The 57,148-nt window shown below is 32.2% G+C and carries 62 protein-coding genes and 1 tRNA gene (2 of these 63 only partly in view); 24 read left to right on the top strand and 39 right to left on the bottom strand.

The annotated features are described in order from the left end of the window. The 4 genes from ACIQ66_RS01295 to ACIQ66_RS01280 form a co-directional block, all read right to left on the bottom strand. Positions 1-9: the start of a transporter gene (locus ACIQ66_RS01295; protein WP_396211008.1), read on the bottom strand. The gene continues 951 nt to the left of window position 1, outside the view; only the first 9 of its 960 coding nucleotides appear in the window; the start codon lies at positions 7-9; its stop codon lies off the left edge, out of view. 5 nt (positions 10-14) lie between these two features. Beyond that, positions 15-1,058 carry a cytochrome-c peroxidase gene (locus tag ACIQ66_RS01290; RefSeq protein ID WP_396211007.1) on the bottom strand — a complete coding sequence of 348 codons (1,044 nt, stop codon included), beginning with the start codon at positions 1,056-1,058 and terminating at the stop codon, positions 15-17. A 61-nt stretch (positions 1,059-1,119) separates the two neighbouring features. Next, positions 1,120-1,917 (bottom strand): MbnP family protein, encoded by a 798-nt coding sequence (locus ACIQ66_RS01285; RefSeq protein WP_396211006.1) that lies wholly within the window; start codon positions 1,915-1,917, stop codon positions 1,120-1,122. A 116-nt stretch (positions 1,918-2,033) separates the two neighbouring features. Further along, positions 2,034-2,411 carry a hypothetical protein gene (locus ACIQ66_RS01280; RefSeq protein WP_396211005.1) on the bottom strand — a complete coding sequence of 126 codons (378 nt, stop codon included), beginning with the start codon at positions 2,409-2,411 and terminating at the stop codon, positions 2,034-2,036. Between the two features lie 128 nt (positions 2,412-2,539). Here ACIQ66_RS01280 and ACIQ66_RS01275 point away from each other — a divergent pair, with 128 nt between their 5' ends. Together ACIQ66_RS01275 and ACIQ66_RS01270 are read left to right on the top strand one after the other, a co-directional pair. Beyond that, on the top strand, positions 2,540-2,971 hold the full coding sequence (locus ACIQ66_RS01275) for a hypothetical protein (protein WP_396211004.1): 432 nt from the start codon (positions 2,540-2,542) through the stop codon (positions 2,969-2,971). Positions 2,972-3,111: 140 nt separating this feature from the next. Next, positions 3,112-3,465 (top strand): hypothetical protein, encoded by a 354-nt coding sequence (locus tag ACIQ66_RS01270; RefSeq protein ID WP_396211003.1) that lies wholly within the window; start codon positions 3,112-3,114, stop codon positions 3,463-3,465. Positions 3,466-3,559: 94 nt separating this feature from the next. Here the strand turns inward: ACIQ66_RS01270 and ACIQ66_RS01265 are convergent, their stop codons facing one another. The 4 genes from ACIQ66_RS01265 to ACIQ66_RS01250 all read right to left on the bottom strand — a co-directional run bounded on the left by ACIQ66_RS01265 (position 3,560) and on the right by ACIQ66_RS01250 (position 9,554). Then, a complete protein-coding gene (locus ACIQ66_RS01265) occupies positions 3,560-5,101 on the bottom strand; it encodes an acyl-CoA carboxylase subunit beta (RefSeq protein WP_396211002.1) in 1,542 nt (513 codons plus the stop codon). Between the two features lie 65 nt (positions 5,102-5,166). Further along, positions 5,167-6,615 carry an acetyl-CoA carboxylase biotin carboxylase subunit gene (gene accC, locus ACIQ66_RS01260; protein ID WP_396211020.1) on the bottom strand — a complete coding sequence of 483 codons (1,449 nt, stop codon included), beginning with the start codon at positions 6,613-6,615 and terminating at the stop codon, positions 5,167-5,169. Positions 6,616-6,748: 133 nt separating this feature from the next. Beyond that, positions 6,749-7,234 (bottom strand): biotin/lipoyl-containing protein, encoded by a 486-nt coding sequence (locus ACIQ66_RS01255; RefSeq protein ID WP_396211001.1) that lies wholly within the window; start codon positions 7,232-7,234, stop codon positions 6,749-6,751. Positions 7,235-7,325: 91 nt separating this feature from the next. Next, entirely contained in the window at positions 7,326-9,554 is a 2,229-nt protein-coding gene (locus ACIQ66_RS01250; protein ID WP_396211000.1) for a B12-binding domain-containing radical SAM protein, read from the bottom strand. Positions 9,555-9,645: 91 nt separating this feature from the next. On the opposite strand from ACIQ66_RS01250, the gene ACIQ66_RS01245 reads away from it, so the two are divergent. The 5 genes from ACIQ66_RS01245 (at position 9,646) to ACIQ66_RS01225 (ending at position 15,705) form a co-directional block, all read left to right on the top strand. Continuing rightward, the gene (locus tag ACIQ66_RS01245) at positions 9,646-10,122 is read left to right on the top strand and encodes a T9SS type A sorting domain-containing protein (protein WP_396210999.1); all 477 of its coding nucleotides are present in this window, start codon (positions 9,646-9,648) and stop codon (positions 10,120-10,122) included. Beyond that, entirely contained in the window at positions 10,122-11,693 is a 1,572-nt protein-coding gene (locus ACIQ66_RS01240; RefSeq protein WP_396210998.1) for a hypothetical protein, read from the top strand. The genes ACIQ66_RS01245 and ACIQ66_RS01240 overlap by 1 nt, the downstream gene beginning before the upstream one ends. A 5-nt stretch (positions 11,694-11,698) precedes the next feature. Continuing rightward, positions 11,699-13,303: a bacillithiol biosynthesis cysteine-adding enzyme BshC gene (gene bshC / locus ACIQ66_RS01235; RefSeq protein ID WP_396210997.1), complete on the top strand. Its 1,605-nt coding sequence runs from the start codon at positions 11,699-11,701 to the stop codon at positions 13,301-13,303. A 186-nt stretch (positions 13,304-13,489) separates the two neighbouring features. Beyond that, complete coding sequence (locus tag ACIQ66_RS01230; RefSeq protein WP_396210996.1) at positions 13,490-14,959, top strand: T9SS type A sorting domain-containing protein; 1,470 nt, start codon at positions 13,490-13,492, stop codon at positions 14,957-14,959. A 326-nt stretch (positions 14,960-15,285) separates the two neighbouring features. Next, entirely contained in the window at positions 15,286-15,705 is a 420-nt protein-coding gene (locus tag ACIQ66_RS01225) for a nucleoside-diphosphate kinase (RefSeq protein WP_298177306.1), read from the top strand. A 121-nt stretch (positions 15,706-15,826) separates the two neighbouring features. On the opposite strand, the gene ACIQ66_RS01220 is transcribed toward ACIQ66_RS01225, so the two are convergent. Further along, positions 15,827-16,123, bottom strand: a complete 297-nt coding sequence (locus tag ACIQ66_RS01220; RefSeq protein WP_396210995.1) for a DUF721 domain-containing protein — start codon at positions 16,121-16,123, stop codon at positions 15,827-15,829. Then, positions 16,123-16,542, bottom strand: a complete 420-nt coding sequence (locus ACIQ66_RS01215) for a lipocalin family protein (RefSeq protein ID WP_396210994.1) — start codon at positions 16,540-16,542, stop codon at positions 16,123-16,125. Before ACIQ66_RS01215 ends, ACIQ66_RS01220 begins: the two co-directional genes overlap by 1 nt. Positions 16,543-16,647: 105 nt before the next feature. On the opposite strand from ACIQ66_RS01215, the gene ACIQ66_RS01210 reads away from it, so the two are divergent. Further along, positions 16,648-17,742, top strand: a complete 1,095-nt coding sequence (locus ACIQ66_RS01210; RefSeq protein ID WP_396210993.1) for a serine hydrolase domain-containing protein — start codon at positions 16,648-16,650, stop codon at positions 17,740-17,742. Positions 17,743-17,774: 32 nt separating this feature from the next. Here ACIQ66_RS01210 and ftsY read toward each other — a convergent pair whose 3' ends face one another. The 14 genes from ftsY to ACIQ66_RS01140 all read right to left on the bottom strand — a co-directional run bounded on the left by ftsY (position 17,775) and on the right by ACIQ66_RS01140 (position 28,918). After that, positions 17,775-18,755 (bottom strand): signal recognition particle-docking protein FtsY, encoded by a 981-nt coding sequence (gene ftsY / locus ACIQ66_RS01205; protein WP_396210992.1) that lies wholly within the window; start codon positions 18,753-18,755, stop codon positions 17,775-17,777. A 129-nt stretch (positions 18,756-18,884) separates the two neighbouring features. Then, positions 18,885-19,037 carry a DUF4295 domain-containing protein gene (locus ACIQ66_RS01200; protein ID WP_081676904.1) on the bottom strand — a complete coding sequence of 51 codons (153 nt, stop codon included), beginning with the start codon at positions 19,035-19,037 and terminating at the stop codon, positions 18,885-18,887. Between the two features lie 69 nt (positions 19,038-19,106). After that, complete coding sequence (gene rpmG / locus ACIQ66_RS01195) at positions 19,107-19,289, bottom strand: 50S ribosomal protein L33 (RefSeq protein WP_298177318.1); 183 nt, start codon at positions 19,287-19,289, stop codon at positions 19,107-19,109. A 29-nt stretch (positions 19,290-19,318) separates the two neighbouring features. Then, a complete protein-coding gene (rpmB, locus tag ACIQ66_RS01190) occupies positions 19,319-19,555 on the bottom strand; it encodes a 50S ribosomal protein L28 (protein ID WP_298177320.1) in 237 nt (78 codons plus the stop codon). A 72-nt stretch (positions 19,556-19,627) separates the two neighbouring features. Next, positions 19,628-20,881, bottom strand: a complete 1,254-nt coding sequence (locus ACIQ66_RS01185) for a competence/damage-inducible protein A (protein ID WP_396210991.1) — start codon at positions 20,879-20,881, stop codon at positions 19,628-19,630. A 307-nt stretch (positions 20,882-21,188) separates the two neighbouring features. Then, positions 21,189-21,533 carry an Hpt domain-containing protein gene (locus tag ACIQ66_RS01180; protein ID WP_396210990.1) on the bottom strand — a complete coding sequence of 115 codons (345 nt, stop codon included), beginning with the start codon at positions 21,531-21,533 and terminating at the stop codon, positions 21,189-21,191. Continuing rightward, entirely contained in the window at positions 21,533-22,144 is a 612-nt protein-coding gene (locus ACIQ66_RS01175) for a fumarylacetoacetate hydrolase family protein (RefSeq protein WP_396210989.1), read from the bottom strand. The genes ACIQ66_RS01180 and ACIQ66_RS01175 overlap by 1 nt, the downstream gene beginning before the upstream one ends. A gap of 71 nt (positions 22,145-22,215) precedes the next feature. Beyond that, positions 22,216-22,986 carry an exonuclease domain-containing protein gene (locus ACIQ66_RS01170; protein WP_396210988.1) on the bottom strand — a complete coding sequence of 257 codons (771 nt, stop codon included), beginning with the start codon at positions 22,984-22,986 and terminating at the stop codon, positions 22,216-22,218. A gap of 227 nt (positions 22,987-23,213) precedes the next feature. Next, entirely contained in the window at positions 23,214-24,596 is a 1,383-nt protein-coding gene (locus tag ACIQ66_RS01165; protein ID WP_396210987.1) for a dihydrolipoamide acetyltransferase family protein, read from the bottom strand. Between the two features lie 90 nt (positions 24,597-24,686). Next, positions 24,687-25,850, bottom strand: coding sequence for a glycosyltransferase family 2 protein (locus ACIQ66_RS01160; RefSeq protein ID WP_396210986.1), 1,164 nt, complete (start codon positions 25,848-25,850; stop codon positions 24,687-24,689). A gap of 137 nt (positions 25,851-25,987) precedes the next feature. Further along, a complete protein-coding gene (gene lptB / locus ACIQ66_RS01155) occupies positions 25,988-26,728 on the bottom strand; it encodes an LPS export ABC transporter ATP-binding protein (protein ID WP_396210985.1) in 741 nt (246 codons plus the stop codon). A gap of 81 nt (positions 26,729-26,809) precedes the next feature. Beyond that, positions 26,810-27,154 carry a carboxymuconolactone decarboxylase family protein gene (locus tag ACIQ66_RS01150; protein WP_396210984.1) on the bottom strand — a complete coding sequence of 115 codons (345 nt, stop codon included), beginning with the start codon at positions 27,152-27,154 and terminating at the stop codon, positions 26,810-26,812. Next, positions 27,126-27,953: a twin-arginine translocase subunit TatC gene (gene tatC, locus ACIQ66_RS01145; protein WP_396210983.1), complete on the bottom strand. Its 828-nt coding sequence runs from the start codon at positions 27,951-27,953 to the stop codon at positions 27,126-27,128. The genes ACIQ66_RS01150 and tatC overlap by 29 nt, the downstream gene beginning before the upstream one ends. Beyond that, positions 27,953-28,918 carry an SIS domain-containing protein gene (locus ACIQ66_RS01140; RefSeq protein WP_396210982.1) on the bottom strand — a complete coding sequence of 322 codons (966 nt, stop codon included), beginning with the start codon at positions 28,916-28,918 and terminating at the stop codon, positions 27,953-27,955. Before ACIQ66_RS01140 ends, tatC begins: the two co-directional genes overlap by 1 nt. Before the next feature lie 85 nt (positions 28,919-29,003). Between ACIQ66_RS01140 and ACIQ66_RS01135 the strand changes: the two genes are divergently transcribed. After that, positions 29,004-31,199: a RecQ family ATP-dependent DNA helicase gene (locus ACIQ66_RS01135; protein WP_396210981.1), complete on the top strand. Its 2,196-nt coding sequence runs from the start codon at positions 29,004-29,006 to the stop codon at positions 31,197-31,199. Positions 31,200-31,258: 59 nt separating this feature from the next. Here ACIQ66_RS01135 and ACIQ66_RS01130 read toward each other — a convergent pair whose 3' ends face one another. Next, a complete protein-coding gene (locus ACIQ66_RS01130) occupies positions 31,259-31,495 on the bottom strand; it encodes a hypothetical protein (protein WP_396210980.1) in 237 nt (78 codons plus the stop codon). Between the two features lie 70 nt (positions 31,496-31,565). Here ACIQ66_RS01130 and ACIQ66_RS01125 point away from each other — a divergent pair, with 70 nt between their 5' ends. Next, complete coding sequence (locus tag ACIQ66_RS01125; protein ID WP_396210979.1) at positions 31,566-33,125, top strand: NAD(P)/FAD-dependent oxidoreductase; 1,560 nt, start codon at positions 31,566-31,568, stop codon at positions 33,123-33,125. 285 nt (positions 33,126-33,410) lie between these two features. Here ACIQ66_RS01125 and ACIQ66_RS01120 read toward each other — a convergent pair whose 3' ends face one another. After that, on the bottom strand, positions 33,411-34,505 hold the full coding sequence (locus tag ACIQ66_RS01120; protein ID WP_396210978.1) for a bifunctional methionine sulfoxide reductase B/A protein: 1,095 nt from the start codon (positions 34,503-34,505) through the stop codon (positions 33,411-33,413). Between the two features lie 163 nt (positions 34,506-34,668). On the opposite strand from ACIQ66_RS01120, the gene idi reads away from it, so the two are divergent. The 6 genes from idi (at position 34,669) to ACIQ66_RS01090 (ending at position 37,573) form a co-directional block, all read left to right on the top strand. Then, positions 34,669-35,196, top strand: coding sequence for an isopentenyl-diphosphate Delta-isomerase (gene idi / locus ACIQ66_RS01115; RefSeq protein WP_396210977.1), 528 nt, complete (start codon positions 34,669-34,671; stop codon positions 35,194-35,196). 30 nt (positions 35,197-35,226) lie between these two features. Then, on the top strand, positions 35,227-35,637 hold the full coding sequence (locus ACIQ66_RS01110) for a 6-pyruvoyl trahydropterin synthase family protein (RefSeq protein ID WP_396210976.1): 411 nt from the start codon (positions 35,227-35,229) through the stop codon (positions 35,635-35,637). A gap of 1 nt (position 35,638) precedes the next feature. After that, the gene (locus ACIQ66_RS01105) at positions 35,639-36,094 is read left to right on the top strand and encodes a peroxiredoxin (RefSeq protein WP_396210975.1); all 456 of its coding nucleotides are present in this window, start codon (positions 35,639-35,641) and stop codon (positions 36,092-36,094) included. A 41-nt stretch (positions 36,095-36,135) separates the two neighbouring features. Further along, entirely contained in the window at positions 36,136-37,098 is a 963-nt protein-coding gene (locus ACIQ66_RS01100; protein WP_396210974.1) for a type I phosphomannose isomerase catalytic subunit, read from the top strand. A 56-nt stretch (positions 37,099-37,154) separates the two neighbouring features. Next, positions 37,155-37,424 carry a hypothetical protein gene (locus ACIQ66_RS01095; protein ID WP_396210973.1) on the top strand — a complete coding sequence of 90 codons (270 nt, stop codon included), beginning with the start codon at positions 37,155-37,157 and terminating at the stop codon, positions 37,422-37,424. 75 nt (positions 37,425-37,499) lie between these two features. After that, a tRNA-Thr gene (locus tag ACIQ66_RS01090) sits at positions 37,500-37,573 on the top strand. Between the two features lie 90 nt (positions 37,574-37,663). Here the strand turns inward: ACIQ66_RS01090 and ACIQ66_RS01085 are convergent. The 7 genes from ACIQ66_RS01085 to ACIQ66_RS01055 all read right to left on the bottom strand — a co-directional run bounded on the left by ACIQ66_RS01085 (position 37,664) and on the right by ACIQ66_RS01055 (position 43,799). Beyond that, positions 37,664-38,371 (bottom strand): DUF4369 domain-containing protein, encoded by a 708-nt coding sequence (locus ACIQ66_RS01085; RefSeq protein WP_396210972.1) that lies wholly within the window; start codon positions 38,369-38,371, stop codon positions 37,664-37,666. A gap of 95 nt (positions 38,372-38,466) precedes the next feature. After that, entirely contained in the window at positions 38,467-38,742 is a 276-nt protein-coding gene (locus ACIQ66_RS01080) for a TIGR03643 family protein (RefSeq protein WP_396210971.1), read from the bottom strand. Positions 38,743-38,852: 110 nt separating this feature from the next. Next, the gene (locus ACIQ66_RS01075) at positions 38,853-39,452 is read right to left on the bottom strand and encodes an alpha-ketoglutarate-dependent dioxygenase AlkB family protein (RefSeq protein ID WP_396210970.1); all 600 of its coding nucleotides are present in this window, start codon (positions 39,450-39,452) and stop codon (positions 38,853-38,855) included. Positions 39,453-39,790: 338 nt separating this feature from the next. Continuing rightward, positions 39,791-40,681, bottom strand: a complete 891-nt coding sequence (locus tag ACIQ66_RS01070; protein ID WP_396210969.1) for an EamA family transporter — start codon at positions 40,679-40,681, stop codon at positions 39,791-39,793. Positions 40,682-40,931: 250 nt separating this feature from the next. Continuing rightward, the gene (locus ACIQ66_RS01065) at positions 40,932-41,477 is read right to left on the bottom strand and encodes a DUF4136 domain-containing protein (RefSeq protein WP_396210968.1); all 546 of its coding nucleotides are present in this window, start codon (positions 41,475-41,477) and stop codon (positions 40,932-40,934) included. A gap of 16 nt (positions 41,478-41,493) precedes the next feature. After that, positions 41,494-43,470: a urocanate hydratase gene (locus ACIQ66_RS01060; protein ID WP_396210967.1), complete on the bottom strand. Its 1,977-nt coding sequence runs from the start codon at positions 43,468-43,470 to the stop codon at positions 41,494-41,496. Between the two features lie 152 nt (positions 43,471-43,622). Beyond that, positions 43,623-43,799: a DUF5522 domain-containing protein gene (locus ACIQ66_RS01055; RefSeq protein WP_396210966.1), complete on the bottom strand. Its 177-nt coding sequence runs from the start codon at positions 43,797-43,799 to the stop codon at positions 43,623-43,625. 120 nt (positions 43,800-43,919) lie between these two features. Between ACIQ66_RS01055 and ACIQ66_RS01050 the strand changes: the two genes are divergently transcribed. The 6 genes from ACIQ66_RS01050 to ACIQ66_RS01025 all read left to right on the top strand — a co-directional run bounded on the left by ACIQ66_RS01050 (position 43,920) and on the right by ACIQ66_RS01025 (position 51,128). Then, positions 43,920-44,252, top strand: a complete 333-nt coding sequence (locus ACIQ66_RS01050) for a hypothetical protein (protein ID WP_396210965.1) — start codon at positions 43,920-43,922, stop codon at positions 44,250-44,252. 117 nt (positions 44,253-44,369) lie between these two features. Then, positions 44,370-46,268, top strand: coding sequence for a T9SS type A sorting domain-containing protein (locus ACIQ66_RS01045; protein ID WP_396210964.1), 1,899 nt, complete (start codon positions 44,370-44,372; stop codon positions 46,266-46,268). Between the two features lie 61 nt (positions 46,269-46,329). Then, the gene (locus ACIQ66_RS01040) at positions 46,330-47,235 is read left to right on the top strand and encodes a 1-aminocyclopropane-1-carboxylate deaminase/D-cysteine desulfhydrase (RefSeq protein WP_396210963.1); all 906 of its coding nucleotides are present in this window, start codon (positions 46,330-46,332) and stop codon (positions 47,233-47,235) included. After that, positions 47,228-48,364, top strand: a complete 1,137-nt coding sequence (locus ACIQ66_RS01035; RefSeq protein ID WP_396210962.1) for a glucosaminidase domain-containing protein — start codon at positions 47,228-47,230, stop codon at positions 48,362-48,364. Before ACIQ66_RS01040 ends, ACIQ66_RS01035 begins: the two co-directional genes overlap by 8 nt. Positions 48,365-48,366: 2 nt before the next feature. Beyond that, complete coding sequence (gene hemL, locus ACIQ66_RS01030) at positions 48,367-49,653, top strand: glutamate-1-semialdehyde 2,1-aminomutase (protein WP_396210961.1); 1,287 nt, start codon at positions 48,367-48,369, stop codon at positions 49,651-49,653. A 197-nt stretch (positions 49,654-49,850) separates the two neighbouring features. Next, positions 49,851-51,128 (top strand): replication-associated recombination protein A, encoded by a 1,278-nt coding sequence (locus ACIQ66_RS01025; RefSeq protein ID WP_396210960.1) that lies wholly within the window; start codon positions 49,851-49,853, stop codon positions 51,126-51,128. On the opposite strand, the gene ACIQ66_RS01020 is transcribed toward ACIQ66_RS01025, so the two are convergent. The 6 genes from ACIQ66_RS01020 to radC form a co-directional block, all read right to left on the bottom strand. Continuing rightward, entirely contained in the window at positions 51,129-51,836 is a 708-nt protein-coding gene (locus ACIQ66_RS01020) for a hypothetical protein (RefSeq protein WP_396210959.1), read from the bottom strand. A 1-nt stretch (position 51,837) separates the two neighbouring features. Further along, entirely contained in the window at positions 51,838-52,524 is a 687-nt protein-coding gene (locus tag ACIQ66_RS01015; RefSeq protein WP_396211019.1) for a YjjG family noncanonical pyrimidine nucleotidase, read from the bottom strand. Between the two features lie 5 nt (positions 52,525-52,529). Further along, entirely contained in the window at positions 52,530-52,910 is a 381-nt protein-coding gene (locus ACIQ66_RS01010) for a hypothetical protein (RefSeq protein WP_396210958.1), read from the bottom strand. A gap of 94 nt (positions 52,911-53,004) precedes the next feature. After that, entirely contained in the window at positions 53,005-54,303 is a 1,299-nt protein-coding gene (locus tag ACIQ66_RS01005; RefSeq protein ID WP_396210957.1) for an ABC transporter permease, read from the bottom strand. 1 nt (position 54,304) lies between these two features. Continuing rightward, a complete protein-coding gene (locus tag ACIQ66_RS01000; protein ID WP_396210956.1) occupies positions 54,305-54,934 on the bottom strand; it encodes an ABC transporter ATP-binding protein in 630 nt (209 codons plus the stop codon). Between the two features lie 60 nt (positions 54,935-54,994). Further along, entirely contained in the window at positions 54,995-55,678 is a 684-nt protein-coding gene (gene radC / locus ACIQ66_RS00995; protein WP_396210955.1) for a DNA repair protein RadC, read from the bottom strand. A gap of 94 nt (positions 55,679-55,772) precedes the next feature. Between radC and ACIQ66_RS00990 the strand changes: the two genes are divergently transcribed. Together ACIQ66_RS00990 and ACIQ66_RS00985 are read left to right on the top strand one after the other, a co-directional pair. Beyond that, positions 55,773-56,393: a DUF1287 domain-containing protein gene (locus ACIQ66_RS00990; protein ID WP_396210954.1), complete on the top strand. Its 621-nt coding sequence runs from the start codon at positions 55,773-55,775 to the stop codon at positions 56,391-56,393. Between the two features lie 71 nt (positions 56,394-56,464). Beyond that, a protein-coding gene (locus tag ACIQ66_RS00985; protein ID WP_396210953.1) for an outer membrane lipoprotein-sorting protein crosses the window boundary here: on the top strand, positions 56,465-57,148 show its 5' portion. The gene runs 57 nt beyond the window's last position; 684 of the gene's 741 nt are visible here — the first part of the coding sequence; the start codon lies at positions 56,465-56,467; its stop codon lies beyond the right edge, outside the window.

Raw genomic sequence — 57,148 nt, 5'->3', positions numbered from 1 at the left:
TTTTTTCATTTGATTTAATATTCTGAAAAACGCTTATCAGTTAAGAATTGATTGTCAGTTAAAGTTTTTAAGAAAGCAATAATCTTAGTTTTTTCATTGCTTGAAAGCGGTATTCCCAAGACACCATTATTATTTAATAAAGCATCCAAATTTTGAGTATTTACAACTCCATTCGAATAATGATTTAAAACAGCTTCAAGAGTAAATAATCTACCATCGTGCATGTAAGGTGCGGTTATTTCAATATTTCTCAAACTTGGAACCTTAAATTTATATTTATCCTGTTCTAATTCTGTAACACGAAAATATCCTATATCATTAACTGCTGGATTTATTGCCAAACCATTATTTCTAAAAGAATTATCAGTAAAAATATCAGTAGCATGGCAAGAAGCGCATTTTTGATTGAATAAAGCATAACCGTCTAACTCTTCTTGCGTTAAAGTTCCACCAGCTTCATTTCTTCTATATTTGTCAAAACGAGAATTAGATGATGTAAGCATTACCATAAATTGAGCTAAAGCTTTGAGCATATTTTCAGAATTGATTTCTCCATTAGAAAATGCTAGTTTGTATAATTTCACATATTCTTCATCAGATTTCATCATTGCGATAGTACTGGCAAAATCACCATTCATTTCAATAGGACTTAAAAAAGGAATAATTGGTTGCAACTCCAGATGAGTAGTCGCTCCATCCCACATAAAAGTAGTTTGATAGCCTAGATTTTGAATAGGAGGCGTATTTCTAGTACCTGTAGCTCCATTTACACCTTGACTAAGTTCATGTCCGTGGTGTGTAAATGCTGAAGACTGTTCATGACAAAACCCGCAAGAAATAACTCCATCAGATGCTAAACGTCCATCATAGAAAAGCTTTTTCCCAAGTTCAAATCCTTTTTCAGTTATTGGATTTTTTGAAAGATCATAAGCCAATGGAGGAAAATTACTTGGAACTTTATAATCTATAGGTACATTTTGGTATACTTCAGAATTATCATCATCTGAACAATTCCAAAAAAAAGGGAAAATGAACAAAACTAAATAGTAAGTTTTCATTTTTATTTTTTTTATTAAAAGCTGGTGACTTAAAAAATAAATCACCAGCTTTTATATTATGTTAGTCGTTATGAACGTGTTCAACTTCAAACATGTTTACTAAATTGTCTGAAATTGTTTTTAATTTTTGACCACTCATAAGCATTGCACCTTCTGAAAGTTTTACTTTATTGGTCCCGTCAAGAATTACAGATAAATCCGCCATAATATGAACAAGTGGAGTAACAGTAGTTCTAACAGTAGCTTTAGTTGAAGTTGGGAAATCAAGTGTAACTTCTCTGTAATTATAATCAGTACCTGATTGACCTGTATGAACTTTAAAATTTGCATCAGTTTGTGTTGAAGATGTAAAAGTTCCTTCAAATCTAATGAATCTATATCCCGCTGCCCATGTCCACATCATTCCAGCTGATGAAGCAGTTGTCAAAAAATTTCCTTGTCCAGTATCGCCCAAAGACCATTTTTCTTGGTCAACTCCTATTCCGAATTTTACTGATTTATAATCCCCGGCTGGAACATTAGTAATAGAAATAATTTGACTTGAAGCTGTAGCTTCATCAATGATAAAGTAACTATCATTTTTAGGAACAGTATAAGTAGAACCATCAGCTTTTATTAATACAATATTACTAACAATATACTTAATCATACCTACTTTTAACGCTTCTCCATTTGAATTAGCTGTGTTTGCTGCTCCAACAATTAAATTCGCACTTCCATAAATATTATCGAATTCTAACTCTAAAGTCCCAACACCCGTTGGCGTTGTATCTTGCACTGGATCATCATCCTTTGAACAAGAAGAAAAAGTTAATACTAATGCTGCAATTGCTAATATATTTTTTAATTGAAATTTCATTTTTTATTATTAATTAAAATTTATATAAAAATTTGCCTTAAAAGATTTCTCTTCAAAACAATTTGGATAAAAAAATCCTGTCAATTTAATGATTCTAAACTGACGTACGATAAATATTAAGAAATAATTGTAGGTGGATGAAAAACGGAGCAACTTACCGTGTGAAAGTATAAGTTGGCATAGTTGTCTGCAACAGAAGTTTTATTATGAAAGTAAATTTGTATAAAATTAGTTTCAGTTACTTCGTTGCAGAATAAAAGTTCAATTTCTTGCGTGAAATTGGTTTTTTTATCAGAATTAATTGGTTTTTCAGCTTCGGATGCTTTTGCCATTTCTTTCATCAACTGACATTTACCATTACACTGAAGTTCTGGTTTAGCTTTGTTTTCGCAAAGAACTTTTGAGATATAATCATAATTAATAATATAATCTATAACCGGAAGAATAGGTTTTAGAAATATTGCTAGAATTACTATAATTATAATTTTTTTCACAAGGCAAAGATACAACAAGAATTTAATTTCAAATTAACAAAACAATGTTTTTTACTAATTTTTTGTTAACGAATAAACCTTTTCAAAGTTATCAAGTCTTATTTCTATAACATTTAAAAAAACATAAAATGAAAAATTTAATTTTAGCACTTGCACTAGTTTTTGGAATGACAACATTTGCACAAGAACGCAAAATGGGAAAAGAAGACAGAGAAAAACTTACTCCACAAGAAAGAGTTGAATTTCAAGTAAAAAGATTGACAAAAGACTTAGACTTAAGTACTAAACAAGCCGAACAAGTTAAAACTCTCATGACCAAAAAATCGGAAGTTAGAGCAGCACACAAAAAAGAAATGAATACTAAAAGAGCTTCAGGAACTAGACTTACTACAGAAGAAAGAGAAGCCATGAAATCTAAAATGCAAGATGAAGTAACTTCATTAAAAAAAGAGATGAAAACTATCCTATCAGTAGAACAATTTACAAAATGGGAACAAAATTTTGAAGAAAAAAAACATAAAATGATGGAAAATCGCGCTGAAAGAAAAGGGCGTAAATAATTGTTTTTATCTTCAATTAAGGAAACCAAATAGTCATGAATTTATTTTTATGATTGTTTTTTATTATACTAAATTTTGAAATATATTTTGTGCTTTAATAAAATTACTTTAGATTTGGATTCTAATTTAATTAACAAAAAATGAAAAAATATATTTTAGCAACAATACTAACCGTAGCATTTTCAATAAATTCTAATGCTCAGGAATCAAAAATAGTGGAAGAAACTCCTATTAGTCAGGTTAGTATATATGACACTAAGGCCACAAGCGATATTAATGACATTAAACCTTATGTAAAATTAACAGCCGATTTAGAAAAAAATCTACATGGTTTATTTAGAGCAAAACACAAAATGCTTTTTAATGCTAAGGACGATGCCGCAAAAGCAACCATAAAAGAAGGAATTGAAATGAAATTAGTTTCTATAATTGGAAGAGATAATGTTGCCAAAGTCAAAGCTAATGCAACTTTATTTGAAAAATTAATGAATTAAGTAAATTGTATTTTTCTGTACTTTAAAAATTTTTCTAGACTTTAAAAAGAATAAAAAAACCTGATAAACATTTTAGCTTATCAGGTTTTTTGTATTACAACGGAATGTTCCCATGTTTACGTTTGGGCGTATCAACTACTTTATTTTCCAATATACTGAAAGCTTTTAGAAGTTTTCTTCGAGTATCTTTTGGTAAGATCACCTCATCGATAAAACCACGTTGCGCTGCTGTATATGGATTAGCGAATAACTCTGCATATTCTGCTTCTTTTTCTAGTAATTTTGCAACTGGATCGGCTGCTTCGCTGATTTCTTTTTTGAAAATAATTTCAGATGCTCCTTTTGCTCCCATAACAGCAATTTCGGCACTTGGCCATGCAAAATTCATGTCGGCACCAATATGTTTAGAATTCATTACATCATAAGCTCCACCGTAAGCCTTACGAGTAATTACAGTAACCCTTGGTACTGTTGCTTCACTAAAAGCATATAATAATTTTGCGCCATGAACTATAATTCCGTTCCATTCTTGGTCAGTTCCAGGTAAAAATCCAGGCACGTCTTCTAATACCAATAATGGAATATTGAAACAATCGCAAAAACGAACAAATCGAGCGGCTTTAATTGAAGATTTCACATCTAAACACCCTGCTAAAAACTTAGGATTATTAGCCACAATTCCGATACTTCTTCCTCCTAAACGAGCAAAACCAACAATGATATTTTCAGCAAAATCTTTATGAATTTCGAAGAAAGAATCTTCGTCGATGATGTTGTCTATTACATCATGCATATCATAAGGTTTGTTGGCATTATCTGGAACTAGTGTATCTAATTTTTCACGAACCTCATCATTAGTTTTATAAGGCAATTTTGGCGTAGTTTCTCTGTTGTTTTGAGGCAAATAACTCAACAAAACTTTAATATCTTCAAGACATTCAATTCCGTTAGGAGAGGTAATATGTGCCACTCCAGATTTTGTAGAGTGTGTACTCGCACCACCTAATTCTTCAGAGGTTACTTCTTCATTAGTAACAGTTTTCACAACATTTGGTCCAGTTACAAACATATAACTGTTACCTTCAACCATCATTGTAAAATCGGTCATGGCAGGCGAATAAACTGCACCCCCTGCACAGGGTCCCATTATAGCGGAGATTTGAGGTATTACACCGCTAGACTGTACGTTTCTGTAAAAAATATCGGCATAGCCACCAAGCGAACGAACACCTTCTTGAATTCTTGCTCCACCAGAATCGTTTAATCCAATCATTGGCGCACCGCTTTTTAGAGCCATGTCCATGACTTTGCAAATTTTTTCGGCATGAGTTTCAGACAACGAACCCCCAAAAACGGTGAAATCTTGTGCAAAAACGTACACAATTCTACCATTAATTGTTCCGTAACCTGTAACAACTCCATCTCCATAGACGATTTCTTTTTCCATTCCAAAATCGGTAGTTCGGTGCGTTACCAACATTCCGATTTCTTCAAAAGAGCCTTCATCCATAAGATATTCCACTCGTTCACGAGCTGTTAATTTATTTTTGGCATGATGCGATGCAATTCGTTTTTCGCCTCCACCTAATTTGGCTAAAGCTATTTTATCGTTTAATATTTTAATTTTATCTTCCATTTTATTTAATGTGTCAATGAGTTAATGTGAAAATTAGATAATTTCTTTTTACTAATCACTTTTCACTAATCACTTATTATTGGTAATCTTAAGATTTTTTTATCAGCAACATACTGTTTTAAAGCTATCATTGCTGCAATTTCTGCTTCAATATCTAAATTGGCTTTTAATTTTTCAGGACTGTAATAGGCTTTTACAAAACCTGTATCAAAATCACCCGAACGGAAGGCTTCATGCTCCATCACAAATTTTCCGAATGGCAATGTTGTGGCAACACCTTCTACATGATAATTATCAATTGCTTTAATCATTAATTCGATAGATTCTTCACGTGTTTTTCCATAAGTTACCAATTTCGAGAGCATTGGGTCATAGTAAATTGGCACATCCATTCCTTCTTCAATTCCATTATCTACACGTATTCCTTCGCCTTCTGGAAGTTGATATGTTTTTAAATTTCCAACATTAGGTAAAAAATCATTCATTGGATCTTCAGCATAAACTCTAAGTTCCATTGCGTGACCATTAATTTTTAGATCCTCTTGTTTAAAAGGTAAAACTTCACCTTGAGCCACTTTTATTTGCAATTCGACCAAATCCAAACCAGAAATCATTTCGGTTACGGGATGTTCTACTTGCAAACGTGTATTCATTTCCAAGAAATAAAAATTGTGTTTATCGTCCATCAAGAACTCAACTGTTCCTGCTCCAAGATAATCACAAGCACGAGCTACTTTTACAGCAGCTTCTCCCATCTTTTTACGCATTTCTGGAGTTAAAATAGACGACGGTGCTTCTTCAACTACTTTTTGGTGACGACGTTGAATACTACATTCTCTCTCAAAAACATATAAAATATTTCCGTGACTGTCTGCCATAATTTGAATTTCGATGTGACGTGGCTTGGTTACATATTTTTCAATAAAAACAGAACCATCACCAAAAGCTGAAGTTGCTTCACTAATAGCTCGATTCATTTGCGATTCGAAATCTTCTTCTCTTTCTACAATACGCATTCCTTTTCCGCCACCACCTGCAGAAGCTTTAATTAGAATAGGAAAACCAACTTCTCTGGCTGTTTTCTTAGCTTCTTCCAAATCGGTGATGGCGTGATCAACTCCAGGAACCATTGGAATATCATATTTCATCACCGCTTCTTTTGCTGCTAATTTACTTCCCATCATTTCGATGGCTTTCGATTTTGGTCCGATGAAAATGATGTTGTTTTTTTCACATTCTTCAGCAAAAGCGGAATTTTCACTTAAAAATCCGTATCCAGGATGAACGGCATCAACTCCAAGTTCTTTACAAACTTCAATAATTTTTTCACCACGCAAATACGATTGACTTGAAGCTGCTTCTCCAATACAAACGGCTTCATCAGCATATTTTACGTGAAGTGCATTTCTATCGGCAGTTGAAAATACGGCTACCGTTTTGATACCCATTTTCTTTGCTGTTTTCATTACCCTTATGGCAATTTCACCACGATTGGCAACTACTATTTTTTTTATTTGTTTCATTTTGATTTTTGTTTCAAGTTTAAGGTTTCAGGTTGAAGAAGTTTGTGCATAAGTTTAATTTGATATTTACTATAATTGTAACCCAAAATTGAAACTTTAAACTTGAAACCTGAAACAATAACTTCTATTCGAATTCAATTAACAATTGTCCTTTGTCTACAGCATTTCCTTTTTGTACAGCAATAAATTTAATCACTCCATCACGCGGAGAAAGGAAACTATTTTCCATTTTCATTGCTTCAAGAATTAACAAAGGATCATTTTCTTTTACAGTTTGACCCACTTCTACACTAATTTCTAAAATTAATCCTGGCATTGGAGCTTTTATGACATTTACTACTTTAGTTCTACCACGTTCAATTCCCATGTTTTTAATTAGTTGGTCTAATGCATCCGAAATGGCCACTTCATAAGTATTGTTATTAACTTTGATAGTGTATTTTTTGGAAATAAAATCAGCAGCTACTATTTCTGCTTTAAAGGGTTTGTTACCTTTCAGAACATGGAACATATTGTTTTCCATACTCACGGCATCTAGATTTTTAAGGTCGCTTTCGTTTAAATCAAAAGTAGTCGAATTGTTAACCGAAAGCTTATAAGAAGTACTCATAAGGCATAAAATTTAATTTGTTGTAAATTTATAAAAACGAAATCGATTGCGATATGATAAAAGTCAAATAATTTACTTATTTGATATAGTTTTATAAAACCAAAAGTCCAAATTCACGCAAAGTAGCAATTGGTTTTGAGTACCAAAACAATTCAAAATTCCTCCTATCGGCGGACAGGCTATCAAATTGAGTTTCAAAATCAGCTTTTAATTGTGAAAAAGTAGTTGTCTTTTGGTTATAAATAGAAATTGTTTCTAAGGTTGTAATCAACCAAATTGCCTTTTCTTTTTCTAATGAGATTTGAAACGTTTCAACCTTATCGTGAAAAGTTAATTGCATCATTTCCCAAGACACGAGCTTTTGCGAACTGCCGAAGGACTTTCCTTTTTTTGATTTGGTGAAAGTTTCAGAAAATGGCTTTCCTCCTATCCAAATAATTTTTGCAGATGGTTTTATGGCAAAATCAGTTTCTTTTTCAAGACAAGAAACAATATAATCTGGTGGAATTTTGGTCTTGGGAATTTTGAAATCAAACCAATCTTGCAAGTCATAATCAAAACAAATTCCGTGCATATAATTGAACAACGATTTCTTTAATCCAAAACTAAATTTATCGTGATTGATTCCGGTTTTATCTTTGAAATTGATGTCGTTATTAGCAAAAGTGATCTCGTTTTGTTCAGGAATCACACCAAATTCATCAGGAAACATTCCTACTGGAGAATGCGCTGTCATGGCAAATTGGTGCCAAAAACCACTTTGCAAAATTCCTATTTCAAATAGTTGTCGAACCATTTCCAAGCTATCAACCGTTTCTTGAACCGTTTGCGTAGGATAGCCATACATCAAGTAAGCATGAACCATGATGCCACTTTCGGTAAAATTTCGAGTTACTTGCGCAACTTGTTCGACCGTTACGCCTTTTTTTATTAAATCTAAAAGTCTATCAGAAGCCACTTCTAATCCACCAGAAACGGCAATGCAACCAGAAGTTTTTAGTAAAACACACAAATCGGCTGTAAAACTTTTTTCAAATCGAATGTTTGTCCACCAAGTTACGACAAGATTTCGTTTGATGATTTCCAATGCAACTTCGCGCATCAATGCTGGTGGTGCCGCTTCATCTACAAAATGAAATCCGTTTTCACCTGTTTGCGCAATCAATTCTTCCATTCTATCAACTAGAATTTTGGCTGCAATTGGTTCATATAACTTGATATAATCTAACGAAATATCACAAAACGTACATTTTCCCCAATAGCAACCATGCGCCATAGTGAGTTTGTTCCATCGACCATCGCTCCATAAACTGTGCATTGGATTGGCTATTTCGATAACCGAAATGTATTTGTCCAAAAACAAATCAGAATAATCAGGTGTTCCAACTTCGCTTTGTTTGTAGTCGTGACGAGTTGAATTGTTTATGTAAACAACTTCATCTTCTTGAAGAAGAAAAGTTCTTTTAAACTCTTTGGCGTTTGGAATTTGGACATTAGAATTTAGTAACTCAATTGGCAATTCGCCATCATCTAAAGTTATAAAATCGAAAAACTCAAAAACTCGTTTATCTTTTAATTCTCTTAATTCAGTATTTGGAAAACCGCCACCCATTGCGATTTTTATGGATGGAAAATTGTCTTTTATAAACTGTGCACAGCGAAAAGAACTATATAAATTCCCTGGAAAAGGAACTGAAAAACAAACCAACTTTGGTTGCTCCTCTTCAATTCTTTCTTTCAGTATTTTGAGAGTGATTTTGTCTATATAAGTCGGTTCTTTTTTCAAATGCAAGTACAACTCATCAAACGAATTGGCGCTTCTACCCAAACGCTCAGCATAGCGACTGAAACCAAAGTTTTCATCGACACATTCTACAATAAAATCGGATAAATCTTCGAGATATAAAGTAGCTAAATGCTTGGCTTTGTCTTGCATACCCATAGTTCCAAAAGCCCATTCCATGTCGTCTAATTGTGCAAAACGTGATGCTTCTGGAAGAAAATTACCACTACATATTTGACGTGCCAATGATGGATTTTTCCCTTGAAGAAACGAGATTACCGAGTCTATAGTTTTGATGTAATCGTATTTTAAGGAAAAGATTCTTTCAAGGTTGTGGGTTGTAGGTTGTAGGTTGTAGGTTGAAAACATTGTAGATAAGCCATCTTTTGAAAACAATTCCAAGATTACTTCAATTCCTAAATCCATTTGGAATGCTGAAACTCCTTTTGTATTCAAAAACCCTTTTATATAAGCTGTCGCTGGATACGGCGTATTCAGTTGGGTAAAAGGTGGCGTTATAAGTAGAAGGTCTTTCAATGGAAATGGTTTTTGCAAAAATATATTTTAAATAAAGACTTAGCTACTTTTTTTAATAATTTACTTAAATTTGCAATTAATAATTTTCTAAATGAACAAAACTATCAATTTCTTTTCAATTATTCTTTTTTGCTTGACAATCAATGTAGTTTATGCTCAAAAAAGTGTTGTTGCATCTGGCGGAAAAGCAACCGGAACAGCTGGAACGGCAAGTTTCTCGGTTGGTCAAATTTCGTATAAAAATCCAACTGGAAATATTGTTAGTGCTGGTGTGCAACAACCTTATGAAATTCAAACATTAGGAAAATCTGATTTTGATGCCATTCAATTAGAAATGAAAGTGTACCCAAATCCTACTGAAGGCGAATTCCAACTAAAAATTTCAGATAGTAATTTGAAAAATCTTACTTATCAATTATTTGATGTGAATGGAAAAAATCTTGCATCACAAAATATAAATCAAGAGGAAACAGCTATTTCTTTGAAATATTTGAATAAAGGAGTTTATTTTTTGGCTGTTTTGATGCAAAATAAGCAGCTAAAAAACTTTAAAATCATAAAAAACTAATGAAAAATTACATTCATATTCTTTTGATAATAATAGCTATTTCATTTAGTTATAATTCATTTGCTCAAGTGCCTCAGAAAATGAGTTACCAATCGGTTATTAGAAATACCGAAGGCAATTTGGTGGTAAATGCATCAATTGGAATTCAAATTAGCATCCTAAAAGACACACCTACTGGACAAGCTGTATATGTAGAAACCATGACTAATACTACCAACGAGAATGGACTTTTAAGTATCGAAATTGGTGGAGGAGCGCCTGTTACAGGGAGTTTTTCTCAAATTGATTGGTCAACAGGAACTTATTTTGTAAAAACCGAAACCGATCCAACTGGTGGAACAAACTACTCTATTGTTGGTACTGGACAACTTTTGAGCGTACCTTATGCGTTGTATGCTGATAGTAGTAGCCAGCAAGGTAAAACAACAATATTATTAACAGATGATATTACTGATGAGGAAGCTGCTGCTCAAATTGTCCGTGAAGTTGGACCAAACACAGAAAATGTAATTATTAGTAATACTACTCAACTCACCAATGTTAATTTGAGTCAAATTAAAAATTTACTAACCTTGAGCGTAACTAATAATGAACAATTAGCTAGCATAAATTTTTCAAATTTGATAAGTGTTTATAAAGATTTTTTAGTTGAAAATAATCTTCAATTAACAAATGTAAATTTCAATTCTCTTGCTAATCTATCACCCAATAATAAAATTATTAATAATGCAATACAATCTTTGATCTTTCCTCAAATAAGTATTTTCAAATTTGGAGAATTTTTAATAACTGGAAATGAACAACTAACTTCATTGGCATTTCCTATTTTAATTAAAAACAAAGGATTTATTAATATTGAAAGCTATCAATTAACAACTATTGATTTGTCGCAATTACAAAATGCTAATGAATTTTATATTACTAGTAATTCAATTGGCACTATAAATTTAAGCACTTTAATTAATTCTAAAAACCTCGTTTTCAGCACCCAAAATCTAGGATCATTAAATTTAGAATCCTTTGTTACTGGTGAAATTCAAGTTTATTCAAATGAAATTCAAACTATTAATTTACCATTATTTACATCAGGAAGCCTACAAATTGGTTGTCAGCAGCTTACTTCTTTAAACATTCCTCTGTTTACGACCTGCGATAATTTTAGTTTTTTTAGTAATAACATGACATCATTTACTGTAAATTCTATTACGAGTATTAAAACGCTAAATTTATTGCAATGCCCAAATCTTGTTACTATCGATTTCCCTTCGCTAACATCAATAAGTCAAACTAATATCAATAACAACTCAAACTTAACAACAATTACGTTTCCATTACTTAGCCAAGTATTGCCAAATATAGATGCCTCCTCAGGTTCATTAAATTTTAGAGGAAATAAATTTAGCACAGCAACTGTTGATTACTTACTCAATAAAATAGCAAATTCTTCTCCACCAACAACTGGAAAAACAATAACATTAGATGAACAAAATCCGCCAGCACCGCCAACTAGTCAAGGCTTAGTTGACAAGCAAACGCTTATTGATGCAGGAAATTCAGTAATAACCGATTAATAAAAATGCCAAACGACTGTATAACGTATCAAAATTCGGGCTATTTCACTCAATTAATTATAGATTATTTGAAGGAAAAAGAATCGTTGCAACCATTATACAATCGTTTTCCTAAAATTGAGAATTTCAAAAGTCAGATTGAAGAGAAAAATAGCAATTATAATGACAACTTCAATGGCAATAACAAAAGAGAAGTTCTAGCTGCTGAACTTGAAAAACAATATCAAAATTTTGAAGTTTCTAAAACAACATTAAACAACATTAAACTTTTAAACAACGCTAAAACTTTCACAGTTACAACTGGACATCAATTGAATTTGTTTACAGGCTATTTGTACTTTATTTATAAAATTGTTTCAACTATAAATCTTTGTAAACAATTAAAATCGGAATATCCTGAGTACAATTTTGTACCGATTTATTGGATGGCAACCGAAGATCATGATTTTGATGAAATTAATTATTTCAACTTTAAAGAAAAAAGAATTCGTTGGAATCGAGAAAGTTCTGGACCAGTTGGAAGATTATCGACAGATGGTTTGGATAAAGTTTTGGAAGTTTTTTCTAAAGAAATTGGAAATTCTTTAAATGCACAAAAATTGAAAGAACTTTTTGAAAATGCTTATCTAAAAAACAATAATTTAGCAGATGCCACACGATTTCTAACAAACGAGTTATTCAAAAGTGAAGGTTTGGTTATTTTAGATGGCGATTCAAAAGAGTTGAAAAAATTGTTTATTCCTTATGCTAAAAAAGAACTTTTGGAACAAACTTCTTTTCAAAATGTAACTAAAACTAATGAACTTCTAAAAGACTATTTTGTTCAAGTAAATCCTCGTGAAATTAATTTATTTTACATTGAAGATAATTTGCGTGAAAGAATAATTCTTGAAAATGGAATTTATAAAATTAACAATACAGATTTGCAATTTTCTGAAAATGAAATTGTAGCCGAATTAGAAAAGCATCCTGAAAAGTTTAGTCCAAATGTGATTTTGAGACCTTTATATGAAGAAGTTATTTTGCCTAATCTTTGCTATATTGGTGGTGGCGGTGAACTAGCGTATTGGTTTGAATTGAAAGCTAATTTTGAAACTAACAACGTAACTTTTCCAATACTTTTACTTCGCAATTCTGTTTTACTTGCAACCAACAAACAAGCTGATAAAGCTGATAAACTAGACTTAACTTGGAAAGATTTATTTACCAATCAAAAAGAGTTAGTAAACAATCAAACCAAGAAAAAAACAGATTTTGAAATTGATTTTTCATCTCAAAAAGAGCAATTAAGTAAGCAATTTGACTATTTACACCAACTTGCTACCCAAACCGACAAATCGTTTATTGGAGCAGTAAAAGCCCAAGAAACCAAACAATTAAAAGGATTAGACAACCTTGAAAAAAGATTACTAAAAGCCCAAAAAAGAAAACTTTCAGAAGAGTTAAATAGAATCATTTCACTTCAAAACGAATTATTCCCCAACCAAAGTTTACAAGAAAGACAATTGAATTTTTCAGAGTTTTATATTGAATTTGGTGACTTTTTACTTGAGAAAATTTTAAAAGAATTGAAACCTTTAGAAAATGAGTTTTCAATTTTAGATTTATAAATTTAGTAAAAAAGTCCTTTCTAGTATTTTGTTTACATAATTTTATTCGACAAAACTACGTTTTTAATAATTTTATCAACACTATAACGTTTTCGCAATTTTTTTTAAGAATTGTTTTGATTGATTAACTCAAAATAACTATAAATTAGCGTGAAATTAAATTTTTAATAAAAAAATTAAACACTTATGAAAACAAAATTACTTTTATTACTTGCGGTTTTTATGACTGCTTTTAGTGTGAATGCACAAATCAATTCTGTAGCCTTAGTTGGTACAGCTGTGGGTGGGTGGCCTCCATTCACTGGAAATGACCCAAATCAATTAACTCAAGTTGATGCTGACAATTGGAAGATTGAAGGTATTACAATTGCTGCAGGGCCATGTAAATTGCGTGCTAATAATGCATGGGGCGGATCTGGATTCGAATGGGCTGGTGCTTTCCCAACAGCTGTAGGAACAAGTGCTGGAGATATTATTGTAACAATTGCTGGTGTATATACGGTAACTCTAAATACAGCAACTGGCGTTTATAATTTTGATAGTGGAGCTCCACTACCTGTTGTAAAACTAGTAGGAACTGCTGTTACCGATGGAACCGCTACTATGTCTCCAACCTCACCAACAACTTTTTCACTAAGCAACGTAACACTTTTAGATGGACTTGCTCAATTTGATGTTGATGGTGTTTTTGCTGGCGGTACTGGTTTCCCAACTGGAACTTTTGTTGACAATACTCAATTTATACCAGTAGTTGCTGGTTCTTATACTAGTGTAATTGTTAATACCGAAACTGGTGAGTATACATTTACTGCTGCTCCAGTTTATCCATCAATTGCTTTAGTAGGTGCTGGCGCTGGTGGATGGCCTAATGATCCACAAGTTGATGCTAATGTGTTAACTACAACTGATGGTATAACCTATAAAGGAAGTAAAATTGTTTTAACAGCAGGTGATATCAAATTTAGATCAAACAATAACTGGACTGATCCAAATTGGGGAGGAACTAGTTTCCCTTCAGGACCTGATGCAACAAACCCAACTGGAAATATTGTAGTTACTACACCTGGAACATATGATGTAGTTTTTGATAGAACAACTGGAGCTTATACATTCTCATTCCCTACGATTGCTATCGTTGGTGCAGGTGCAGGTGGATGGCCTAATGACCCTCAAGTAGATGCAAATGTTTTGACAACAACTGACGGAGCAAATTATTCTATTATAAATGTTGCTTTAATAGCTGACCAAATCAAATTTAGATCAAATAATGATTGGAGTCAAGAAAACTGGGGTGGTGTAACTTTCCCTTCTGGCCCGGGTGCAGATTTAAATGGAAACATTGTTGTAGATGTAGCTGGAAACTATGATGCTACTTTTAACAGAGTTACAAAAGCTTATGCTTTCACTCCAAACTTAGCTACAACTAGCTTCGCTAAATCTAATTTCAAAGTGTACCCTAACCCATCTAATACTAACTGGAACTTTACTTCTGCAAAAGATGCTATTACTTCTATTCAAGTAGTTGATATGTTAGGTAAAGTTGTGGCAACTTCAACTTCTACAACTGTTGATGCATCTGCATTAACAACGGGAGTTTACTTTGCAAAAGTGGCTACAGCTACTGCAACTGAAACAATTAAAGTGGTTAAAAACTAATACTTAGTTAACCCAATTATATAAAACTCCTGATAAATACTTTTATCGGGAGTTTTTTTTATTTAACCAAACTCTTAAACCTTTAAACTCTTAAACTTTTTAAAACTTTTAAACCCCTAAACTTTAAACTCTTAAACCCTTAAACTTTTAAACCCTATAACCCTTAAACTTTTAAACCTTTAAACTCTTAAACCCATAAACTTTTAAACCTTTAAACTCTTAAACCATTAAACTCCTAAACTTTTTCAAACTTTTAAACTCCTAAACTTTTAAACTCCTAAACTTTTAACTACTTTTGCACCCGAATTATAATACACAAACAAAAAATGGCAACAAATAGAACATTTACAATGATTAAACCTGATGGTGTAGAAAACGGACACATCGGTGGAATTTTAAATATGATTACTGAAGGTGGTTTCAGAATTGTAGCAATGAAATTAACGCAATTAACAGTAGCTGATGCTCAAAAATTCTACGCAGTTCACGCTGCAAGACCATTCTTTGGTGAATTGGTTGAATTTATGACACGCGGACCAATTGTTGCTGCTATATTAGAAAAAGAAAATGCTGTAGAAGATTTCAGAACTTTAATTGGTTCAACAAATCCTGCTGATGCTGCCGAAGGTACAATCCGTAAAAAATACGCAACTTCTATTGGAGAAAATGCAGTTCACGGTTCAGATTCTGATGAGAATGCTGCTATCGAAGGTGCTTTTCACTTTGCCGGTAGAGAACAATTTTAGTTTTCAGTATTCAGTATTCAGTCGCAGTTGGCAGTTATGTAAATTGTGAATAAAATAAAAAATCCCGTCTCGTTATTATACAAGATGGGATTTATATTTTCAAAAACATGAAACAAAAAAGCTATCGCAAAACAATTGATTTTACAACTTCTTTTCCCATTTCTTCATTTATCATTTTGATGATTTTGTCTTTTCCGTAACTCAATTCTTCTCTCAAAACAGCCGAAGATAATGTCACATAGAGAATGGTTCCTTTCAAAACAACTTCTTTTGTATAAGTGTTTACGCCATTTCCCATAAGGTTTTTCCAAGCTTGCTCAACGTCAATTTTATCCATGCCCGATTCGAGCTTATTGACTTCTATAAACTGCTTTAAAACATCTGAAATTGAACTTTCGTTACTTGATCTTTTTGCCATTATTTTAATGAAAAAGGTTTTGCTCTTTTGTAATGATATTCTAATTCTTGCTTACTTTTTACAACAAAAGTAGAATCTTTTATTTCAATGATTTCTTCTTTCCACTTTGCTAAATCTGTTTCATAATTGATAACAAAAGTAGAACCTTCAGTCGAAATTGAGATTTTTTCTTTAATGTCATTTGTCAAATAAGTTCCATCTAACTGCGGCATTACTTTTTGGCGAAAGCCTTTATTATCTTTAATTTCAAAAAAATCGATTGTTTCATTAATCTTGTAATCTTTCTTGGTTCCATCGGCAAGAACAACATTTTCAATTTCCCAATAACCATTTATTTTAGCGATATCTTTTTCGCTAATTGCTTGTTTACAAGAAACAAACATGCTACCTATAATCAAAAGTGCTACAATTTTTTTCATAATCAAAATAAAACTGAAATTTACAATATAAATTTGAAGAATAAAACTATTTTTGATTAAACCTTTTTGTTTTTTAAAAGTCAAAATAGAAAACCCAATCAACATATGAAAAAGATACTTATTGTATTTTTAATGTCAACTTTATTTCTTTCATGCGCCTCCTCATCAGATGAAACTCTAGCTGCTCCAATTGTAACTGAGCAAATGTATTTTCCTCCAATTGATGGAAGCTCAACTTGGGAAACAAAATCAATAACCGACTTAGGTTGGAATCAAGCTGCTGTTCAACCTTTGCTTAATTATTTAGAATTAAAAAACACCAAATCGTTTATAGTTTTGGTAAATGGAAAAATTGTATTAGAAAATTATTTTAATGGTCATGATGCGGCTAAATTTTGGCAATGGAATAGTGCTGGAAAAACATTAACGGCAACCGTAACAGGAATAGCACAAAAAGAAGGTCTTTTAAATATAAATAACAAAGTTTCAGATTATTTAGGAACGGGTTGGACAAGTACGCCAATTGCAAAAGAGAATCTAATTACCTGCAAAAATTTACTCTCAATGAATTCAGGATTGAATGATGCTTTAGGCGATGATGTTTCTCCTACAAATCTTCAATACGTTGCAAATGCTGGAACCCGTTGGGCTTATCATAATGTATATGTAAAGCTTCAAGATGTAGTTGCGCAAGCAAGTGGACAATCTTGGAACTCCTATTTTAACACAAAGCTTAGAGATAAAATAGGAATGAGCACTACTGGCTTCTGGTATGTTGGCACCGGAATATATAAAGGTTTGAGCATTTATTTTAGTAATACACGAAGTATGGCCCGTTTTGGTTTGTTGTCACTCAACAAAGGAACATGGAACGGAACAACTATTTTGAATGAAACTTATTTTAATGAAGCAACTAATACTTCGCAAACTATAAATCAGGCTTATGGCTATTTATGGTGGTTGAATGGAAAAACAAGTTATCATTTACCACAAACGCAATTAAAAATTAATGGAAATTTAATTGCCACAGCACCAAGTGATATGTATTGCGCATTAGGAAAAGATGATCAAAAAGTGTATGTTGTACCTAGTAAAAAAATGGTCGTAATTAGAATGGGTGAAGCTGCCGATAGTGAAAATTTAGCACTGTCAGATTTTGATGAAGTTTTATGGCAAAAAATAAGTGCGTTATATCAGTAACACACTTATTAAATATTCTATTTTTTAAAATTTTATTTAAAGAAAGAATCTACAAATTCATATTTATTGAATACTTGCAAATCGTCAATTCCTTCACCAACGCCAATATATTTGACTGGAATTTGAAATTGATCGGAAATACCTATTACAACGCCACCTTTTGCAGTTCCGTCTAATTTTGTTACTGCTAAACAAGTAACTTCGGTTGCAGCTGTAAATTGTTTTGCCTGTTCAAAAGCGTTTTGCCCAGTTGAACCGTCTAAAACTAATAAAACATCATGTGGCGCTTCAGGTGTAACTTTTTGCATTACACGTTTAACTTTAGTCAATTCGGCCATCAAACCAACTTTGTTATGCAAACGACCCGCTGTATCAATAATTACAATATCTGCTTCTTGAGAAACGGCACTTTGAATGGTATCAAAAGCAACTGATGCTGGATCGCTTCCCATTTGTTGACGCACGATTGGAACACCTACTCTATCTGCCCAAATTTGTAATTGATCGATTGCTGCTGCTCTAAAAGTATCGGCAGCACCAAGAACAACTTTGTAACCTTGTTTTTTGAATTGATTAGCCAGTTTACCAATTGTAGTAGTTTTTCCAACACCATTAACACCGACAACCATTATAACATAGGGTTTTGTGTTAATTGGAATTAGAAACTCAGATTCTTCACCTGTATTAGTTTCAGATAGCAAACCTGCAATTTCTTCACGTAGAATTTTATTAAGTTCATCCGTTCCAAGATATTTATCTTCGGCTACTCTTTTTTCAATTCTTTTTATGATTTTTAAAGTGGTATCAACACCAACATCTGATGCTACAAGGATTTCTTCAAGATTATCTAAAACTTCATCATCAACTTTTGATTTTCCAGCTACTGCTTTAGTAAGTTTAGAAAAAAAACTTGTTTTAGATTTTTCTAAACCTTTGTCTAAGGTTTGTTTGTCCTGCTCGTTTAGAACAGGTTCTTTCTTATCGGAAGAAAATATTTTTTTAAAAAAACTCATTTCAATTTGGGAATTAGCAATTAAGTGATAGGTTTTATTTCTATTACTTAATAAAATGATGCACAAATATAAAAATAAAAAAAGCTACTTCCGAACGAAAGTAGCTTTTCTATATAAAGTTTGCGTTAATTATTTCTTTTTCAAGAATTCATCAACTTCTTCTGGAGTCATAATGCTTTCAACGAAAGTATATGCACCTGTTTTTGGAGATTTCACCATTTTGATGGCTTTTGATAATCTCTTAGAAGATGTTTGTAACGATGCTACGGTTTTCTTTGCCATGATTCAAATGTGTATTTTGAATTTAATAGAACCTCTAATGCAAGCATTTGAGATTTATTAAATCTCTAATTATTTAATTTCTTTATGAACAGTTACTCTTTTTAGGATTGGATTAAATTTTTTAATCTCTAATCTATCTGGAGTATTTTTTTTGTTTTTAGTTGTAATGTATCTAGAAGTCCCAGCAACACCTGTTGCTTTGTGCTCTGTACATTCTAAAATTACCTGAATTCTATTACCTTTCTTTGCCATTTTTGCTATCTATTTATTTTTGGAAAAGATTATTTAATAAATCCTTCTGCTTGTGCTTTTTTCAAAACAGCAGAAATTCCATTTTTATTAATTGTTTTTATTGTAGATGCAGCTACTCTTAGAGTAATCCATCTATCTTCTTCAGGAAGATAAAAACGTTTTTTAAGTAAGTTTACAGAAAACTTTCTTTTAGTTTTATTCATCGCGTGAGAAACATTGTTTCCCGTCATCGCTCTTTTACCAGTAAGGTCACAAACTCTTGACATTATGCTTATCTTTTATCGTTATTCAAATAGAGGGTGCAAAGAAAAGAAAAATAAACCTATTACGCAAAAAAATTATACTACATTTTTTAAAATTTCTTTTTGAAGCATTTCTAAACTTTTATTAACAGCTCTAAGTATCACTTTTTCTCGAGGTTCACCAAAGTTAAATTCTTCTACAACAACCATTTGTGGCGTTGCTAAAGCAATAAATACAGTTCCAACTGCTGCATCAGAATCGCCTTTCGATGGTCCGGCATTTCCGGTTGTGGCAATTGCATAATCGGTTTTGAACATTTTTTGAGCTTTCAAAGCCATTTTTTTGGCAACTTGAGCGCTAACAACTGAATGTTTTTCAATCAGTTCGTGCGGAATTTCTAAAACTGTTTCTTTGACCTCTGTTGCATACGAAACTACGCTTCCTTTGAAATAGCTTGACGAACCAGCAACTGATGTTAATAAGGATGCAATTGAACCTCCAGTACAACTTTCGGCTGTTGCAATTGTTAACTGTTTCTGCGCTAAAAATTTCCCTATTACAACTTCTATTGTTTCATTATCGTCGAAACCTACTATGATATCGCCAATTATTTTGGTTAGCGAATTTACATTTTCTACAATGGCTTTTTCTAAAATTTCTTTATCTGTTCCTCTTGCAGAAAGGCGTAAACGCACTCTTCCTGGTGCTGGCAGATAAGCTAACTTGATAAATTCAGGCAGGTTATTTTCCCAATCTTCTATTCTTTCGGCAACTAGACTTTCTCCTTGTCCGTATGTTAAAATAGTTTTATGAATAATATAAGGACGATTGTATTCGCGAACCACTTTGGGAATTATTTCGTTTTCAACTAAATATTTCATTTCGTATGGAACACCAGGCAATGAAATAAAAACAGTGTTTTCTTTTTTCATCCACATTCCTGGAGCCGTACCCATTTTGTTGAATAAAACGTGGCATTTTGTTGGGACTAATGCTTGCTCACGATTCATTTGGGTAATTGGTCGCTTGAAAACACTTTCTATTAATTGGGTAACGTGCGCCAAAACTTCTTTGTTTTCGACTAATGTATCTTCAAAATAGTCGCAAAAGATTTTTTTGGTGATATCGTCTTTTGTTGGTCCGAGTCCGCCAGTGATGATTACTAAATCGACTTGATTTTGGAGTTTAGTAAACGTATCTAGTATATGTTGTTTGTTGTCGGAAATGGAAATCATTTCGTGAATATCGACACCAATTTTATCGAGTGATTTGGCTATAAATCCGGAGTTGGTATCGACGATTTGACCAATAAGAATTTCGTCGCCAATGGTTACAATAGTGGCTTTCATTAAGTAAGATTATTATTCACTATTTTTAATATTTGGTGTTCACTGAATGCCTTGCATTTGTTTTACAAAGGTAACAAAAGAAAAAAAGAAAACCTATCTAGTCCCGATTACATCACAAATCATTTATTTTTCATCGGAGTTCTGTGAATGCTTCGCATTTGAGGTGGAAATCCTTTTTAAAATCTGTCAGGTTTAAAAAAGATTGGAACGTAAAGCGGGAACCTGTATGCCGACAGGCAGGTTACCATTACTGATAAATCCCGAACCATTGCTTCGCCAATTCACTTCGTTCGGGTCGCTCCTAATTTTACATATCAAAATCTTTTTTGATTTCTTTGACAGCATTTACAATTTGATTTTCGATGCTTTCGAAAGTAGCATTGATTTCACTTCTTTTTCCTTCGGCTCTTGTCCATGCTTCGACTTGAAGAATTTCTTCGTAGGCAACATTCATTCCAAACAAATCGAGAGAAGGTTTTATTTTATGTGCATAGGCGTACGCTTGCTTGTAATCTTTTTCTTTTATTCCAGATTTGATAAGTGCTAAATCTTCGGGAACTTCGGTTACGAAAAGTTCTAAAATGGAGTTTACAAATTCAGGATCATTTTCTGAAAGAGCGTAAACTTTAGCTAAGTTGTAGTTTAGGGCCATTACTTTACTTGTATTTTAAATAGTTTTTGTTTTTCTAAAAATCCTTCCAATACATCATTGGGTTTTACTTTTGCCACACCTTCGGGTGTTCCTGTGAAAATAATATCGCCAATTTTTAAAGTAAAATATTGTGATATTGTGGCAATTAATTCGTCAATTTTCCAGAGCATTAAACCTGAATTTCCTGATTGAACTAGCTTTCCATTGTTGGTTAGTTCAAAATTTAAGTTGTCAACCGATTGAAATTTTTCTTTTGAAACAAATTCTCCGATAACTGCCGAACCGTCGAAAGCTTTTGCTTTTTCCCAAGGAAGTCCTTTATCTTTAAGTTTTTGTTGCAAATCGCGAGCTGTAAAATCGATTCCAACACTTATTTCGTCATAATATTTATGAGCAAATTTGGGTTCGATATACTTCCCTACTTTATTTATTTTGACAATTAGTTCAATTTCGTGATGAATATCATCTGAAAATTCTGGAATCACAAAAGGATGTTGCTTGAGCAAAACCGCCGAATCGGGTTTCATAAAAACCACTGGTTCGTCAGGTCGTTCGTTTTGCAACTCTTCTATATGTTTGACGTAATTGCGTCCGATACAGATAATTTTCATAGTTTTCAGTCTCAGTTTTTAGTCTCAGTTTTCAGCTTGCAATTTGCCAACTGCTAACTGCGACTGTAAACTTATTTTGTGTTTAATTTTCTTAATTTGATTGCGGTTAAAACTTTCTTGGTGTATAGAGGAAAATCGGCTCCTTGAATCCAGCCGTAATAGCCAGGTTCTTTTTCGAGCACTTCTTCTACCAATTGGTTTTTGTTTTTTCCGAAAGTAAATATTTCTTGTCCTTTATCGTTTAATGCTATAAATCCAGCAAAATCAACTGCTTTTTTTCTCGAAGTAAATTCGGAAAGCGTTTTCATATCATTTGGTAAATCTTCGTAGCGGTCTAATTGCGCTTTTAAGATTTCGTAAGTTGCCATTGTGTCGGCCTCAGCTGTATGAGCGTTTTCTAGGCTTTGATTGCAGTAAAATTTTAGTGCAGCACTTAATGTTCGTTCTTCTTTTTTGTGAAAAATAGTTTGTACATCGACCGAAACTCTATTCTTCATATCAAAATCTACTCCAGCACGAAGCAATTCTTCGGCTAATAATGGAATGTCAAATCTATCCGAATTATATCCTGCTAAATCACTGTCTTTTATCATGTTATAGACCTGAGAAGCAAGCTCTTTGAAAGTTGGTTCGTTGGCTACTTTCTCGTCAGAAATTCCGTGAATGGCTGTTGCTTGTGGCGGAATTGGAATAGTAGGATTTACCAACCACGTTTTGCTTTCTTTATTTCCGTTTGGATATACTTTGAATACTGCTATTTCTACAATTCTATCTTTGGCAACGTCGATTCCGGTAGTTTCGAGGTCAAAAAAACAGATAGGTTTATTGAGTTTTAATTCCATTTTGATTAATTGATGACGACAAATATAAAATATTGTATTTACCGTTTAACGATGTTTTTAAAAATAGACAAAAAAGTTAGAAAAAATTTAAAAAACAAGCACTTTAAATAGGTAAAAGATGAATTTTAACACAGATTGCATAGATTAACACGGATTTTTTTATAAATAAAATCAATAAAAAACCCGACAGTTTTGAATTGTCGGGTCTGTTTATAATTTAAATGAGACTATATACTTCTATTCACATCAAAAGCTTCCATGTAATCGGCTACTCTTTTTACAAAGCTTCCGCCAAGTGCACCGTCTACAACTCTGTGATCGTAGCTATGTGATAAGAACATTTTTTTGCGAATTCCAATAAAATCTCCTTCGGGAGTTTCAATAACCGCTGGAACTTTTCTAATAGCTCCTAATGCTAAGATTCCTACTTGTGGTTGGTTGATAATTGGCGTTCCGAAAACACTTCCGAACGTTCCTACGTTGGTTACAGTATAGGTTCCACCTTGTGTGTCATCTGGTTTTAGTTTTCCGGCTTTGGCTCTGTTTCCTAAATCATTTACGGCTTTTGCCATTCCTAATAAATTCAACTGATCCGCATTTTTTATAACTGGAACAATAAGGTTTCCGTTTGGTAATGCAGCCGCCATTCCTAGGTTGATATTTTTCTTTTTGATGATATAATCGCCATCAACCGAAATGTTCATCATTGGGAAATCTTTTAGCGCTTTTGCTACAATTTCCATGAATATTGGCGTAAAAGTTAGCTTCTCGCCTTCTCTTTTTTCGAAAACATTTTTATTTTTTTCTCTCCAATCCCAAATATTAGTTACATCAACTTCTATAAACGACTGAACGTGTGCCGAAGTTTGAAGTGAATCAACCATGTATTTTGAAATCAACTTACGCATTCTGTCCATTTCAACAATTTCATCTTGCCCGTTTACAGAAACAGGTGCTACTGTTGGTTGAGGATTACTTGCTACTGGTTGGATTATAGGTTGTACATTTTGAGATACAGTTGCTGCTACTTGAGAAACTACTGGAGTTTGAACCGCAGTTTGTGTATTTTGAGCTACTACTGGAGCATTTCCTCTAGTAGCTATGTAATCTAAAAGATCATTTTTGGTAACACGCCCTTCATTTCCAGTTCCTGAAATTCTTTCAAGTTCGGCAATAGAAATCCCTTCTTCTTTAGCAATATTTCTTACTAATGGTGAAAAGAATTTATCTGAATCTGAAAAACTTTGGTTAGAAACGGGTGCTGCTACAAATTCTTTTGCTGCTTCAACGGCTTTAATAACTTCTTGAACAGCTGGTGCTGACTCTTGAACAGGTTGTGCAACTGGAGTTGGTATTGCTCCTACAGAAGCATCGGTTTCAATAATTGCAATGGTTTGACCAACTTGAACTAAATCATCTTTACCAAAAAGTTTTTCGACCAAAATACCCGAAACTTCACTTGGTACTTCGCTATCAACTTTATCGGTTGCGATTTCTAGAACGGCCTCATCCATTTCTATTTTGTCGCCCACTTCTTTTAGCCAATTGGTGATTGTTGCTTCTGCAACGCTTTCTCCCATTTTAGGAAGTTTTAATTCAAACTTTGCCATATTTTTTTAAGTAAACTCGTTATACTTATTTTGCAAAAATACTGATTTTACAAATTAGTCAATAACTATGCTTGGATAAGTTTTCAATAATTATACTAACAATATTGTTTCGCCTCTGTCATTACTTGAATTACTTCCAATTAAGAAATTATTTTCAGGTAGATACATTTTATAGGTATATTTATGATCCACATTATTTTCCATAAAAGCGATAATATCTTTGTAACTTATGTAATTTGTATCAAAAATAACTTCTGTATTTTTCTTATTTTGAATATTGGAAATTAATTCAAGTGTTTCATTATTGAATAATGTTTTTTCAACCTCTTTATTTAATTTATTTTTTAATTTTTGAGCAAGAGTATCTTTATCGGAAATTAAAATATAATTGGTTGGAACAATTCGAGGTTTTGGTTTACCTTGAAATACCTTAAGAAGAGAAAAGCTCAGTGTTCCTATTTTCATAAAAAATAAAAAGAACAAGGAATGATTGAAATGTTTTTTATAAAAATACTTCATTGCATCTTGGAATCTTTTCATGTAAATTCCATCTTTAACAGTGCTTTCGCCTTTATAATGTATTACCGTTGTTTGATTAAAGTAGTAATTATATTTTCCGTTCAACAAAGAAATATAAGACAAATCAATGTCGTCAGAATACATGAAACAATCTTCGTCAAAACCACCAATTTCATTGTATAAATCACGCTTCATTACCATAAATGCTCCTACTAAAATCTCAACCTTTCCTGTTTCATCTTTATGTAGTTGTTGGTAATAGTATTTATTAAAAATAGATAGTTTTGGGAAAACAATATACAAGCCTAATACTTTGGTAAGTGCAACCCAAGGAGTTGGAATTCCTCGTTTACATTCTGGCAAAAAGTTACCAGTCCCGTCAACTAGTTTACACCCGATAATTCCGAGATTATTGTGTTTTTTGGCAAAAAACAATACTTTTTCAAAAGTATCTTCTGCCACAACGGTGTCAGGATTTAAAATACAAATATAATCACCTTTTGCTTCGGCAACACCTATATTATTTCCTTTAGGAAAACCTGTATTTTCAGAATTTTGAATAAACTTGATATTTGGAAACATCGATTCCATCATCTGACTGCTTTCATCAGACGAATTATTATCGACCACAATTATCTCTGCGTCAATATTTTGAGTGGCTTTTTGAACACTTGTTATACAGAGTTCTAAAAAATAGCGAACATTATAGTTCAGGATTATTACAGATAATTGCATGTTGCAAACATAAAAAAATAAATTGAAATCGATTATATAAAAGAGTAGTTCTTATAGATTTCAATAAAAAATAAGCTACACAATTGATTGTACTTGAAGCACAATTAACATAACTACTTTTAAGTGAATTAATTGTACTAAAAATCTAATTTCTTTTTACGTAGTTCGAAATTTTGTCCGAGATAAACTTTTCTCACCATTTCGTCAGCAGCTAATTCTTCAGGTTTCCCAGCTTTTAGGATTCCACCTTCAAACATTAGATACGTTTTGTCAGTGATTGCTAATGTCTCTTGAACATTGTGATCGGTAATTAGAATTCCAATATTTTTATTTTTTAGTTGTGCTACAATTCGCTGTATATCTTCTACTGCAACTGGGTCAACACCAGCAAATGGTTCGTCTAGTAAAATAAATTTTGGGTCGGTAGCAAGACATCTTGCAATTTCCGTACGTCGTCGTTCTCCTCCAGAAAGTAAATCGCCACGATTGGTACGAATATGTTCTAAACTAAATTCGGCAATCAAACTTTCCATTTTGGCAATTTGTTCTTCTTTAGTATGTTTTGTTAGTTGAAGTACACTTAAAATATTATCTTCAATACTTAACTTTCTAAAAACCGAAGCTTCTTGAGCTAAATAACCAATTCCATTTTGAGCTCTTTTGTACATTGGAAACTCGGTAATATTCAAATCATCAAGATAAATATTTCCCGAATTTGGCTTAACCAATCCTACAATCATATAAAAAGAAGTTGTTTTTCCTGCTCCATTTGGTCCTAACAACCCAACAATTTCTCCTTGATTTACCTCAACAGAAATTCCTTTTACAACACTTCTCTTTTTATAAGTTTTAACTAAATTTTCGGCTCTTAATTTCATTTTTCTAATGTGCAAATTGAATTAATGTAGCAATATAACAATTATTGACTCAATTGTTATATTAACACATTGTTAAATTGATTAATTTTCTTCCAAAGCTTCCCAAAATTCATATGCTCTTCGTAAATGCGGGATTACAATTGTTCCGCCAACAAGAGTTGCTATGCCCATTGCTTCCATCATTTCTTCTTTGGTTATTCCTTCTTTATAAGATGTTTCCAAATGGTATTTGATACAATCATCGCATCTCAAAACGGTAGAAGCTACTAATCCTAATAACTCCTTGGTTTTTACATCTAAAGCACCTTCTGCATAAGCGTTGGTGTCTAAATTAAAAATACGTTTTACTATTTTGTTATTATCTGCCAATAATTTTTCGTTCATTTTAGAACGATAATCATTGAATTCTTTTACTTGATTGCTCATCTTTTAATTGTTTTTTGACAACTACACTTGAAATAAAAATACTTACTTCATATAATAATAATAATGGTATTGCTACAATTATTTGGCTTACAACATCTGGCGGTGTAACTATTGCTGCAAGAATTAACACAATAACTATTGCATATCGTCTATAATCGCGAAGAAATTTTGGCGTTACTAATCCTAATTTAGTCAAGAAATATATTATTATAGGTAATTCAAAAAATAAGCCGCAAGCAATTACTGATGTTTTTATTAATCCAACATAAGATTGTATATTAAATTCATTTTTAATTTGAGAACTTATTGAAAATGTGGCAAAAAAGTTAATCGACATGGGTACAATTACATAATAGCCAAACAAAACACCTATAAAGAATAATAATGACGAAATAAATATAAATGTTTTAGCATTTTTTCTTTCGTTCTCATATAATGCTGGACTAATAAATTTCCAAAATTCCCACAATATATAGGGAAATGCTAGAATAAATCCAACCGTTATACATGTCCATACCAATAGCGAAACTTGACCTTCTACATCTGTATTCTGAATAACAAAAGGAAGTTCTGTAACGCAAAAACTTTCAACACCAATTGCTTTGGATAATTCACAAAAAAAAGTGTAGGTTACAAAACTTGTATCTTTTGGACCAAATAATATTGTTTCAAAAATAAAGTCGCTAAAAAAGAAGGCGCCGACTGCAACTATAACAATTGCAAATGAACTTCTAACCAATAACCATCTTAATTCCTCAAGATGATCTAAAAATGACATCTCTTTTTTTTCTTTTGCCATTATATTATTCCTTCTTTTAAAATGTCATGAAGATGAATTACACCTTTATATTCTCCGTTATCAACAACAACTAATTGTGTTATTGAAAAATCTTCTAAAATATTCAATGCATCAACTACCATATCGGTCGATTTGATTGTTTTTGGATTTACAGTCATTATATCTTTTGCAGTTAAACCCTTTATAGTTTCCGTTTTATTTAGCATTCTTCTTATATCACCATCTGTAATAATTCCAACCACTTTTTCATTTTCTAAAACAGCTGTCACTCCTAATCTTTTTTCAGAAATCTCCACAATAACATTTTTTATGCTAGAATCTAGATTTACAAATGGCTTTCTTGTTGTGTCTAACATATCTGCAACTCGAAGTAATAATTTTTTACCCAAAGCACCGCCTGGATGATATTTGGCAAAATCTTCTGCTGAAAAATTTCTTAATTCCATAAGACAAATTGCCAAGGCATCACCTATTACTAATTGAGCTGTTGTGCTATTAGTTGGAGCTAAATTGTTTGGACAAGCTTCACTATCAACCGTTGTATTCAATACATAATGTGATTCTTTTGCTAAAAAAGAAGTCATATTACCCGTTATTGCAATTAAAGTATTTCCGAATCTTTTTAATAGCGGAACCAAAACTTTAATTTCTGGACTATTACCACTTTTTGAGATACAAATGATAATATCGTAGGCTTGAACCATTCCTAAATCGCCATGAATTGCTTCAGAAGCATGCAAAAACATAGCTGGCGTTCCTGTAGAATTCATAGTTGCCACAATTTTTTGAGCAATTATCGCACTTTTCCCAATTCCGGTTATGACTAATCTTCCTTTACAATTATAAATTGAATCGGTTGCATTTATAAAATTATTATCAAGGAAATCAGCTAGTTTAGCTATAGATTTGCTTTGTGATAAAATTGAATTTTGAGCTATTTCTAAAATATTTTTTTTATTATTCAAAACAGAATGTTATAAAAATTTGTATGTAAAAAAGAAAGTTGTATCTTTATGATGTGCAAATTTAATAAAATACTATTACTAAAGAATGAATTCTACCGAAATTGATATACATAAAGAATTAAAGAAATATTTTGGCTTTAACCAATTCAAAGGTTTACAGGAACAAGTTATTAAAAGTATCCTTTCTAAAACGAATACATTTGTGATTATGCCAACAGGTGGCGGAAAGTCACTATGCTATCAACTTCCTGCATTAGTTCAAGAAGGAACTGCTATTGTTGTTTCGCCTTTAATAGCATTAATGAAAAATCAGGTTGACGCTATAAGAAGTGTTTCTTCTAATGATGGTGTTGCCCATGTTTTAAACTCTTCTTTGACAAAAACTGAAATTAATCAGGTTAAAAAAGATATTACAAGTGGACTTACCAAGTTATTATATGTTGCTCCAGAATCTTTAGCAAAAGAAGAGTATGTCGATTTCTTGAAAAGCGTAACCATTTCTTTTGTTGCAATTGACGAAGCGCACTGTATTTCGGAATGGGGACATGATTTTAGACCTGAATACAGAAATTTAAAAAATATAATCAAACTTTTAGGAAACGTTCCTGTTATAGGATTAACAGCAACTGCTACACCAAAAGTACAAGAAGATATTCTGAAAAACTTAGACATGTCTGATGCTAAAACTTTTAAAGCATCATTCAATCGTCCAAATTTATTTTATGAAGTTCGTACCAAAACCAAAAATATTGAAGGTGATATTATCCGTTTTATTAAGCAACATAAAGGAAAGTCGGGAATAATTTATTGTCTAAGCCGTAAAAAAGTAGAAGCAATTGCCGAAGTTTTGCAGGTAAACGGAATTAGTGCTGTTCCTTATCATGCTGGTTTAGATGCCAAAACAAGAGCAAAACACCAAGACATGTTTTTAATGGAAGATGTTGATGTTGTAGTAGCAACAATCGCTTTTGGAATGGGAATTGACAAACCAGATGTGCGTTTTGTAATTCACCATGATATTCCAAAATCGTTAGAAAGCTATTATCAAGAAACGGGTCGTGCTGGTCGTGATGGTGGCGAAGGTTATTGTTTGGCTTATTACTCCTATAAAGATGTAGAAAAATTAGAAAAATTCATGTCGGGAAAACCAGTTGCCGAGCAAGAAATTGGTTTTGCATTATTGCAAGAAGTTGTTGCTTATGCAGAAACCTCAATGTCTAGACGTAAATTTTTATTGCATTATTTTGGTGAAGAATTTGATAGTGAAACGGGTGATGGAGCCGATATGGACGACAATGTTCGAAATCCAAAAACCAAAGTGGAAGCTAAAAATCAAGTGGTTAAGCTACTTGAAGTTGTTAGAGACACCAAACATTTATATAAATCAAAAGAAGTTATTTATACCTTAATAGGTAGAGTTAATGCTATGATAAAAGCCCATCGTACTGATTCACAATCGTTTTTTGCTTGTGGAGCAGCATTTGAAGAACGTTATTGGATGGCATTAATCCGTCAAGTTCTTGTAGATGGCTTATTATCTAAAGATATTGAAACATACGGAATTATAAAAATTTCTGAAAAAGGGTTGGCTTTCATCAAAAAACCAACTTCTTTTATGATGTCTGAAGATCATGAATATAACGAAAGTGAAGATGATGCAATAGTTACAGCTGCAAAATCATCAGGGACTGCTGACGAAGCCTTGATGACAATGTTACGTGATTTACGTAAAAAAGAAGCTAAAAAACTTGGTGTTCCTCCGTTTGTAGTTTTTCAAGATCCATCTTTAGAAGATATGGCTTTAAAATACCCTATCACTATGGATGAATTGATCAATACTCATGGTGTTGGTGAAGGAAAAGCAAAAAAATACGGAAAACCTTTTATCGAATTGATAAGTCGTTATGTAGATGATAATGATATTATTCGTCCGGATGACTTAGTTGTAAAATCTACTGGAGCCAATTCTGCTAACAAATTATATATTATCCAAAATATTGATAGAAAATTATCTTTAGATGATATTGCTTCTGGAAAAGGATTAAAAATGGATGATTTAATTAAAGAAATGGAACAAATTGTTTATTCTGGAACAAAATTAAATATCAAATATTGGATTGACGAAATGCTAGATGATGATCAGCAAGATGAAATTCAAGATTATTTCATGGAATCTGAAACCGACAGCATCGAAAAAGCGCTAAAAGAATTTGATGGCGATTATGATATCGACGAACTTCGATTAATGCGAATTAAATTTATTAGCGAAGTAGCTAATTAGAAGTTTTCAGTCACAGTTTTCAGTCACACGAATCTAAAAACTGTGACTGCGACTGAAAACTATTCAAACAATTCTCCTCGATGCGGTTTTAAAGCATCACGAACTTGAATCATATTTTCGTCTGTAACTACCATAAATGCTATGGCATACATTTCATTTAAAACTTCAAATCCTGTTATATTGATAGGAAAGTTTTCTATTGCAATGTATTCTTTCAAATGAATTTCGTGATGTTCAGCAGTTTTTGCAGCAACTTCTCCACGAAAATCCCAAATGAGTTTAATTTTTCTCGACATATAAATTGTTGTTCTTCTGCAAAATTACAATAACAATTTTCAAATTACTATTTTTGCCAAAAATCAATTTATGCCTCGCGAAATTCAAACTCAAGTCACTCCCGAAATTGCTCACAACGAATCATTACTAAATGAGCATGTTGCAAAGTTATTTCATACTTCTGTAAATGAAATTCAAAAGGTTGTGGTAGTAAAACGTTCAATCGATGCACGCCAAAAAGCAATAAAATTCAATATAAAAGGAATTGTTTTCTTTAAAAATGAAACTGTTGTTGAACAGAAAATTGAACTTCCTGACTATAAAAATGTATCCAATTCGCGAGAAATAATTATTGTAGGCGCTGGACCAGCAGGACTTTTTGCAGCATTGCAATTGATTGAATTAGGTTTAAAACCAATTGTACTTGAACGTGGAAAAGATGTTCGTGGTCGTCGTAGAGATTTAAAAGCCATAAATGTTGAACATATTGTAAACGAAGATTCCAATTATTGTTTTGGCGAAGGCGGCGCAGGAACTTATTCTGATGGAAAATTATACACTCGTTCCAAAAAACGAGGTGATGTCGATAGAATTCTACAATTATTAGTCGGCTTTGGTGCTTCCGAAGACATTTTAATTGAAGCACATCCGCATATTGGAACCAACAAATTGCCTCAAATCATTCAAGATATTCGTGAAAAAATTATCGAAAGTGGTGGACAAGTTTTATTTGAAACTCGTGTAACAGATTTTGTTATAAAAAACAATGAAATTCAAGGAATTACTACTCAAAAAGGCGATATAATTTCTGCAAATAAAGTTATTCTAGCAACTGGACATTCGGCTAGAGATATTTTTGAATTATTAGATAGAAAGAAAATTTTTATCGAAGCAAAACCTTTTGCATTGGGCGTTCGAGCTGAACATCCGCAAGAATTGATAGACAAAATTCAATATTCGTGTGATTTTCGTGGTGATTATTTACCACCAGCACCCTACTCGATTGTAAAACAAGTTAATGGTCGCGGCATGTATTCGTTTTGTATGTGTCCGGGTGGCGTTATTGCTCCTTGTGCTACTAGTCCTGGCGAAGTTGTAACCAATGGTTGGTCGCCATCTAAACGTGACCAAAGTACGGCAAATTCTGGAATCGTAGTCGAATTAAAATTGGAAGATTTCAAACCATTTGCTAAATTCGGAGCACTTGCCGGAATGGAATTTCAAAAAGCTATCGAACAAAAGGCATGGCATTTAGCTGGACAAACTCAAAAAGTTCCCGCACAACGAATGATTGATTTTACTCAAAATAAAGTTTCTACAACTATTCCAAAAACTTCTTATGTTCCTGGAACTACTTCTGTTGAAATGGGGCAAGTTTTTCCGGGATTTTTGACTCAAATAATGCGTGAAGGTTTTATTGAATTTGGAAAATCGATGCGTGGTTATATGACCAACGAAGCCATTCTTCATGCGCCAGAAAGCAGAACCTCATCGCCAGTAAGAATTCCAAGAGATAACGAAACTCTAGAACATGTTCAAATAAAAGGTTTGTATCCATGTGGTGAAGGTGCAGGTTATGCTGGCGGCATTATTTCGGCAGCAATCGATGGTGAAAAGTGTGCTCTAAAAATTGCTGAAATTTTGAAATAATAGATTTAAGGTAAAAAAGTTCTTCCCCAAATTATTTAAGAATAAATAACTAATAATCAATCTGTATTTTCATATGAATTTTTGAATAAGATTTATTCCTATTTATATTATGAAAACTCAAATATCAATTTTAAATTAAAAGGGTTTTTTGATAAAATTTACATCTCCAGATACAATTCTGCCGATTCTTTTGTCCATCCAAAAAGCAGAAAAAACTAAAAAGTTGTGGCTTTTCAAATATTTATGAAGTTTTGAATGAACTTTATTTAAAAATAAACATAGAAACTACTTCTTCAACCTATCTTTAAAAACCTTTTCAAATTTTTCTATTTTAGGTTGAATTACCATTTGGCAATAAGGCTTGCTCTTGTTGTTATTGTAATAATTTTGATGGTATTCTTCAGCTTTATAGAACTTTTTAAATGGTTCTAATGTTGTAACAATTTTGCTTGCATAAACTTTAGAATTATTCAATTCATCAATAATGCTTTGAGCTGCTTTTTTCTGTTCTTCACTTTCATGAAAAATCACCGAACGATATTGCGTACCAACATCTGCTCCTTGTCTATTTAATGTTGTTGGGTCATGAACGGTAAAAAAAACTTCGAAAATTTCATCCAAATTGGTTTTGGTTTTATCATAAGTAATTTCTACTACTTCGGCAGCGCCAGTTGTACCAGAACAAACTTGTTCATAACTAGGATTTTCAACATTTCCGCCAGCAAAACCAGAAACAACTTTCTCAACACCTTGTAAGTTTTCATAAACTGCTTCTACACACCAATAACATCCGCCACCTATCACAATCTTATCAAGATTTGACTTATTGGTTGCAATTGCATCAGGCACAAAATCTAACGAAATCGCGTTCATGCAATATCTTTTTCCGGTTGGTTCCGGACCATCGTCAAACAAATGTCCTAAGTGTGAATCACATCGACCGCAATTGGCTTCAACTCTTCTCATTCCATAAGAATTATCATCTTTAAAAGTGATACTTTCTTTATTTTCTTGTTCAAAAAAACTTGGCCAACCACAACTACTGGTAAATTTCTGGTCTGATTTAAATAGTTTATTTCCACAAGTTGCACAGTAATAAGTTCCTTTAGTTTCAGAATTCCACATTGTTCCAGTAAAAGCTCTTTCGGTATCTGCTTCTCTTGCTACTGCATATAAATTTTGAGATAAAATCTTTTTCCATTCAGTGTTTGACACATTCAATTTGGTCGTATCTGTATTAGAATAATAAGGATTTTCAGGTTTGCTGATTACATTTTCCATTTTTTTTGATTCAGATTTTTTAGTTGATTGACCGCAAGCGCTAAATATAAATAACGGCAACAATGATAGGAATGTGAAAATTGCATTTGATTTTGACATAAATTCCTTTTTTTTTAATTTTAACAAATTTACTCAGGAAAAACCAAAATAAAATGTTAAGAAAGTGTTGAAATAGAGATTTAAGGAAAGTTTAACGGTTGTTTGATTGACATAATTACTTAAGGATATATTTTTTCGTATTTTTGACGAGTATAAAAATGTTATGAAGGAAGAACAAGTCATATTAGTCAACGAAAAAGACGAACCAATTGGTTTGATGAACAAACTCGAAGCTCACGAAAAAGCGGTTTTGCATCGTGCCTTTTCTGTTTTTGTTTTAAATGATAAAAATGAAGTCATGTTGCAACAACGTGCTCATCACAAATACCATTCGCCACTGTTATGGACAAATACTTGTTGTAGTCATCAGCGCGCTGGAGAAACCAATATTGAAGCCGGAAAACGCCGATTGTATGAAGAAATGGGTTTCAAAACTGAATTGAAAGAGTTGTTTCATTTTATATACAAAGCCCCTTTTGACAATGGTTTGACCGAGCATGAACTCGACCATGTAATGATTGGTTATTCAAACGATGAACCTAATATTAATAGTGAAGAAGTTGAAAGCTGGAAATGGATGACCATTGAGGATATTAAAAAAGATATGATTCAAAATCCTGAAATTTATACAGTTTGGTTCAAAATTATTTTTGACGAATTTTACCATTATTTAGAAGAACACAAATTATAAATTTTAATTATTAAATTACAAAACCAAAAAATGAAAGTAACAGTTTCTAGAAAAGCACACTTTAATGCAGCGCATCGATTATATCGAAAAGATTGGACTATGGAACAAAATGAAGCTATTTTTGGAAAATGTAACAATCCGAACTTTCACGGACACAATTACGAATTAATTGTTTCGGTTACTGGCGATATTGACCAAGAAACTGGTTTTGTAATTGATGTGAAAATACTATCAGATTTAATTAGAGAACACGTAGAAAACGCTTTTGATCATAAAAATTTGAATCTTGATGTTCCCGATTTTGCAAATTTAAACCCAACTGCCGAAAATATTGCAGTAGTAATATGGAATAAATTAAGAACTACTATTGATACTAATAAAGAACTAGAAATAACGCTTTATGAAACACCGCGCAACTTTGTAACCTATAAAGGTAACTAAAATGGCGTTAAAAATTGGCGATAAAGTTCCAAGCTTTACTGCAAAAGATACCAATGGAAATCTTTTTGACAGTCAAGATTACATCGGAAAACAACCGCTTGTAATTTATTTTTATCCAAAAGACAATACGCCAGGTTGTACGACACAAGCTTGCAGTTTTAGAGATAATTATCAAGATTTTAAAGATTTAGGTGCAGAAATTATCGGAATAAGTTCTGATAGTGTTCGTTCACATATTCAGTTTAAAAGTAAATTTAACTTACCTTTTATATTGCTTTCTGATAACGAAAAAAAAATCAGAAAACTTTTTGGAGTTCAAAATAATATGCTTGTAATTCCGGGGCGAGAAACTTTTGTAACTGATAAAAACGGAAACATTTTACTAATTTTCAATAGTATGTCTGCCAAGATTCATATTGAAAAAGCATTAGAAATCTTGAAGAAATTGACAAAATAATTTATTTCAAATTTTGCATCTTTGCATATTTAATTTACTAAATGAAATTATATCCATTACAATTCGAGCCGATTCTAAAAGACAGAATTTGGGGCGGAACAAAGTTAAAAACCTATTTAAACAAACCTATTTTTTCTGAAATAACTGGAGAAAGTTGGGAAATTTCTACAGTAGAAAACGACGTTAGTGTCATTGCCAATGGTTTTTTTAAAGGAAAATCTTTAAATGAAATCATTTCTGAATTTCCAAAAGAAGTTTTAGGGACAAAAGTTTATGAGCAATTTGGAAAACAATTTCCATTACTTTTCAAATATCTTGATGCTCGTGAGGATTTATCAATTCAAGTGCATCCTAATGATGAATTGGCAGCTAAACGTCATAATTCGTTTGGTAAAACCGAAATGTGGTATGTCATGCAAGCTGATGAAAATACTCGACTAATAGTTGGTTTCAAAGAAAAATCTTCACCAAATGAATATTTAAAAAGTCTTGAAAACAAAACTATAATTGATATTTTAGATACTAAAAAAGTAAAAAAAGGAGATGTTTTTTTCCTTGAAACAGGAACTGTCCATGCCATTGGAGCTGGAACAGTAATTGCAGAAATTCAACAAACCTCTGATATTACTTATAGATTATATGATTTTGACAGAGTTGATAATCAAGGGAATACACGTGAATTACATATTGATTTAGCTTTGGATGCCATAAACTATAATGTAGTTGAAGCTCAAAAAGACTATTCTAAAGTTGTAAATTGTTCTAACGAAATGGTAAATTGTCCTTATTTTACAACTAATTTCATTCCACTTGATGGAAAAATTGAAGTTAAAAAAGACAAAAAATCATTTACCGTTTATATGTGTGTGGAAGGCAATTTTGAATTAGAATATAAAGGAGAAAGTTACACTTATAAAACAGGTGATACTGTTTTAGTTCCTGCAGAAATGGCTTTGTTTAAAATTAATGGAAAAGCCTCTTTGTTAGAAATTTACATTTCTTAACCTTTATTAGAAAGATTATATGTAGTTTTGCATCAAATTTTAAAAAATAGAAGAAAATGCCAAGTGTTAAAAATTTAAAAAAAGATATCAATTTTGTTTTAGGTGATATTATAGAAGCTGTTTACTTATATGAAATGGCTACTACTGGAAAACCAACTCCTGAAAGCAATGCTGTAATTGATGAAGCAATCACAACTTTTGATAGTTTAATCTTAAAAGTAAATGCTAAAAATGTTGAAAACAAAAAAGCACATTTCAAACAAATTGGTTCAGAATTAGAACAAGCTGCAAATCAATTGGTTGAAAAAATCAACGGTTTACAATAAAAAAAAGCTTAAAAAAAGTTGCTTTTTATTTTGGATATTTAAAATTCAACTTTATATTTGCACTCGAAATGAGTCGCCAGCGTAGCTCAGTTGGCTAGAGCAGCTGATTTGTAATCAGCAGGTCGTGGGTTCGAGTCCCTCCGCCGGCTCAAAAAGAGAAAACGAAAGTTTTCTCTTTTTTTATACAAAAAAACCATAAGCTAAGAACTTATGGTTTTTTTCGTTTTAAGAATATTCTATTACTTCTCTACTTTTCTTCTTTCTTTATAAAAATCTTTTAATTTTTTACCATACATAGATTTTGCAACTTTAGGCGTCATCATTTTTTGAATGGTGTCTAGATATTTCAAATTGACATCTGGAATTTCAGACAAAGCTATAAAGGGTGCTACTTCATACTCTTTATTATTTAATGCAAAATTTACTGCATACAAATAACGTCTTTTGGTGACCAAATCTTGTTCTTTTGCAATGCTATCAGCTTGCGTAAACGCTTTATTTTGAAAATCCATAAATTGCATCTGAACTAAATCTAAATTTTTATCAATATATCTTGAGTTTACTAATTTGTATTCTTCAAACTTATCATGGTTTTTAGAACCAGTAATTTTGGCTTCGGAAAGATAATTTTCTAAAGAAGTTTGTATCGAAATCTCGCCTGCTTCTGCAAAAAACGGAATGTTATTATCCAACGAATTGGTTACACCTCTATCTAAAAAAAGATAATACATTTCGGGAGAATCAATTTTTAAATGACTTTCAAATTCTGATTTGCCATCAATTTTTATTGTATCAATTGGAATCAAAAGTGTATCGACTATTTTCTGAATATAAAGTGTTCCATTATTTAATCCTTTAATGTTTCCTGTTATGTGCAAGTTGTTTTCATTTTTACTACAAGAAAAGATTGAAAACACAACTGCTAGAATGATTAACTGTTTTTCCATTTTATAATTTTAATAAGTCGCAAAGAAATGAAAAATATAAAGTTTCACAATTTTTAATACATAAAAAAAACTCTTGCTGAACAAGAGTTATATTTTTAATCAAATTTATTTTTCATATAATACTTACCATCTAAATCGTCAAAATCATCTTCGACTGCTGGTTTAGGTTTGGGTTTACTTGCGGTAACCTTCTTTTTCCAAAGTTCAAAATTTTCTTTAGACAATCTTTTTCGCAATAGTTCAGTTACTTCATTTTCTGTAATACCAAACTCAGCTTTTAAAACTTCAAAAGGTTTTTTTTCCTCTTGAGCCATACTTATAACTCGTTCTAACTGTTCGTTATCAAGTTCTACTCTTTTACTTTTTTTCATTAGTCGAAAAGCATAATTTTAATGTTAATTCTTATTTTTAAATCAATTGATATACCAATATTAAGAAAAAAAATAATTACTTTTTAATTTTGGTCAAAATTTTTAAAAATTTATTTAATAATTCTAAAAGTAAGGTTAATCCTTGCCCCTATTTCTTTAGAACTTTTCGGGATTTGATGCTTCCAAAAATGCTGTGTAGCACCTTTCATCACTAATAAACTTCCGTTTTCAAGATTAATGCTTTGTCTTTGATTAGTTACATTGTGTTTCAGCTGAAAAACTCTTTCAACACCAAAACTTACTGAGGCAATTATGGGATTTCTACCTAATTCCTTCTCATTATCTGCATGCCAACCATTGCTATCTTTACCATCACGATAATAATTAAGTAAAACTGTAGTGAAATTTTCGTTACAAATGCTTTCAACATTATTTTTAATGAACATTAATAAAGAATTCCATCTATTAGGTCGCATAATAATATTTGAATAACCGTAGGGTTTTCCATCATTTCCATAAAGAGAAGTTAATCTTGGCTGAAAATGTTTTCTACCATAAACAGTTATTTCATCATGTTGCCAAGGAATTTCATTTTTGAGTAATTGAAAAAGTTCATTAGATTTTTCAGAATCGAATAATGATGGATGATACTCAATTTCGGCATCAGGTAAATCGAAAACAATTTTTTCTTGTGGGAATAATAAATTCATATTCCAAAAATAAAAAAACCGCTCGAATTAACGAACGATTCTGTATTATTATATTTGAATTTTAGTCTTTATTTTTTTCAAAAACAAACTTATAAATAAATACAACACTAATGTAACAGCAATTGGTGATAAATCCAAAAGCTAGTAAAACACGGACAAATTCGATTCATAAATCTGGAATTTTGGAATTAAAAACGGCACTTCCGCAACCGCCTATAACTAACAATACGTTCCAAATAATTCTGGAAAAAGTTATTTCACAATTAAAAATCTAAATTAATTAAATACAGAAGTATAAGAAAATGTAATTATTATAAATAAAGTGAAGAAAAATTGAATTATTTACTAAACTTTATATTCATAATTACTATTGCTATAATGATAAGAATAATTCCAATCCATTGTAAAAAAACAACATTTTCATTTAAAATGAGAAAAGCCATTAAGACCGAAACAGGTAGTTCAAGAGCAGAAACAATACTTCCAAGACCAATTCCTGTTATTGGAAAACCAGCATTCATCAATAAAGGCGGAATAATTGTACCGAAAAGTGCTAAAAAAATCCCCCATTTTAAAAATATTGAATAATCATAAGGTGTGATTTGTGTGAAAATTCCAAATCCAAAAACAATAATTGCACCACCAAGAAGCATATATAAACTTCGCTGAGCAGAAGAAATTCCAAGTGCAACTTTATTGGCAGTAAACATTGTGGTTGTAAAAGAAGCTGCTGCTAACATTCCCCATAAAATACCTCGCCAATCAATAGTAAATTGATTATTAATTAGATTTGTTGCTAAAATTGTTCCAACTAAAACAAGTAATACCGAAATGATTTTTTGATTTGACGGTTTTCTTTTTTCAATAAACCATTCGAGGAAAACACCCATCCAAACGGTTTGCATAAGTAAAACAATAGCAATAGAAACATCAATATATTTTACGGATAAGTAATAAAAAACACTTGTCATACCAAGTGAGGTTCCGGCAAGCATTAAATGAACAATATTTTTTGTTGAAGCTTTCTCTACAACTTGATTAGTTCTATATTTTTGAAAAATATTGATTATAAAAACGCCTAAAATTCCCAAAATAAATTGAGACGAAGTAACTTCAGCGGTTGTAAATCCTTCATCGTAAGCTAATTTTACAAACGTAGCTAACATTCCATAACTAGTAGCACCAAGACCAACAAGAAAAACTCCTTTTAACAAACTATTTTTTGACATTATTCTTAAATTTTAAAAAGCCGACAAATATAGTTGATTACATAAGAAGTTGACGTAATATTTAAACTAATATCAAATTTCTGAAAACCAATCTGCTTGCTAAGTTTTCTCAACTTCAATCTTTAGTTTGAGAATACATTTGTAATAAAACAAATACAGCAAGAAGGCTTACAATTAATTTTTTTTTCTACTTACTGAAAATAAAATTTCCATATTTGTTTAATAAATCTAGAAGATTACTAAATAAAATTTATTTATTTTCTTGAATTTTTGGTGGATACTGTTCTAAAATTTTAGAAACAAATTCTTTCACTCTTTCATCTTTCTTGGCTGTGTTTTTTGTTAAATAGCCCGAACCTTCACCTTGCCAAATCATTTCTTTTTTGGAAGCGTCAATTAAATCAATGAATAAAGTTCCTTCTGTATTAGTAGAAACCGATGTTTGCACACCAAAACCAAACGGATTCCAGCCCCAGCCCCAGCCGTAGCCCCAACCATCGTTGAATTGATTAACATTAACTTCTTCTCGTTCTTTTGTAAAGATGTTTACCAACAAATCAGGTGTTTCACTTTTTACAAAACCTTTAGAAGCCATAACCTCATCTATTGAACGTAGAATTCTTTTTTTGTCCAAATCAGAAATTTCTACTTTATCTATACCATTTTTATAATATGCATAAGTTTTGAATTTCGTAAAATCTACACTTTTATCAAAATCAGAAGCTACTCTAACTGATGCGCATGAAGCAAAAAGAAAGAGAACTAAAACCGTAGTTAATTTTTGAATTGATTTCATAATTTATATTTTTTAGTTAAAAAAGTCCATCGTCAACTATATTAGGAATGGTCACTTTTAATAAAGGTTGTGTCTCCATAGCTCTTTTTATTGCAAAAATAGCTCCTTCGTTTCTTGCCCAACTTCTTCTTGAAATTCCGTTGTTTACATCCCAAAAAAGCATTGATTCTAAACGTCTTGATGCCTCTTTAGTTCCGTCAAGAACCATACCAAAACCACCATTAATAACTTCGCCCCAACCAACACCGCCGCCATTGTGAATAGAAACCCAAGTTGCTCCACGGAAACTGTCTCCGATTACATTTTGGATTGCCATATCAGCAGTAAAACGAGAACCGTCATATATATTTGAAGTTTCACGATATGGTGAATCGGTTCCTGAAACGTCGTGATGATCTCTTCCTAAAATTACATATCCAATTTCGCCATGAGCAATGGCTTGATTGAAAGCTTCAGCGATTTTAATTCTACCCTCTGCATCAGCATAAAGAATTCTTGCTTGTGAACCAACTACCAATTTATTTTCTTGAGCGCCTTTTATCCATTGAATGTTATCTGCCATTTGCTGTTGAATTTCCTCTGGAGAATTTTTCATCATTTCTTCTAGAACATCGCAGGCAATTTTGTCGGTTTTGGCTAAATCTTCGGGATTTCCTGAGGCACAAACCCAGCGAAAAGGTCCAAATCCGTAATCAAAACACATTGGCCCCATAATGTCTTGAACGTAACTATTGTATTTAAAATCAATGTGATTTTCCGCAAAAACATCGGCTCCTGCACGTGAAGCTTCTAGTAAAAAGGCATTTCCGTAATCGAAGAAATAGGTTCCTTTTTCGGTATGTTTATTTATTGCAGCTGCATGTCGACGTAATGTTTTTTGAACTTCTTCTTTGAATTTACCAGGATTATTAGCCATTAAATCATTAGATTGTTCAAAAGTGTAACCAGTCGGATAATAACCTCCAGCCCAAGGATTGTGCAGTGAAGTTTGATCAGAACCTAAATCGATACGCAGGTTTTCTTGGTCGAAACGTTCCCAAACATCAACTACATTTCCGAGATAGGCGATTGAAACAATTTCGTTATTTTCCAAAGCTTTTTTAACTCTTGGAACTAATTCTTCGATATTTTCAATCACTTCATTAATCCAACCTTGCGAATGACGAATGTGTGTAATTTTTGGATTTACTTCGGCACAAACGGTTACGCAACCTGCAATATTTCCTGCTTTAGGTTGTGCGCCAGACATTCCTCCAAGCCCTGATGTTACAAATAATCCGCCTTTTGGAGATTTTTTTATTTTTCGGAATCCATTTAAAACCGTGATTGTAGTTCCGTGAACAATCCCTTGCGGACCAATATACATATAACTTCCTGCAGTCATTTGTCCGTATTGTGAAACACCTAAAGCGTTCATTTTTTCCCAATCATCCGGTTTTGAATAGTTAGGAATTACCATTCCATTTGTAACCACAACCCTTGGTGCTTCTTTATGAGAAGGGAATAATCCCATTGGATGGCCAGAATACATGGCCAAAGTCTGTTCTTCGGTCATTTCTGCCAAATATTTCATCGTCAATAAATACTGAGCCCAATTTGAAAATACTGCGCCATTTCCTCCATAAGTAATTAATTCATGTGGATGTTGTGCTACGGCATAATCCAAATTATTTTGAATCATCAACATAATGGCTTTCGCTTGTTCACATTTTCCTGGATATTCTGAAATTGGTCTTGCAAACATTCTATAATCAGGACGAAGGCGATACATATAAATTCTTCCGTAAGTTTCTAATTCGGATTTGAATTCTGGAAGTAATTCGGCGTGATGTTTAGGTTCAAAATAACGCAACGCATTTTTTAAGGCCAACTTTTTTTCGTCGTCTGAAAGAATTTCTTTTCGCTTTGGCGCATGATTTATTTCAACCTCGTAAGGCTTCGGATTTGGCAAAACCGATGGAATTCCTTGTAGTATTTGTTCTTGAAATGTCATTTTTGTATGTATAATATATTGTTGTAAAATGTATTGTTGTAAAATGTATTGTTGTAAAATGTATTGTTGTAAAATGTATTGTTGTAAAATGTTACAATATATTGTATTTTTTCTTTTCATTATACAATATACAATTTTACAGTATACAATTTTTACTTTTTCAAAGTTCCTGTCTTCTTATCAAATCCGTAAGGACAATGTCGGCATCCGCTTTTGCAACAGTAACCTCGTTTTAGATGGTGCTTTTCGGTAAAACATCGATAACCCTCCGGCGTTAAGTAAAAATCTTCACCTTCGATTAATTTATTTTCATTTCTATCTTCAAACATAAGTACAAATCGACTTAAAAATATTTAATTTTCTTCAAAATTAAATATTTTTAACCAAGATTACTTCTTTCCTTTGGCAAAATATAATTTAAAAGAAGAAATTTAGCAACTTTGCATCATATGATTCTAATTGTTTTTAAATATTTAACGCCAAGAGGTTTTCGAGGTTTGACATTTTATCCATTTGTGCTTTTAGCAGACAAAGAAGATAAGTTGAATAAAGTATTAATTAATCATGAACGAATACATTTAAGACAACAATTAGAGTTGCTTATTTTGCCTTTTTATCTTTGGTATTTTACGGAATATTTATTTCGATTAATGCAATATAAAGATAGCAAAAAGGCTTATATAAATATATCTTTTGAAAGAGAAGCTTATGCAAATGAAAAGAATTTTAGGTACACCAAATCTAAACGTTTTTGGCGATTTTTGACTTACTTGAAAAATTAAAAAAAATCAAAAATTAAAAAAAAAGCACAGAATATAAATTTATTTCTTTTTTTCCTTATTTTTGTTGATTATTTTGAATTCTACTATTAGTTTTCTAAACATAAACCAATAACAACTATGAAGAAATTATACTTTATTATAGGATTTTTATCTTGTACAGTTTTTGCTCAAACTTCAATGACAGCAATAGGTAATTCATTTATATATGTGAAGGATTCGTTTGTTTTTGTCAAAAATGGAATCAATTTACAAACCGCAAATAACTTTATTTATCTTAGAAATGAAGGACAACTTTTACAAGGAAGAGTTGGGGCTAACACTAACAATGGATTGGGTAGAATTTCAATTTTTCAAGAAGGAACTTCTGGACACTTTGCTTACAACTATTGGTGTGCTCCTGTTGGAAGTACAACTGCATTAGCTGGCCCACCAGTAACCAACATAGGAGATTTTGGTATAACGATGGCGCACAGACCAACAACCAACACTGTCTCTACAGCTGCTGTTGCATCAGCGTTTAACGACCATAACGGAACAGCCAACCCACTAAAAATATCTTCAAGATGGATTTACACTTATGACCCTGGCACAACTTATTCAGCATGGGATTATGTAGGTGGCGCTAGTACAATTCCTCCAGGAAGAGGTTTTTCAATGAAAGGAACCAACGCTGCAGGAGCATTTGCAGACGCTGTGAACCCAGGTGAATCAACACCAAACAACAACGTTGCCGGAACAGCGCAGCGATACGATTTCAGAGGAAGAGCAAATAGTGGTGATATTTCAATTCCTGTTCTTGCGGGACAAGAAACTTTAACAGGAAATCCTTATCCTTCTGCTATAGACTTAAAAGCATTTTTAGCTGACCCCACCAATTCTGCATGTAATGGAATTGCTTATTTTTGGGAGCATGACAAAACGGTTCTTTCACATAATTTAGCAGATTATAAAGGTGGATATGGTGAGTATTCTCCATTAGGCGGTTCAAATGTTGCTCCATACGGGAATATGGGTATTTATCTCCCAGCAACGTTTTATAATTATACTGGAAGCGGTGCAACAATACCAGTTCAAGTAGGTTCTGGCGCAATGTATCAAAGAAGATTTTGTCCAGTTGGGCAAGGTTTCAATATAAAAGGAAGTTCAGCAGGAACAGTAACTATGAAAGATAGTTATAGAGTGTTTCAAAAAGAAGGTGTCGCAAATTACTCTCAATTTGAGAGAACAGCTACTACTAGTTCTGATAAAGTAATTAATGACATAAATAATGCTGGATTTTTACCAGAAATCCCATCTGTTTCTGGTTTTGACTATACAACCGTAAGCACTGCGCAAGTTCCACAAATACGTTTTAATGGTATGATTGATAACTTAGGGGTTAGACAAACAGCACTAGTTTTAATACCTGGAGCCTCTGATGGTCCAGAACATGCAATGGAAGCAGAATCAATAGATGGATATAATAAAGATTATTATTTTTATTTGGGTGATGACAAACAATACCTAATAAATGTTATTGAATTTGATATAAACAAAAAAATTCCTCTTGGTTTTAAAAACAATGCAACTACAAATTTCAAATTAACATTAAACGAAATGATTAATTTTGAAACTCCAGAAGTTTATGTTCATGACAAAACAAATGACACTTATACAGATATAGTTAATGGATTGTTTGAGGTAAATCTTCCAGCTGGTGTTAACAATAATCAATATGAAATAACATTTACTAACTCAACGTTAGCGGTAAATAATAATGCGGTTTCTAACTTTACCGTTTTCCAGAATAATAATAAAGAATTACTAAATATTGTAAATCCAAATAATATTGAAATAAATAATGTAGTGTTATATGATGTTGTTGGTAAAGTGATTTTTGATAAGAAAGAAACTTCATCAAAAGATACTTATCAATATTCCACTTCATCATACAGCGATGGTGTTTACATTGTAAAAATAATTTCAAAAGACAACAAAGAGTTCTCTCAAAAATTAATTATTTCAAACACAAAATAGTTTAGAAAAAAAACTATAAACTAAGCAGTCTTCGGGCTGCTTTTTTTAGTAGAATTAAGTTATGAAATCGATAAATCAATACATTCAACTTGATAATTCAACTATAACTTTAGCAATTAAACGCGAAGACTTATTACATACTCATATTTCTGGAAACAAATACAGAAAACTTAAATATAACTTAATACATGCCAAAGAAGAGAATAAAGATACACTTCTAACATTTGGAGGAGCTTATTCCAATCATATTGCAGCTCTTGCCTATGCAGGAAAATTGCATAATTTCAAAACAATCGGTGTTATTCGTGGAGATGAACTTGTATCAAAAATAAACGAAAACCCAACACTGAAATTTGCTCAAGAATGTGGCATGAAATTCAAATTTGAAACCCGAGAAAAATATAGAGTCAAAGAAGATTCAGACTACATAATGAGTCTTCGTAACGAATTTGGAGATTTTTATCTAGTTCCAGAAGGAGGTACAAATGAATTAGCAATTAAAGGTTGTTTAGAAATCTTAACCAAAGATGACTTAGACTTCGATTTTATTTGCTGTGCCATTGGAACCAGTGGAACAATTTCTGGAATAATTAAAAGTGCCAAAACTAATCAAACAATTTTAGGATTTCCATCACTTAAAGGCACGTTTTTTGATAAAGAAATTCATAAATTTGCACCAAATCATTCCAATTGGAAAATAAGTAGTGACTATCATTTTGGCGGTTACGGAAAAGTAACTCCTGAATTAGTTGATTTTTTAAATAAATTTTATTCAAAATACAAAATTCCGTTAGACCCAATTTATACTGGAAAGATGGTTTTTGGCGTTATAGATTTAATAAAGAAAAATTATTTTCCTGAAAATTCAAAAATACTAGTTATTCACACTGGTGGTTTACAAGGAATTGAAGGAATGAATTTAAAGTTAAAAGAAAATAATTTACCTCAAATTGAATTTTATGATTAAAAAGATTGTATTTATTTTCATCTCAATACTACTTGTTGCTTGCAGTAGTACAAAATATGTGGTAAGAACCAAAACAAACGCTAAAAAAACTGCTGATCCGAAAAAAGTTTTAGTTTATAGCAAACCTGTAAAAAAAGTAACTAATACAGCAACAAATACAACTTCTTCAAAAACAACTACAGCAGCATCAAAACTAACAGAGAATAAACCAACTGTTCTTGCTAAAAACACAACACCAACTCCAAAAACTGAGATTACAAAAAACACTACAAACAATACAAATCCATTGACTGAAGCCAAACCAGCATTTCAAAAAACTGTTGATACTCCAAAACCCACGACAAATGAAATTGCTTCAAAACTAAGTGATGAAGACAATTTGATATTAGAAATAATAGAAAAGGCACGTCTCAAAAAAGAAACAGAAGTAAACAAACCGCATTATGTCAAATCCGAAGTTCTTGAGGCGACCTCAAAGGTAAAAGTCACCCTCAAAATGGTTCAAGATTATATAGATAAATACAAAACCATTGCCAAAAGTAACATGGCCAACTTCGGAATTCCATCAAGTATAATTTTAGCACAAGGAATTTTAGAATCCGGTACAGGTAAAGGTTCTTTAAGCCTTCTTGCCAACAATCATTTTGGCATAAAGTGTAAATCTGAATGGACTGGACCATCCGTTTTCTTTGATGATGATGAAGAACAAGAGTGTTTTAGAAAATATGAAAGTGGAGACGAATCCTATACCGATCATGCAGTTTTTTTAACAAGTCGACCTTATTATATTCCACTTTTTGAGTTAGAAAAAGACGATTATAAAGGTTGGGCATATGGACTAAAAAAAGCAGGGTATGCAACCGATGTAAACTATCCAACAAAACTAATTTCCATTATTGAGAGATACAATTTACAAAACTATGATGCCGAAGTTTTAGGAAAAATGATTTCTCAGCACCCTAAACAAGAATTGGCAACAACAAGCAATAGTTTTACTTACCAAGTAAATCCAGGTGATACTTTATACTCAATTTCAAAAAAATTAAATGTTCCCGTAAAGGTTATTATCGAAAAAAATAATATTGAAAATAATAATCTTACAATCGGACAAAATCTTATTATCAATTAATCATGTTATACCAAAGAAGTAGTCAGCTTTTTATCGAAGCCGAAAAAGTAATTCCAGGTGGCGTAAATTCTCCTGTTAGAGCATTCAAATCTGTAGGCGGAACTCCTATTTTTGTCAAAAGTGCTAAAGGTGCTTATCTATATGACGAAGACGGAAATAAGCTAATAGATTATATCAACTCTTGGGGACCAATGATTTTAGGTCATGCCCACCAACCTGTTGTAAATGCAATAACTGAAAAAGCCAAATTAGGAACTTCTTTCGGAATGCCAACTGCACTAGAAACAGAAATTGCTGCATTAGCAGTAAGCATGGTTCCAAACATCGATAAAATTCGATTTGTAAACTCAGGAACAGAGGCTTGCATGAGTGCCATTCGTCTAGCTCGCGGATTTACAAAAAAAGATAAAATAATCAAATTTGCAGGTTGTTATCATGGTCATTCCGATTCGTTTCTTATTCAAGCTGGAAGCGGCGCCATTACTTTCGGAAGCCCAAATAGTCCTGGCGTAACATCGGGAACTGCCAAAGACACTTTACTTGCCAATTACAACGATATTAATGGTGTAAAAGCCTTAATCGAAGCTAACAAAAACGAAATAGCAGCTATAATTATCGAACCTGTTGCCGGTAATATGGGTTGCATTCCACCACAAAAAGGATTTTTAGAAGCGCTGCGTGTTTTGTGTGACGAAAACCAAATTTTGCTGATTTTTGACGAAGTTATGACTGGTTTCCGTTTGGCAAAAGGCGGCGTGCAAGAACTATTCAATATTAAAGCCGACATCGTAACTTTTGGTAAAGTAATTGGTGGCGGATTACCTGTTGGTGCTTTTGCCGCTCGTGCCGAAATCATGAACTACCTTGCTCCTATCGGCCCAGTTTACCAAGCCGGAACGCTGTCAGGAAATCCTCTTGCAATGGCGGCTGGTTTAGCAATGCTGACCGAATTAAATGAAAATACTGCCATTTTTGAAAGCCTAGAAAAGAAAACGGCTTATCTAGAAAACGGTATTCATAATATGTTAACCGAAGCTCAAATTGACTTCACCATAAACCGAGTTGGCTCCATGATTTCTGTGCATTTCGACAAAAATCCCGTAATCGATTTTGCTACAGCTAAAAATGGTGACAACGAAACCTTCAAGAAATTTTTCCACGGATTGCTTCAAGAAGGCGTTTATATTGCACCATCAGCCTACGAAACTTGGTTTATCACCGAAGCACTGACTTACGAAGATTTAGATTTTACCATCGAAGCCATTAGAAAAGTAGCAAAGAATTTATAGTTTTTTCAGAAGCTAATCCTGCTGTACGCTATACCTGCCTGTCGGAAGACAGGTCTTTATCTTCTTAAAGAAAAAAGATAAAGGATATCGATTCCATCAGGGCTAGGAGTTCACGGTGAAAATGAATTTGTGATTTTTAAATCAAAAATCTTCCTCCATTTCAAAAAAATTATTCCAAAAAGTGTAATTTTACCAACATGGAAGTACCATTAGCAGAACGTATTCGTCCGCAAAAATTAGAGGATTACATCAGTCAGCTTCACCTAGTTGGACCAAGTGGTTCGCTTACACAACAAATAGCTCGTGGTAGTATTCCATCCATGATTTTTTGGGGTTCACCTGGAACTGGCAAAACAACTTTGGCACAAATTATCGCCAAACAAAGTAATCGCCCATTTTATGAACTAAGTGCCATAAATAGTGGTGTAAAAGACATTCGTGATGTAATAGAAAAAGCCAAACAAAGTGGCGGATTATTTACGGCTAAAAACCCCATTTTGTTTATAGATGAGATTCATCGTTTTAGCAAGTCACAACAAGATTCGCTTTTGGCAGCTGTTGAAAAAGGTTGGGTTACGCTCATTGGTGCCACAACCGAAAATCCAAGTTTTGAAGTAATTCCGGCATTATTATCGCGTTGTCAAGTTTATATTCTCAATCCGTTTTCTAAAGAAGATTTACTTTCGCTTTTAGAACGCGCGATGAAAGAAGACAAAATCATGGCTTCCAAAAAAATAAAACTCAAAGAAACCGAAGCATTACTTAGACTTTCAGGTGGTGACGGACGAAAATTATTAAACATTTTTGAATTAGTGGTTAATGCAAGTCCCGAAGGTCAAATCACAATTACCAATAATAAAGTTCTTGAACTGGCTCAACAAAACACTGTTTTATACGACAAAACTGGCGAACAACATTACGACATAGTTTCGGCATTTATAAAATCTATTCGAGGAAGTGACCCAAACGGCGCAGTCTATTGGTTAGCCAGAATGATAGAAGGTGGCGAAGATGTAAAATTCATAGCAAGAAGAATGCTAATTTTATCAAGCGAAGACATTGGAAATGCAAATCCAACAGCTTTTATTATGGCTAATAATACTTTTCAAGCGGTTGCAACAATTGGCTATCCCGAAAGCCGCATTATTTTGAGTCAATGTGCAGTTTATCTAGCAACTTCAGCCAAAAGTAATGCCAGTTATATAGCAATTGGTGATGCACAAGCATTGGTAAAACAAACAGGTGATTTGCCAGTTCCAATTCATTTAAGAAATGCACCAACCAAACTAATGAAAGAATTAGGTTATGGTGACGAATACCAATATTCGCATAATTACGACAATAACTTCAGTGAACAAGAATATCTACCAGATACAATCCAAGAAACCAAATTTTATGAACCTGGAAACAATGCTCGAGAAAATGAATTGCGCAAGTTTTTACAAAATCGTTGGAAAGATAAATATGGCTATTAGCTAGAATTTTACCTCGACTTTTTCAGATAGTAATTTTTCATTTTGATAATACTCAAAGAACCATTCGTTATTTTTTGAAATTAAAACACCTTGTAAACTTCCTTTAGCAGCTATATACAAATCCTTTAGAGAAGTTATATAGATTTTATAAATCACTTTTGGTTCAGCATTTATAAACTGAAAACCATTAGTTATAGGTTGTGCAAAAAGTTGACTTGAAACCGAACTTTCAGAATTTAATGATTGATTTTGAACTTCATCTTTATTTTCTTTAACCACTTTATCACCAAAATATTTATACTGAATTGTTTTCATCGAATTTAATGCTTCACGCAAAGCCAAATTATAGGAAAGCTTATAGTCTTTTTCTTTGTTTTCGCCTTCTTTAGATGTGAATAAAACTTTCCCTTTACAGTCTTTCAGAACAACAGTAAGTTTAGTTGAAAACATATTGTTGTTTTCTAAAACATCTAAATAAAGTTTGTTGCAATTATTTTCTAAAAAATCTTTTGGCACTTCATCAGTATCAAAATAAGTTTCAAAACCAAATTGTTGCATATACATTTTAGAAAGTAAATTCAAATTGTATTGATTTTTTTCTTTCAAAAAAGAAAATTTTGCAGGAACTGAAACATATTTATATTGATTTAAATCTTGTGCAAAACTTACAGAACTAATCAACCATAATAAAAGGATAACTTTCTTCATCTTAAAATATATTTTTTAGTTCAATTAATTGATTGATTTGCCTAATTTCATTTGAAATAGCTACTTTTTTTTCATTAAAATAAATGGCTTCCATACCAAATTCAATTGCCCCACGGACATCAGCATCTATACAATCTCCTATCATTACAGATTTTTCTTTACTAGTTTTGGCCACTTTTACAGCATATTCAAAAATGCATGGATGTGGCTTTTTTACACCAGCCATTTCCGAATTGGTAACCGTATTAAAATAATCTTCAATTCCAGAATTTTTCAATTTTTTATACTGAACTTCGGCAAAACCATTTGTGATTATATGAAGTTTATAATTGGTATTTAGGTATTCTAAAATCTCAATGGCACCATCAAAAAGAATATTATTTTCTGGCAAAAAAGTGATATAATCAAATGACATTTGATGAATTGAATCATCAGAAATTGAATAACTCAAAGTATCAAAAGAATCTTTCAACCGTTTGTATCTCAATTCATCATGCGAAATTTTATCAACTTGATATAACTTCCAACAAGCCTGATTTATAGGTGCATAAATTTCAATAAACTTTTTTGTGTCAATTTGAGGATGTTTTTCTCTAAAAATTTTATCAAAAGCTAATTCAGAATTTCGATCAAAATCCCAAAGTGTATGGTCTAAATCAAAAAAAATATCTGTAATTTTAGTTGGCAGTTGCATTAGTTACTTTTTACAATTACAGCATTTTCAATATGATATATCCAGTCATCAGCATCATTTTCGTTGTATCTAAAAGTACCCTCAAGTGTAACGTATAAATCGGTTTTTAGCTTAGGAGTTGCTTTGGCAAACTTTATCCCCATGATTGTTTCTGGCCCTGCTTTTCCGCAAAAAAAGCATGAAGCAAAAACATTTTTACTTATCGCATATGTTTTATTGTCAATGGGAACAATAAATCCTTTGACTACAATTTTCTTGTTAGCTAGTTTTTTTAAATCTGAATTTACAATGGGAAAATTAATTTCTCCATAAGAAGGATGCTTTTTGAGCGCAAACTTGATGTTTGCCAACTGTTTCCATGTTATTGTATCAGACTTCACAAAGTTGCTTTCTTTTACAAAAGAATCACTATTTGACACTGAAAAGCTACTTAAAAAGACTATAATTAATAGGGAAATAAACCTAAATACTAATTTATGCATTCGCTAATGTTTTTGAAATATTTAATTTATAAGCTTTAATCGCCGGAATAAAAGCTGCCATAATACCTACAAAGATAGTTACTAATAATAAGATTCCCTCTTTATTCCATACAATTTCAAGGGGTGTAAATGCTATTTTGAAATCATCTTGAGCAGAACTTGAAATAAAACTTATAGCAATTCTACCAAAAATCGTTCCAAAGAGAAAGCCTACTAAAGCCAAAAACAAACTTTCAATTACTACTAAAAGTAATAGTTGAATTCTACTTGCACCGTTTATTCGCATCAAAGCAAATTCGTATTTTCGTTCTTTCAATCGGTTATAAAGCGCAATAAAAATAGAGATTCCCGAAATTAGCATAATGGCATAAGCCAAATATTCTAGTGCTTTTAGTCCAACTCCGAATAAACTAAAAATTCTATTTACCTCAATTGCTGGTGAAGCAGCTTGCATTTTGGTATTTTGAGCAATAATTCTTGGCCAAGTTACAATACCCATTTTATTTCTAAATTTTAATAAAACAGCCGTAATTTCCATATTAGGCTCTTCCAATGTCAAATCTGCTTCTTGACGATTCTGTTGATGTTCGTTAATACAAGCATCGGTATGAATGTGTTCGTGTTCTTCATGAACATGACCTTCCTCGCCATGAGCAGGATTCTCAGCTTCTTGCCCATGTGCATTATGCATTTGCCAAACGCTTGGAATATTGCACAAAATCAAATTATCAAGCACGCTTCCTGTTGAAGATGCTATTCCTGAAATTTTGTATGAGTATTGGTCGTGAACTTCACCTTCGGACGAATCGCCATGAGATCCAAAAAATTTATCTCCTATTTTCAAATTAAGTTTTTTGGCAACCTCGTTTCCAACTACAATTTCAAAATTTTTATTAAATAATTTTCCTTTTACAATTTTCGCCTTGTACTTATCTAAATAATCTGAATTAGTTCCAACTATTTTAAATCCTCGATAATTATCACCAAAAGCCAAAGGAATCGCCTTTTCTACAAAAGGATGTTTTATCCAAACTTTAGCCGAATCATAGCTAATATTTCCAGTTGGATTATCAATATGATAAACCGACGAAAGTATCAACTGCATTGGGCTTCCTTGTGCTCCTAAAACCAAATCAACACCGTCAATATTACTCGAAAATTTTTCTTCAAATTGCTTTTGCAACAAAATCAAAACCGTAATAATGGCAATACTTGAAGCCAATAAAACAATACTCAAAACTGTATTTAACGGTTTGAACCACAAATTCTTCCAAGCTAATTTTACAATCATTTTAATTGAGATTAAGTTGGTTAGAAAATTTATCTTTTAAACGCTTATCATGAGTAACAATTACTAAAGCGGCATGGTATTCTTTGGCTAATTTTTCAAGCAAATTGGCAACAACCATAGCATTTTCGTCATCTAAACTCGATGTGGGTTCGTCTGCCAAAAGCAGTTTTGGTTGGTTTATCAAAGCTCGAGCTATAGAAACTCGTTGCTGTTGCCCAATACTCAATTGTGATGGCAGTTTATGTTTTTGATTAACCAAATCTAGTTCTTCTAACAGTTTTTCGGCTTTTTGAGTAGCCTTTTTTCCATTTGCCAACCACGATGCCAAAACCACATTTTCTATAACTGAAAGCGAGGCAATAAAATGGGATTGTTGCAAAATTAATCCGATATTTTTTCCTCTAAACAGATCTAGTTCTTTTTCAGAAAGCAAACCAATATTAGTATTTTCTAAAATAATATCACCTTTTTTAGGACGAAGTAAGCCTGCTAAAAGATGTAATAAAGTCGTTTTCCCCTTTCCAGAGTTACCAGTAATTAAAAGTGTTTCCGACGAATTACACTTCAATTCTGGAAATGAAAATTGGGTGTCTTTATTGTAAAAAAAAGAGAGGTTCTTTGTTTCTAGCATAATCAAACTAATAATGTTGCAAGTTACTGAAATGAATTTCAATTTGTTCTTAGATTTTTCTTAAAATATTCCTTCATCCTGAAAACTATAATAACCCGTTTCTGTGATAATGATATGATCAAGTACAATAACATCGAGTTGTCTTCCAGCCATTTTTATTCTTTCGGTTATTTTTTTATCAGGTTCACTTGCATATAATTTTCCAGATGGATGATTGTGAGTAAGAACAATTGAGGTTGCATTTTGTTCAAAAGCAATTTTAAAAATAACTCTCATATCTACTATTGTTCCTGTCATTCCGCCTTTTGAAAGTTGCGCTTTATGAATGACTTTGTTGGCATTATTTAGATACAAAACCCAAAACTCTTCATGCATCAATTCTCCAATTATAGGTTGCATAATTTCAAAAACGGCTTTGCTTGAAGTGATTTTTTTGAATTCAAATGCATCTTCTAAACGCCTTCTTCTACCTAATTCTAACGCTGCTGCTATTGAAATGGCTTTTGCCTCACCTATTCCTTTGAATTCCATTAATTGTTGAGCAGAAAGTTTTCCGAGTGCATTCAAATTATTGTTGACTGAAGCTAAAATGCGTTGACAAAGTTGCACGGCACTTTCATTTCGAGATCCAGAACCTATAAGAATAGCAAGTAATTCAGAATCGGATAAGGAAGATTTTCCTTTTAGAAGAAATTTTTCGCGTGGACGATCGTCTTCAGCCCACTGGTTTATTGGTGTGTACATTTTATTTTGGCTTATAGTAAAGTGCAAAAGAAATAATTATTTCAATCAGTTCAAAATAAATTGGTTATAATTTACGTTTTGAAAATAAAAATTCATGAAGTTATTAACTGTTTTTCTATTTATCTGCTTCTCATTTGGTTGTAAAGAAAACGAGATTGTTTCAAAACCAAAAGCTTCCATTATAGAAAAACCATCTACTTTTGAAGAAAAATTAGCCAATGCAGCTATTTCAATTGTTGATCCAACTGTAGTTTATACACCCGATTATGTTTCGTTAAAATATCCAAATGGCGATGTTCCTGCCAAAACGGGTGTTTGTTCAGATGTTGTGATTCGTTCTTATCGAAAATTAAACATCGATTTGCAGAAAGAAGTTCATGAAGACATGAAAGTAAATTTTTCTAGATATCCAAAAAAATGGGGTTTGAAATTTTGTGATACAAATATCGACCACAGACGTGTTCCAAATCTTGAAGTTTTTTTTACTAGAAAAGGCGAAAAATTAGAAGTTTCTGACAATCCAAAAGACTATAAAGCGGGCGAAATTGTAACATGGATAATAGGAGAAAAACTCCCACATATAGGAATCGTAACTCACAAAAAATCAGCTGATGGCAAGCGTTCTCTAGTGGTTCATAATATTGGTAGCGGGCAAGTTTTAGAAGATTGTTTATTTAATTATAGAATTGTTGGGCATTTTAAATATATAAAATAAAATTAATCTTATATTGTAACACATTTAATAAAATAACTACTTATATATATATTAAACAAAAAAAAATCTCTATGAAAAAATTATCTTTACTCGTAAAAACATTAGTAATCGTACTAGGAATTAGCAATGCTCATGCTCAAACAGCTGATGAAGTTGTAGATAAGTACATTGAAACAATCGGTGGAAAACAAAAATTAGAAGCTGTAACATCTACCAAAATGGAATTAGTAGCAAATTACCAAGGAATGGAAATCCCTGTAGAAGTTTCTAACTCTAAAGATGGAAAAATGCTTGTTAAAATAAACTTGATGGGAAAAGAAATGACTCAAGTAGCTTTTGACGGAACATCAGGCTGGTCAACTAATATGATGACAATGAAAGCAGAAAAAATGCCTTCGGAGGAGATTGAAAATATGAAAAACACTGCCGCAAAAGATTTTCCTGATCCTTTTTTAAATTATAAACAAAAAGGGTACACAGCAGAATATATAGGAAAAGAAACCAAAGAAGGTACAGAGTGTCATAAATTGAAATTAACAAAATTACCTAAAACAGTAAATGGTGAAAAATTGCAAGATGTAACATTTTACTATTTTGATACCGAAAACAATGTTATTGTAATGACAGAATCTGAAATGCAAGAAGGTCAAATGAAAGGTCAAATGGCAACTGCTAAAATGAGTAATTACCAAGAAGTTGATGGCATTTATTTTCCTTTCACCATGAACCAGTTTGGACAAGAAATGACTGTTAAA

Origin of the sequence: Flavobacterium sp. (assembly GCF_044377315.1) — a bacterium.
Taxonomy (GTDB): Bacteria; Bacteroidota; Bacteroidia; order Flavobacteriales; family Flavobacteriaceae; genus Flavobacterium.
Note: the sequence above shows the minus strand (reverse complement) of the source record. Positions and strands in the feature narration are given on the sequence as shown.

What these genes read in the sequence shown, in the direction of transcription:
- ACIQ66_RS01290 (WP_396211007.1), bottom strand. Translation starts at nt 1,058, where the DNA reads ATGAAAACTTACTATTTAGTTTTGTTCATTTTCCCTTTTTTTTGGAAT.
- ACIQ66_RS01105 (WP_396210975.1), top strand. Translation starts at nt 35,639, where the DNA reads ATGGCGTTAAAAATTGGCGATAAAGTTCCAAGCTTTACTGCAAAAGAT.
- ACIQ66_RS01225 (WP_298177306.1), top strand. Translation starts at nt 15,286, where the DNA reads ATGGCAACAAATAGAACATTTACAATGATTAAACCTGATGGTGTAGAA.
- ACIQ66_RS01255 (WP_396211001.1), bottom strand. Translation starts at nt 7,234, where the DNA reads ATGAGTACTTCTTATAAGCTTTCGGTTAACAATTCGACTACTTTTGAT.
- ACIQ66_RS01200 (WP_081676904.1), bottom strand. Translation starts at nt 19,037, where the DNA reads ATGGCAAAGAAAACCGTAGCATCGTTACAAACATCTTCTAAGAGATTA.
- ACIQ66_RS01180 (WP_396210990.1), bottom strand. Translation starts at nt 21,533, where the DNA reads ATGGCCCTAAACTACAACTTAGCTAAAGTTTACGCTCTTTCAGAAAAT.
- ACIQ66_RS01060 (WP_396210967.1), bottom strand. Translation starts at nt 43,470, where the DNA reads ATGACATTTCAAGAACAAATACTACAAGGAATTCCATCGGTTTTGCCA.
- ACIQ66_RS01045 (WP_396210964.1), top strand. Translation starts at nt 44,370, where the DNA reads ATGAAGAAATTATACTTTATTATAGGATTTTTATCTTGTACAGTTTTT.
- ACIQ66_RS01080 (WP_396210971.1), bottom strand. Translation starts at nt 38,742, where the DNA reads ATGAAAAAAAGTAAAAGAGTAGAACTTGATAACGAACAGTTAGAACGA.
- ACIQ66_RS01025 (WP_396210960.1), top strand. Translation starts at nt 49,851, where the DNA reads ATGGAAGTACCATTAGCAGAACGTATTCGTCCGCAAAAATTAGAGGAT.
- ACIQ66_RS01285 (WP_396211006.1), bottom strand. Translation starts at nt 1,917, where the DNA reads ATGAAATTTCAATTAAAAAATATATTAGCAATTGCAGCATTAGTATTA.
- ACIQ66_RS01230 (WP_396210996.1), top strand. Translation starts at nt 13,490, where the DNA reads ATGAAAACAAAATTACTTTTATTACTTGCGGTTTTTATGACTGCTTTT.
- ACIQ66_RS01095 (WP_396210973.1), top strand. Translation starts at nt 37,155, where the DNA reads ATGCCAAGTGTTAAAAATTTAAAAAAAGATATCAATTTTGTTTTAGGT.
- ACIQ66_RS01000 (WP_396210956.1), bottom strand. Translation starts at nt 54,934, where the DNA reads ATGCTAGAAACAAAGAACCTCTCTTTTTTTTACAATAAAGACACCCAA.
- ACIQ66_RS00990 (WP_396210954.1), top strand. Translation starts at nt 55,773, where the DNA reads ATGAAGTTATTAACTGTTTTTCTATTTATCTGCTTCTCATTTGGTTGT.
- ACIQ66_RS01100 (WP_396210974.1), top strand. Translation starts at nt 36,136, where the DNA reads ATGAAATTATATCCATTACAATTCGAGCCGATTCTAAAAGACAGAATT.
- ACIQ66_RS01130 (WP_396210980.1), bottom strand. Translation starts at nt 31,495, where the DNA reads ATGTCGAGAAAAATTAAACTCATTTGGGATTTTCGTGGAGAAGTTGCT.
- ACIQ66_RS01220 (WP_396210995.1), bottom strand. Translation starts at nt 16,123, where the DNA reads ATGGCAAAAAGATCAAGTAACGAAAGTTCAATTTCAGATGTTTTAAAG.
- ACIQ66_RS01035 (WP_396210962.1), top strand. Translation starts at nt 47,228, where the DNA reads ATGATTAAAAAGATTGTATTTATTTTCATCTCAATACTACTTGTTGCT.
- ACIQ66_RS01110 (WP_396210976.1), top strand. Translation starts at nt 35,227, where the DNA reads ATGAAAGTAACAGTTTCTAGAAAAGCACACTTTAATGCAGCGCATCGA.
- hemL (WP_396210961.1), top strand. Translation starts at nt 48,367, where the DNA reads ATGTTATACCAAAGAAGTAGTCAGCTTTTTATCGAAGCCGAAAAAGTA.
- ACIQ66_RS01005 (WP_396210957.1), bottom strand. Translation starts at nt 54,303, where the DNA reads ATGATTGTAAAATTAGCTTGGAAGAATTTGTGGTTCAAACCGTTAAAT.
- ACIQ66_RS01150 (WP_396210984.1), bottom strand. Translation starts at nt 27,154, where the DNA reads ATGAGCAATCAAGTAAAAGAATTCAATGATTATCGTTCTAAAATGAAC.
- ftsY (WP_396210992.1), bottom strand. Translation starts at nt 18,755, where the DNA reads ATGAGTTTTTTTAAAAAAATATTTTCTTCCGATAAGAAAGAACCTGTT.
- ACIQ66_RS01275 (WP_396211004.1), top strand. Translation starts at nt 2,540, where the DNA reads ATGAAAAATTTAATTTTAGCACTTGCACTAGTTTTTGGAATGACAACA.
- rpmB (WP_298177320.1), bottom strand. Translation starts at nt 19,555, where the DNA reads ATGTCAAGAGTTTGTGACCTTACTGGTAAAAGAGCGATGACGGGAAAC.
- bshC (WP_396210997.1), top strand. Translation starts at nt 11,699, where the DNA reads ATGCCAAACGACTGTATAACGTATCAAAATTCGGGCTATTTCACTCAA.
- ACIQ66_RS01135 (WP_396210981.1), top strand. Translation starts at nt 29,004, where the DNA reads ATGAATTCTACCGAAATTGATATACATAAAGAATTAAAGAAATATTTT.
- ACIQ66_RS01070 (WP_396210969.1), bottom strand. Translation starts at nt 40,681, where the DNA reads ATGTCAAAAAATAGTTTGTTAAAAGGAGTTTTTCTTGTTGGTCTTGGT.
- ACIQ66_RS01265 (WP_396211002.1), bottom strand. Translation starts at nt 5,101, where the DNA reads ATGGAAGATAAAATTAAAATATTAAACGATAAAATAGCTTTAGCCAAA.
- ACIQ66_RS01170 (WP_396210988.1), bottom strand. Translation starts at nt 22,986, where the DNA reads ATGGAATTAAAACTCAATAAACCTATCTGTTTTTTTGACCTCGAAACT.
- ACIQ66_RS01055 (WP_396210966.1), bottom strand. Translation starts at nt 43,799, where the DNA reads ATGTTTGAAGATAGAAATGAAAATAAATTAATCGAAGGTGAAGATTTT.
- ACIQ66_RS01185 (WP_396210991.1), bottom strand. Translation starts at nt 20,881, where the DNA reads ATGAAAGCCACTATTGTAACCATTGGCGACGAAATTCTTATTGGTCAA.
- idi (WP_396210977.1), top strand. Translation starts at nt 34,669, where the DNA reads ATGAAGGAAGAACAAGTCATATTAGTCAACGAAAAAGACGAACCAATT.
- ACIQ66_RS01075 (WP_396210970.1), bottom strand. Translation starts at nt 39,452, where the DNA reads ATGAATTTATTATTCCCACAAGAAAAAATTGTTTTCGATTTACCTGAT.
- ACIQ66_RS01245 (WP_396210999.1), top strand. Translation starts at nt 9,646, where the DNA reads ATGAACAAAACTATCAATTTCTTTTCAATTATTCTTTTTTGCTTGACA.
- ACIQ66_RS01240 (WP_396210998.1), top strand. Translation starts at nt 10,122, where the DNA reads ATGAAAAATTACATTCATATTCTTTTGATAATAATAGCTATTTCATTT.
- ACIQ66_RS01020 (WP_396210959.1), bottom strand. Translation starts at nt 51,836, where the DNA reads ATGAAGAAAGTTATCCTTTTATTATGGTTGATTAGTTCTGTAAGTTTT.
- lptB (WP_396210985.1), bottom strand. Translation starts at nt 26,728, where the DNA reads ATGAAATTAAGAGCCGAAAATTTAGTTAAAACTTATAAAAAGAGAAGT.
- tatC (WP_396210983.1), bottom strand. Translation starts at nt 27,953, where the DNA reads ATGGCAAAAGAAAAAAAAGAGATGTCATTTTTAGATCATCTTGAGGAA.
- ACIQ66_RS01050 (WP_396210965.1), top strand. Translation starts at nt 43,920, where the DNA reads ATGATTCTAATTGTTTTTAAATATTTAACGCCAAGAGGTTTTCGAGGT.
- ACIQ66_RS01120 (WP_396210978.1), bottom strand. Translation starts at nt 34,505, where the DNA reads ATGTCAAAATCAAATGCAATTTTCACATTCCTATCATTGTTGCCGTTA.
- radC (WP_396210955.1), bottom strand. Translation starts at nt 55,678, where the DNA reads ATGTACACACCAATAAACCAGTGGGCTGAAGACGATCGTCCACGCGAA.
- ACIQ66_RS01160 (WP_396210986.1), bottom strand. Translation starts at nt 25,850, where the DNA reads ATGCAATTATCTGTAATAATCCTGAACTATAATGTTCGCTATTTTTTA.
- ACIQ66_RS01085 (WP_396210972.1), bottom strand. Translation starts at nt 38,371, where the DNA reads ATGGAAAAACAGTTAATCATTCTAGCAGTTGTGTTTTCAATCTTTTCT.
- ACIQ66_RS01270 (WP_396211003.1), top strand. Translation starts at nt 3,112, where the DNA reads ATGAAAAAATATATTTTAGCAACAATACTAACCGTAGCATTTTCAATA.
- ACIQ66_RS01125 (WP_396210979.1), top strand. Translation starts at nt 31,566, where the DNA reads ATGCCTCGCGAAATTCAAACTCAAGTCACTCCCGAAATTGCTCACAAC.
- ACIQ66_RS01165 (WP_396210987.1), bottom strand. Translation starts at nt 24,596, where the DNA reads ATGGCAAAGTTTGAATTAAAACTTCCTAAAATGGGAGAAAGCGTTGCA.
- rpmG (WP_298177318.1), bottom strand. Translation starts at nt 19,289, where the DNA reads ATGGCAAAGAAAGGTAATAGAATTCAGGTAATTTTAGAATGTACAGAG.
- ACIQ66_RS01215 (WP_396210994.1), bottom strand. Translation starts at nt 16,542, where the DNA reads ATGAAAAAAATTGTAGCACTTTTGATTATAGGTAGCATGTTTGTTTCT.
- ACIQ66_RS01065 (WP_396210968.1), bottom strand. Translation starts at nt 41,477, where the DNA reads ATGAAATCAATTCAAAAATTAACTACGGTTTTAGTTCTCTTTCTTTTT.
- ACIQ66_RS01175 (WP_396210989.1), bottom strand. Translation starts at nt 22,144, where the DNA reads ATGAAAATTATCTGTATCGGACGCAATTACGTCAAACATATAGAAGAG.
- ACIQ66_RS01210 (WP_396210993.1), top strand. Translation starts at nt 16,648, where the DNA reads ATGAAAAAGATACTTATTGTATTTTTAATGTCAACTTTATTTCTTTCA.
- ACIQ66_RS01040 (WP_396210963.1), top strand. Translation starts at nt 46,330, where the DNA reads ATGAAATCGATAAATCAATACATTCAACTTGATAATTCAACTATAACT.